Genomic DNA, 57,671 nt, shown 5'->3' on the forward strand with positions numbered 1-57,671 from the left:
ACATGCACGGGCAGCCCGGCCTTGCGACACAAATTGCGGCACATGGGTTCGCCCATGACGCCCAGTCCGATGAACCCGACCCGTTGAAACGCTACGCTCACTTTGCCTCCCGCCCTTGCGAGCGCTCCCTTGAATGGTCCACGTTCTGGACTGTATCGGACACCGATGACATGCCAGAAATGATATCCAACGGCGCCTCCCGCATCCAGGCAAGGCAAGCCGCAAATAGTCCAACATATGAAATAGCTGAACCATGGACATCGCCTGGAATTTTCCGATTCCAGGCGATGTTCATGCCTCGGTTCGAGATGGAATATCCGGCCGCCGCGGGTGGGCTCACTCAGCCAACGTGAACTTGGGCACCCGGTAGCCGTCGGGATGATCGGCATAGACCATGCGTACGGCGGCATCCAGTTCGAGGCGGCCGAGTTCTCGGCGATCCATGTACGAGATCATGATCGGGCCTTCTTCCAATTGCACCGCCACCACCACGTGGGGCGCCGGGTAGGCTGGCAGATACTTGCGATGAAAAACCGTCCAGGACAGGATCTTCGCCCTTCCCGAGACAGGAGCCCATTCGTAGTCCAGACTCAGCGATTCAGGGCAGGCCGGCCCTGGCGGATAGCGGAAGACGCCGTTTTCGGTGCAGCGCTGCAGGCGCATCTGTCCTTGATTGATGCTGTCCCACATTGGCGCATCGTAGGGCGAATACAGGCGGGGGGTTGCGCTCATGGTTTGCTTCCTGGCAGGCGGATTCATCGGCCGTAGATGATGGACATGGCTTTGCCGGCCACGTCGGACACGTACTGGACATGCCGGCAATTCGGCACCTGGCGCGCGCCCAGGCCGCCGCGCACTTGCCGCACCGCCTCCACCTGGTGGTTCCAGCCCTGCATGTACGATTCCGACAGATGCCCGCCGCTGGTATTAACCGGCAACTTGCCGCCGACCCCGATGCCTTGTTCAGCGATGAAACGACCGGCTTCTCCTTGCCCGCAAAAGCCGAATCCCTCCAGCGCGAACAGGATGTGCGGGCTGAAGCTGTCGTACACCAGCAAGGCGTCGATATCCGCCGGTCCCACGCCTGCAGCCGCATACACTTGCTCTGCCGCGCGCTGCTGCGCCGGACGATAGAAATCGATCAACCGCGGCCCGAGGCTGGTTGCGTGATGGTTCAGGTCGGAGCGGCCCATGCCTTCGATGAGTACCGGCCGCGCGGCCGTCTTGCGCGCCCGGCCGGCCTCCATCACGATCAGCGCCACGCCGCCGTCATTGATCAGGCAGTAATCGTTCAAGCGCAGCGGCTGCGCGATGTGGTCGGCGGCCAGGTAGTCATCAAGCGTGATCGGCTTGCGCATGATCGCGTTGGGATTGAGGCTCGCCCACTGGCGCTGGCCTACCGCAACCTGGCCCAGGTCGCGCTCGCTGATCTGCCAAAGCTCCTTGTAGCGCTGGAACATCAACGCGTACAACGCGCCCTGCGAAGTCAGCCCCCAGGGACTGTGATAAACGTATGAAAGGAAGGCGCCGCCACCCATCGCTTCCGGGCCGCCATATTGCACCGCGGCCGAGCGCTGGTCGTTGCCGTAGACCAGCGCCACCACTTCCGCCAAGCCTGACCGGATGGCCATCACCGCCTGGAACACCGCCTGCACCGCGTCCGCCTGTCCGCCCCAACGCGGATCGATGTTCAGCACTTCTCCCATGCGCTCATAGGCCGTGGTCGGCCCGACGATCAGGCCGTCGATGTCTTCGCGCCGCAGGCCGGCGTCGTCCAGCGCGCGCTTGAACGCCAGCGTCGCATAGCCGTAGGAATCGAACGGCTTTTCGCCATTGCGGACCCGCCGGTAGTCCTCCACCCAATCCGTATGGCCCGTGCCGGCAATCGCCGCGACCCCGGCCGTGCCCTTTCCACTTAGATCCGCCACCGTCCATGTCTCCCTGTGTGAACCACCCATCGAGAGTCAGGCATGAGCTCTCCCAGACAAATTATCTGGAACGATCTGGAAAGACCATATGAAAGGTCCACATAGCGAAATTGAATCGGCGGCTATGGAAGCCCGGTGGGCAGGCCGGCGATCAGGACCCCGGCAGCGCCGCGCCCATGGCGGCGAACAGGCCGCCGCACACCTTGTTGAAGCGCCGGCCGGAGCGTTCCAGCCAGGGGCGCACGCGATGCGCCAGGCGCGCCAGCACATATTCGACAAGGAACTCGACCACCACGAAAGTCGCGGCCATGACCGCGAACTGCGTGTACAGGCTGCGGGCCGGGTCGATGAACTGCGGCAGGAAGGCGCCGTAGAAAAGCAGCGCCTTGGGATTGGAGATTGCTGACAGGAGGCCCTGGCTGAACATGCGCATGCCGCTTATGCGTGGCATGTCCGGGGCAGGCCGCAATTGCACACCCGGCGCGCGCCAGAGCTGGATGCCCAGCCAGATCAGATAGGCCCCGCCCGCCCACTTCAGCACCGTCAGCGCAGGCCCCCAGGCCTTGAGCAAGGCGCTGATGCCCAGCATCGACAAAGCGATCAGCGCCACGAATCCCACCGCGCCGCCGGCAATGGTGCACAACGCCTTGCGGTGTCCGTGCAGCGCGCCATGCGTCAGCGCAAGCAGGGTATTCGGTCCTGGGGTGACCGACAAACCGATGACCGCGACCAGATAGATGAGCCAGCTATGCAGCGCCATGACGGAATGCGTAAGAGAGGGGAAAGCGGCCAGTCTAGTCCGCGGCAGAGGGGTGCGCAAATGCGCCTGGACGAAAGACGGGGCCCGCAAAAGCCCCGCGAGCCGCCCAGGCGCTTGATCGAACAGCGCCAGACTCAGCGCCGGAATCCTCCCCCATGGAAGCCGCCGAAGCCGCCGCCCCAGCCACCCCGGCCGCGCCCCTGCCAGCCGCCGCCCTCCGCGCCGCCCATGCCGCGGTCGCGCCAACCTCCGCCCTGCCAGCCTCCGCCCTGCATGCCGCGATCCTGCCAGCCGCCGCCGTCCATGCCGCCGGTACGCTCGCTGGAATAATCGCGCGCCTGGCGCTGGCCGTTCAGGTAGTTGCTACCGGATTGCGCGCTGGGCTGCACCGATTGCCAGCCCGAGCTGGTGTGCTGTTGCCAGCCATTGTCGTTGTGCTCGTAGACATTGCCGTTGTGGTCGGCATACACGTTGCCGTTGTTCCACGCCATGCCGCTGCCCGTGTTGCGGTCGTAGGTGGCGCCGCGCCGGTCCATGCTGCTGACGCCGTCGCCGGCCGTGCCGGTCGCCGTGGCGGACGATATGGTGCTGCGGCCGGTGTTCGTGTTGGTGCGCACATCCTGGCGGCCGGCAGCCCATTGGCCGTCATCGTTGGCGACCACGCCCGCGCGCCCCGCGCCCGATGCGCCCGTCGCGGGGTTGTTGTAGGCGTCGCGCCGCCCGGCCGCCGCATTGCCGGTGTACTCGTTGTAGGCGGCGCCGCGCGAGCCTTCGAAGGCCGCGCCGGTCTGCGGGTTGTAGCCTTCGGCGTGCGTGCCTTGCCATTCGGTGCCGGTCCAGCCGTTCCATCCGGCTGCATGCGTGACCACGCCGGAACCGCCCCAGGCGCCGTAGACGTCCACCTTGTTGACGTTAACGCCGCCCCAATAGGGCGCACCCCAATAAGGTCCCCAATAGGGCGCGGCGCCGCCCCAGGTCTCGCCCGCGACAAAGCCGAAAGCGAAGCCCGTCGCCGTGGCGAAGGCCGCGTCGTAGCCATAGCTGGGCGGATAGCCGACCCAAGTGTCCTGCACGATGACCGGCGGGTAGGCGTAGCCCGTGCCGTACACCACGGTGCCGTCCGGACTGGCCACCACGCCCATGTAACCCGGCGTGTAGCCGAACACCACAGTCTGCGCGGTGGAGCCGTACACCTGCACGTAGGTGACGTAGTGCAGCGGCGAGCTGACGGGTATGGCGTAGATGGCGGCCGGTACATGGTCGGCCACGCGCCACGGTCCCCGGGCCGAGTCCGAAACGAACCACACGGCGCGCGACAAGGCGTAGTAACGCCCCTCGGCCTGGATCACCGGCACCTGCGAGTTGGCGGCGTAATACAGCGCCGTACCCTCGATGGGCCGCAGCGTAGGCTCGCCGCCGGCATATTCGACCTGCAGTTTCGCCGCGCTGCGCGACACCGTGGCGGTCTGCGGAATGGTCGAGGCGATCAGCGCCTCCTTGGCCTGCGGCGTGCCAGGCACCGAAGCCAGCACGCCCGATTGCGGATCGTGGGCCGGAATCCGCGCGAAATCGCGCGGCAATTGCTTGCCCGGCACGAAGGACCAGGGCCCGTCCAGGCTGGCGCCGCGGAACCAGCGGCCGGACACCAGCAGGTAGTAGCGGTTGTCGCCGGGATTCATGAACAGGGCATGATCGGCGTTGGCCACCGACAGCAACGAGGTTCCCGGCACGGGTCGCATTTCCGGCTGGCCGACAGTCACCAACAACTCGGCCGGCGTGGTGGACGCCGCGATGGCAGGGGCCCGGTGCGGCGGCTTGCCGCCATGTGGCATCAAGGGGTCGGGCTCGGACTTGCGCCGCGCCGCGTCGGCGGCGGCCAGCAATGCGGAGGACGGCTGCGGGTGGTCCGTCCACGGCCCGGCGGCGCCGCGCGCTTCGTACCAATGGCCGGCCGCCTGCAGAAAGTAACGGTCCGCGCCATCGGCCAGTATTAGCGCACGCGTATTGACCACCCGGCGCCAGCCCGCCGCGTCGGGCACCTCGGCCAGGACGGGCTCACCGTCTATCAGCACCAGCACAGTAGGCACCGTGCGGTAGATGATGCGCGGCGGCGCATTGTCCACCGGGACGGTCTTGGTGGCCGGATTGTTCTGGGACAGCGTATAGCTGAGTTGCAGCGCATCAAGCTGCGTAACCACGCCCTTGGCGGGCAGGCGCGCTTCGAGCTGCTTGCGCAGCCTGTCGGCCTCCTGGGGCGCGGTGGGCACCTGCACGCGCTCGATCCGGAAGTCCGACAGATGCACCAGGCCAGCCGGTTTGTTGACCTCGGCCCGGGCGGAAAAGTCGGCCACGCCGTAGGTCGGATTGCCCTTGGCGGCGCCGACCGCCACCGCCATGCGGCCCGAAATGCGATCGGCCTTCCAGCTGTCGATCTGCGGTTGATAGAGTTCCACCCGCGTGCCGTCGGCAGCCTCGAAACTGCGCGGCCACTGCAGCGACCGCGCGGCCTCAGCCTGGGCATCGGATGGTGACGGCGACGTCTGGGTCGGGGTCTGTCCCTGCGCCTGCGCCGCGGTGGTCGGCGCCAGGCTGACGCCACAGGCCATGCCTGCCATGGCTACAGCAAGGGCAAGACGTGAAAGGCGTCCAGGCGGGCCTGCCGCCGCTGACGAGGTTGCCGGGAAATCACGCACGCGCCACAGTCGGGTCAGGCTATGCATCTTGCGCTCCTCGTTGAGGGCCGCAGCCGCCAGTCGGGCCCCCGGCCACTCGGATTTCCCGCAGCGCCGTCGCCACGGGCCATGCGTCTGCCGGCCCCCCAATCATGCGTCCTGGCTGGGCTGGCTTTTGAATAAGCAACAGAACGTTAACACCGCTGAAAAGCTATTGCCCGCTTTTCTCAGACCTTCTATAAAACATCTCATCAGGGCTGCTGCTTTTGCCCGATTGCCTTTCCGCTGCAATCCAACTAGAAGCGCGGCGCAACGCCCGCCACACGCCGGCACTCCCGCGCGTCGCGCCCAGGCCCGGACCTCTGTCCGCGGCATCCCGGCCGTCCCTCGAAGACTTTCCTGCTGCAAGCACACGCCGTCAAGTAGCCGTGGAAAGGAGCAGTTCATGGCCCCAGCCCTGAATCATCCCGGGGTGTATATCCAGGAAATGCCCGCGAGCGTACCCAGCATTGCTGGCGCGCCGACCTCGGTTGCCGCATTCCTGGGCACGGCCGTGCGCGGACCGCTCAACCAGCCGGTCCGGATCCTGGGCTTTGCCGACTACGAACGCGAGTTCGGCGGCCTGGTCGAGGACTGCGAACTCGGCTATGCGGTGCTTCAATTCTTCCTTAACGGCGGCGCCGAAGCCTGGGTCGTGCGCGTGGAACTGCCCACGCACAACGGACCGCAGGATGTGCACGCCGCCTTCATCGGCCAGCCCGCGCAACGCCTGGGGCTCCATGCGCTGGACCAGGCCCATCCGTTCAATCTGCTATGCCTCCCCGGGGTCACGGACGGCGGCGTGCTTGCCGCTGCCGCGACCTACTGCAAGGAGCGGCGCGCCTTCATGATCGTCGATGCTCCGCCGGAGGCAACCGATGCAGCCTTCATGGCGGCGGCGGTCATGGGTACGGCGTTGCCCAAGTCCGACCATGCTGCGGTGTACTTCCCTTGGACCCGGACGGCCGATCCGCTGAAAATCGGCCAGCCCCGCCTGACTCCGCCCTGCGGCACCATCGCCGGTCTGTATGCGCGTACCGACAGCAATCGCGGCGTCTGGAAAGCGCCGGCCGGCACCGATGCCAGCCTCACCGGCGTCCTGTCGCTGGCCGCCACGGTCAGCGATGACGAAAGCCGGAACCTGAATGCGCTGGGCGTCAATTGCCTGCGCACTTTCCCCGGGCACGGCGCGGTCTGCTGGGGCGCGCGAACCTTGCAGGGCACCGACCACTTCGCCTCGGAATACAAGTACGTGCCGGTGCGGCGGCTGGCGCTGCATCTGGAGCGATCGCTCGGCCGAGGCACGCAGTGGGCCACGTTCGAACCCAACGACGAAGCGCTCTGGGCGCAGATCAGGCTGAACGTCGGCGCCTACATGAACGGGCTGTTCCGCCAGGGCGCCTTCCAGGGCGGCACGCCGCGCGACGCCTATCTGGTCAAGTGCGATGGCGAAACCACCACGCAGCAAGACATCGATCGTGGCGTGGTCAACATCCTGGTGGGATTCGCGCCGCTCAGGCCGGCCGAGTTCGTGGTCATCCGCGTCCGGCAACGCGCGGGCCGGACAGAAGGACAGCAGCCATGAACGTGCCTGCCGAATCGCGCATCCTCGCGCTGTGGGACACGGGCAGCCAGAGCCGCCCGCGCGCGCTGGCGCAGGCCGCCGAAGCGGCCGAGGCCCTGGCGCGGGAAACGGGACTGGAGCTGCGTCGCATCGACTTGTCGAAGATCGTCAGCAAGTACATCGCCGAGACCGAAAAAAACCTGGACCGACTGTTCGAGTCGGTGGCGCAGCGCGGCGCCATCCTGTTCTTCGACGAAGCCGACGCGCTTTTCGGCAAGCGCGCGGAGGTCAGGGACAGCCATGACCGCTACGCCAACATCGAAGTCAGCTATCTGCTGCAACCCATGGAGTCATACCGCGGCCTGGCGCTACGGGCCGCGGGCCTGAAGTCCAACCTGGACCGCGCATTCCTGAGGCGGCTGCGCCTCGTGGTCCAGTTTCCCGCTGCGGCGGTGGACCAGCGCGCGCGCCTTTGGAGCCGCACTTTTCCAGTTGCGGACACCAGTACCGAAATCACCATGGCGCGCCTGCTGCAAGCCGTCCGCGCCGAACCCCACCAACACGCCCGGCCCTTGCCTGGCGTCAAGCCGAGAGGATATCCATGAAACCCGTCATCAACGATTACGTCCGCGAACTCAGCCACCCCGGCTACGACGCGGCCCGGCGCAATGCCTTCGTCGCCGCCATGGTGAGCAAGCGGCTGATGCGACGCACGACGGACCTGCGCGAGGCGGGCGAGGCCGACGCCGCGCGGGCGAGCGCCCTCGCCGACAATGCCGCCAGCGCTGACGCGCGCGCCGGCAACGCCGAGACCTGAGCCTCGCGCGGCAGCAGGATGGCGCTGCGTCCGCCACGGACGCAGCGCGCGCAGGCTTGGCACGCCGGCTGGCACGGTATCATCAGGCCTGTTGCGCGGCTTGCTCCCGCAAGCATGCCACGCGTATCCCGCCCACATCCTGCATGACGCGATGAATCCCTTTATTTCGATCGGCATTCTGCTTCTAGGCGTTTTCGCCGCCATCGCTTACCGCAGGAAGCGGCAGCGCACGGCGGACGCTACAGGCCGGCGCCTCGGCAGCGATCTGCTCGCTGGCGGCGCGCTCTATGGCGTCGCGGCTCCCGCCCTCGGCGGCGCTGGCGTCATACTGGGCTTGACGGCAGCCACCCGGGATCCGGAGACCTTGCTCATGCTGCTCTACGGATTGCCTTGGTTCTACCTCTTCGGCTTCGTGCCCGCCATGCTGTGCGGCGTGGTGGCTGGGGCGCTGCGGCCAGCGCGTTCGTCGTGGCTCGCCTGCGCGGGAATGGCAGCGGTGGGCGCGCTCTTTGGATTTGTCTTCCTGCTGGGCTTTGGCACCCACGAAAGGCCGTGGCAGGAACTCCTCGGCTTTCCCTTGACCGTGGGCGCCCTGCCCGGCGCCGTGAGCGCCTTCGTGTGCGCGCGCATCTTCTATGGCAAATCGCGCAGCAACAGCACACCGGGCGGCGATGCGCCGCAAACGGCCTGAAGCCACGCAAGCACTTGCCCCATGGCGCGCATGCGCTGATATCATGGCCAGGCGCCGCGGCACTGCTGCCGCACCCCCGGGAGGCAAGTATGTTCAAAAAGCTGCTGGCATTGGTGTTGGGCATGGCATTGATGAGCGCGGCAGGCGCCGCGCTGGCTGCGGACAAGGTCGTCTATCACGTCAACGACTCCGCCTCGCAGGCGCTTTCCGCACTGCGCAACATGCGCAATCAGCTGGACACCGCGCCTGACACCTCCATCAAGCTGGTGGCCCATGCCGACGGCGTCGACTTCCTGATGACGGATTACAAGGACGCGGCCCAGGTCGGTCCGCTGATCTCTGCCCTGGCCGCGCGCGGCGTGGCCTTCGAGGTGTGCGAGATCACCCTCAAGAACCGCAAGCTGGCCAAGGACGCATTCGTGATGGAAGCGGACTTCACGCCCTCCGGCGTGGTCCGCATCACCCGGCTGCAGCAGGAAGGCTATTCCTACATCAAGCCCTGATTGCCGGCGGCGCCCTTGACCTGCGGCTGGTTGGGACTTACCTGCGATATCGTCTTGCGGTCGCGCAGGTAGGCCGCCACCACATCCCATACGGGCTCGCCGGCAGCCCCTTCCGCCACCGGCGCCCACCCTGCCACCTTGTACTGCTTGTCGGCCTGCACCGGCGAGCCACCCAGGCGCATGTCGCTGATCCGCGCCCCCGCCGCGCCCGCCGGGTCGATCGCATACTGCAGCCCTCCCACGCGCACCATGTCGCCGCCCTGCTGGTAGTAGGGGTCCGGGTTGAACAGATTGTCGGCCACGTCTTCCAGAATGGTCTTGAGGGTGGCGCCGCTCATCTGCGTCACGGTGGTATGGGGATAGGTGATGGCGGTCTGGTCCAACACGTTTTCCATGGTGATGGGCTGGCCCGGCAGCAGGCTGGTGCCCCAGCGGAATCCAGGCGAAAAGGCAATCTCCGCGTCCTTGACCTGCATCAGCGCATCCAGGATCACCTGATCGAAGGTGCCGTTGAAATTGCCGCGCCGGTACAGGGTTTCCTCGGTGGTGGCCAAGGGCTGCGACAGCTTCTGCGCATAGGGCGCGCGGATGCGCTCGACCAGCTCCGTCATGGCGGGGTCCGCCGGCAGGTACTGGGCGAACACCGGCATCAGCGTGTAGCGGAAGTCGGCCACCTTGCCGTCCTTTACGTCGAAATCCAGCACGCCGAGGAATTTGCCGTTGCTGCCGGCGTTGGTGACCAACGTCTTGCCGCCGGCGTTCTGCACCGCCACCGGGGCGGGCACGCCGTCATGCGTGTGGCCGCCCAGGATCGCGTCCAGGCCGCGCACGCGGGATGCCAGTTTCAGGTCCACGTCCATGCCGTTGTGCGACAGCAGCACCACGGCCTGCGCGCCCTTGCCGCGCACCTCGTCTATGGTTTCCTGCAGCCGCTGTTCCTGGATGCCGAAGGTCCAGTCCGGCACCATGTAGCGCGGGTTGGCGATGGGTGTGTAGGGAAACGCCTGGCCGATCACGGCCAGCGGCACGCCGTTCATTTCTCGCATGGAATAAGGAGCGAACACCGCGTCGCCGAAGTCGCTGGTCTCGACGTTCTGCGCCAGGAACTCGACCTTGCCCTTCAGGTCTTTCTCCAGCACTTCCTGCACGCGGTCGGCGCCCAGCGTGAACTCCCAATGCGCCGTCATCATGTCCACGCCCAGCAGCAGGCAGGCATCCACCATGTCCTGTCCGCGGGTCCAGAGCGCGGTGCCCGAACCCTGCCAGGTGTCGCCGCCATCCAGCAGCAACGCGCCCGGCCGCGTGGCCTTCAGGCGCTTGATCAAGGTGGCCAGGTGGGCAAAGCCGCCGACCTTCCCGTACTGTCCCGCAGCCTGGGCGAAGTCCAGACAGGTAAAGGCGTAGGCCTGCGCCGAACCCGGCGCGATGCCATAGGCCTTCAGCAGATGCTCGCCCACCAGATGCGGCGCGCGGCCCGCGGCCTGCCCGAAGCCCAGGTTGACGCTGGGCTCGCGAAAGTAGATCGGCAAGAGCTGCGCATGGCAATCGGTGAAATGCAGGAAATGCACGTTGCCGAAGGCGGGTGTGTCATAGAACGCCTGCGCGGCCTGCGCCGCCGCTCGCGGATGGTGCGACAGGCCCATGCCGCCCGCGGAGGCGACCGCCAGCATCTGAAGAAACTCGCGTCGATTGATCATCGGTCCAACCGTGTAAGAGGAAGGGATGCGCTCAGGAGCGCGGCGTAGCGTGGCGCAGCAGTTCGAGCACATCCTCCTCGAACATTTCGCCGGGGATGGCCTCAAGCAGCTTGCCGTTCGCGTCCAGCACGAAGATCTCGGGGATGACGCGGCGCTTGCCGAACACCGCGCGCAGCGCCTCGTTGTCCATGGCTACGCCGAAGGTGTAGCCATGCTTGGCGATGTAGTCGCGCGCGGCCTGCTCATCCTTGTCGATGCTGACCGTCAGGATGCGCAGACCCTTGTCACGAGCCGCCTCGGTGAGCTTCTGCAGATGCGGATTCTGCCGCGCGCAGTAGGGACACCAGGAAGCCCAGTACTCCACCACCAGCGGCTTGCCCGCAAGATCGGCGGCGGACAGCCGGGTGCCGTCCAGCAACTGCACGTCCGGCATCACGAGCTTGTCCCCCACCTTGGGCGGCGCCTGGGCATGGGCCGCCGCGGCGGCCAGCATGCCCACGGCCAGCAGCAAGCGGCCGTATCTGGAAACAGCGTTCATGCGTCCTCCGCGTTCGGCAGCGTTCAAGGCTTGGCCTGGTCGTCATTGACGGCGGATTGCGGATCCAGCAGCAGCGCCATCACGTCCTTGAGCTGCTGTTCCGTCAGGATGCCGGCCGCGCCGAAGCGCGGCATGTTGGAACAGGGCATGGTGGCGTGCGAGTCGTAGATCTTGTTCCAGGTGTAGGCGACCATTTCCTTGCTGTTGCCGCGCAGCTTGCCGTACTGGTAGAGCGAGGGGCCGATGTTGCCAAACGAAATTTCGGCCTTGGTCATCTGGTGGCAGGCATAGCAGTTGCCGCCGTTGATCGTCTTGGCCGTGTCCGAAAACTGCAGGCCGCGGCCGTTCTGCGCCACTTTCTCGCCCTGCCGCCAATCGCCGATGTAGTTGCCGTCGGCGGGCGGCTTGACGTTGGCGGCGGCCTCCTGCGTGATCTTCAGGGCGGTGTCCGCCGGCATCTCGCCGCCTGCTTCGGCGATCGAACAGGCCCGCTGCATCGGCGACTGGTCAATCCGGTCCAACTTGGCGAGGCCGCGTTCGACGAATGAATCCTTCAGCTCCGCGACCAGCGCCTGGTGATCGACAGCCGCTTTCGGCGCCGGCTGCTGCGCTGCGGCGTTCGCCGCCAGAAGCAGGCCCAAGGCCGCCAGGCCGGGCCAGGTCGTGCGTATCTTGCGCATGATTCCCCCTTTACCGCTTGATGGCCGGGGCCATCATCTGGCCGCCGTTGGCGTTGACACCCAGGAACACGGTCAGGTCCACCGACGCGTCCGAACCGTACTTCAGCAAGGGCATGCGCTGCTGGCGGAAGCAGTCCTGCAGGCGCCATTGCATCGACCGCAATGCGCCTTGCGACACGCGATAGGCCGGCCAGCTGGCAAAGGCCGCCCGCGCGGGTTCCTGTTTGGTCAGGTTGGGCAGGTCCTGCAGACGGATGCGCTTGTTGTCGCCGGTATGGCAGGACGCACAGGAGAAGTCGTACGGACCGCCGCGGTAGTAGAAGATGTCGCGGCCGCGCGCGTAGGCCGCCTGCTCCTTGGGATGACTCTGGGGCACGGCGATCTTCATGCCGCGCGACAGGCCCGCCACATACGCCACCAGCGCCTCGATATCGGTGGAGTACTGCCCGTCGCCCGAGAAGGGCTTCTTGGTGACCTCGGCAGCCTCCAGGCCTTGCAGTTGCACCATGCAATAGACCAAGCGGCTCTCCAGGTCCATGACGCGGCCGGCATCCTCGAAGTAGCGAGGCAGCTGCGCATACGCCCCCTTGACCACGCCGGCGCCCTGGCCCAGGTCGCACTTTTCCAGCGTCGCGTTCTTTGGTCCGCGGCTTTCCTTCCACAGATCCTCGCCCGCCATCTCGATCAGCTCGGCCGGATTGCCGTCGGCCAGCATTTCGCGGTACTGCGCGATGCCCTGCGCCGTGTCCTGTTCGGTCGCGGCTGCGGCGAACCTCGCTCCAGCCAGCGTGAAACTGGCCAGCGCACAGGCGGCGGCCATGCGTTTCCTATCCATGTATGTCTCCTCACGCGGTTGCCCTGCCGGCCTTGCGCGCCGGCGGGCGCTTATTGTTTGTCCGCCTTCATTCACACATCCGAAACGCTAGGTCACCGTGGTGGTGTCCGTGCGGGTCGCGCCTTCGCTGTCTTTCCATGTGACGCTGACCTTGTCGCCTTTGGCGCCGCCCTTGAACTTGAACGACAGGAACGGGTCGCGCGACACCGCTGGCCCCCATTGCGCCGCAAGCACCACCTTGTCGCCGTTCTTCACCACCACGTCCTGGATGAAATGCGCCGGCACCACCTTGCCTTCGGCGTCCTTGCGCTGCCCGGTTTCCATGATGTGGCTCATCAGGACCTTCACCTCGATCACGCCGTCTTTTTCCGCGGCGCGGATCCGCATCGGCCTTGCTTCCATGTGCTGTCTCCTTGATTGCTCGTAACCGGTGCGCGGATCAGCCGCCGCAGCCGCCCAGGGTCACCTTGATTTCCTTGTGCGCCGTGTAGTACTTGCCGTCGGCCTTGACCAGGGCGTACACGTCCGAGGTCTGGCCCATCTTCACGCGCGTCGCCACTTCGGGCTCGGTGCCTGCGGGCAGCGTGAAACTGGCAGCCAGGGCGTTCGGGTTCTTGGTGACCAGGATGGAGATCTGCTCGGTGTTGGGCAGCTTGCTGACCGCCCCCACCGGCACCACCGCGCCGTTCTCGGCAATGTCGGGAGCCACCAGCGTGATCTGGTCGCTGGCCACGGCGTCACCGCCGCCCAGCGCCTTGATCACGTCCTGCATGCTCTTGGCATCGAAGGCCTGCTTGTTCCAGTCGGCCTGCACCGCCCAGGCCTGGCTGGGCCGCAGCAGGCCCGCCGCAACGGCCAGGCTGAGCACCGTGCCCAGGCCGACCACCTTGCGTCGCTGCCGATCGATGTGTTGTTGCGTCATAGCCGTCTCCTCTCTCCCTGAGTTTTCAACCCGGCGCGGGTGCGCCGGCCAGAATCCAGTCCACGATGCGTTTCAGGTCGTCGTCGCTGACGCCCGGGTTCGGCGGCATCGGCATGGCGCCCCAGACGCCGCCGCCGCCCTTGCGGATCTTCTGAACCAGCAGCGCATGCGCGTCCGCCTTGCCGTCGTACTTGGACGCCACGTCGCGGTAGCTGGGTCCGATCATCTTGCGATCGGCCGCATGGCAGGCCACGCAGGTGCCGGACGTGGCCAGGCGGGCGCCCGCCAGGTCCGCGCCCGCCGGCTTGGCCGGCGCAGGCGCCGCCGTCGCGGTTGCGGTCTCCGGCTTGGCCGCGCCGGCCGCCGAAGCGATGGTCTGGCCGGCGTGCAGGCGCACGGCGTCGGCATTGCTGCCCGCAGCTCCGGTCAATGGCGGCGCCAGCGTGTTGGCGCCCCGCACAGGGCCGATCAGGCGGTTCTGCGCCGCGATGTCGCCATGGGCGTTGCGCGCGTAATCCGGCAGCTCGGAGGTGACCTTGATGGCCTCGACGCAATTGCTCATGCACGCCGTGTTCTGCGTATCGGGCTTGTCCCCGGGCAGCCACATGCCATGCTCGCGCGTCATGCCGTTGCGGTTGGGCATGCGCGCCTGCACGTCGGCGATGTTCTTGTCGGACAGTTCAAAATCCTCGGGCACGATTTCGCCCAGGTTCAGCAGATAGGCCGTGACGGCATAGACCTCGTCCGGCGAGAGGGTCTTGGGCTGGTCCCAGGGCATGGCGCGATGGATGTAGTCCCACAGCGTGGAGACGGTACTGACCTTCATCAGCGTGGTGCGCTGCGGCTGGGAATTGCCGGCCAGGGCCGCGACGCGGCCGCTGCGGACGTCGTCGGCGGTGGTGCCGCCGACGATGGGCGTGAAGACCTCGTTGCTCTCGCCGAAGCTGCCATGACAGGACGCGCACTTGCCTTCCCAGATATCGCCGCCGCGCAGCACCGTGCCGCTGCCAGGCGGCAGGCCCTTGAAATCCGGCCGCACATCGATGTCCCACGCCGCTACCTCGGCCGGCGTGGCGTCCCGCCCCACGCCGGGGAACTTCTCTGCTGCGTCTGCGCCCGGGGCCAGCACGGCCAGCCCCAGGCCCATACAGGCCAATGACGCGCGCAGGCTATTCAACGTGGACATTGCTCACCTCTCCGCTCTCGGCCACCCGCCACGATTGAATGCCGTTGTTGTGATAGATGGAGCGCGTGCCGCGCACCTCGCGCAATTGGCCCGAACGCGGCTGGACATAGCCGGTCTCGTCCTGGGCGCGGCTTTGCAGGATGACGGGCGAACCGTCCCAGACCCAATCGATATTGAAGCGCGTCAGGCACTTGGTCAGCACCGGCCCTTCCAGCCGCGCCGTGCGCCAGTTGCGGCCGCCGTCCACCGACACATCGACCTGCTTGATCTTGCCCCGTCCCGACCAGGCCAGGCCGGAGATATTGCAGAAGCCCTTGTCCAGCAGCACCTGCCCGCCCGACGGCGTGGTGATGACGGATTTGCATTCCTGGATCGAGGTGTACTGGCGATGCAGCCCCCCGGGTATCAGGTCGACGTAGTGGATGGTCTCGTCCTTGGCGTTCCAGGGCTGGTCGCCGACTTCGATGCGGCGCAGCCATTTGACCCACGACACGCCCTGCACGCCCGGCACCACCAGGCGCAGCGGATAGCCGTTCTCGGGCCGCAGCATTTCGCCGTTCATGCCCCAGGCCACGATGGCGTCGTCCAGCGCCGCTTCCATCGAAATGGTGCGCGTCATGCTGGAACCGTCGGCGCCCTCGGCCAGCACGAACTTGCCGCGCTTGAGGTCGGCGCCGCAATCTTCCAGCAGCACCGAAAGCGGCACGCCGGTGAACTCGCAACAGGACAGCATGCCGTGGGTGTACTGCACCGTTGGAACCGCCGCATTGCCCCATTCCGGGCCGCTGTTGGCACCGCATTCGATGAAATGGATGCGCGACACGGACGGCAGGCGCATCAGGTCGTCCATGGTGTAGACCTTGGGCTGCGCCACCAGGCCATTGATCATGAAGCGGTGCTGCGCCGGGTCGATATCCACCCAGCCTTGATGATGGCGCTCGAAATGCAGCCCGCTCGGCGTAATGATGCCGAACAGGCCCTGCAAGGGCGCAAAGGCGACCGACGAGGCGGGCACCCGGGTCAGGCCCGGCGACTGGCGCCGCTGCAGGTTGGCTTCATATTTCGACGGCACGCCGTAGGGCCGCGCGGCGACCGGCTGCCCCAGCGAGGTCGTCCAGGGCCGCGGCGTCAGGATCATCTCGTCGCCGCCCGCCTTCTGCGCCAGCGCGTTGCCGCCCAAGCCGGCGGCCAGCGCGGCGCCCGCCGTCTGGAAGCTGCGCAGCAAAAAACCTCGCCGGGTGTCGTCCAGGCCATTGCGGGCAATGTCCTGCGCCAGATCGGCGGACACGAAATTCTCGGGCGCCTTGCGCAGGCGTCCCACTTTTGCCTCTCGATCCACCTTCCTCCTCCGTGGGTGTTACCCAGCTTCTTTATTTTCTGTAGTTATATGCAAATTATCTTTGCACATAAAGAAGCGGGTTGGCACGCTGCGCCGCAACACCCGGCGGCGTCTGCACGGTCAAACCAGGGGATCAGCCCAGCATGTCGCCCCAGATTGCCTGGGCCCAGGCCTGGGCATCAGGAGTTTCCCTAGCGTTGGGTTCGGCCGACAATCCGCCGGCTCCGGCCACCGGCAGCATGGTCTTCGCCGCCGCGTCGTAGCGATGCACGCTGGCTACATGCATGACCTCGCGGTCGGAGGTGTAGCTGTAGCAGGTGTTGGCATACAGCGGCAGCGGATTGACGCTGCCGCCGCCAAGCAATGCCAGCACGGCGGCGGCGCAGGTCTTGCCATGCTGGTTGGCCATGTGGCCGGACTTGGGCATCGCCGGTGCGACCTGGATCGCATCGCCCAGCACATGGATGCCGGGCACGGCCAGCGATTCGAAGGTCAGGAAGTCCACCTCGCACCAGGCGCCATTGGCGGTGGCCAGGCCGGCGTCCACCGCGATAGCCGCGGCGCGCATCGGTGGCACCACGTTCAATACGTCCGCCCGCACGGTTTCGCCCAGTTCAAACTGCACGCTCAGGCCCGCAGCATCCACCGCGACCGCCTCGAACTGCGGGGTGTATTCGATGTAGTCCGCATAAGAATCGGCCCAGGCGCGGCGGAACAGCGCGGCCTTGGACGTGATGTCGGCGTTGGCGTCGAACACCAGCACCTTGGAGCGCGGCTTGTGCCGCTTGAAATACCACGCCACTTGGCAGGCCCGCTCGTACGGAGCGGGCGGGCAACGGTATGGCGCCAGCGGGATGGTCAGCACATAGTTGCCCCCGTCCGGCATCGCCTCCAGCTGGCGCCGCAGGGCCGCGGTCTGCGCGCCCGCCTTCCAGGCATGCAGGACCCGTTCCCGCGCGCCTGGCGCCTCCATGCCGTCGATGCGCTGCCACTGCATGTCCACGCCTGGCGAGAGAATCAGGCGGTCATACGACAAGCGCTCGCCACTGGTCAGCCGGACCTGCCGGGCCGCCGCATCAATGGCAAGCGCGCGGTCGCGCAGCAAGCGCACGCCGTGGCGCGACAGGCCGTCCCGGGCAACGGTGATGTCGGCCATGGACTTGCTGCCGCCCAGCACCAGATTCGACAGCGGACAGGAGACAAAAGCCGGACTCTCATCGACCAGCGTGACGTCGACGGCGCCCGCGCCCAGCAAGCGCAAGTAGCGCGCCGCCGTGGCGCCGCCATAGCCCCCGCCTACCACCACCACATGCGGCTTGGCCGCGCGTGCGATGGGCGCGGCGGCCAGGGCCGCGCCCATCGCCGCACCCAACAGGATGCTGCGCCGCTTCATGGGATCGCCGCCTTGGGTTGCGCGGAGAACCAGCCGGCGATGCGAACGATCTCGGCGTCGCTGTAGCCCCGCGCGATCTGGCCCATGACGCTGCCCTCGGACGCCGCTTGCGCGAGCGTGCGCATCCGCGCGGCGATCCAGTCGGCGGAGCGTCCCTCCAGCGGGGCAATGGCCGATGTCGGCCGCTGCGCGGAGGCATGACAGGTGACGCAGGCGGCCGCCCAGGCCTGCGCCTGCAGGTCGCTCTCCGCCGCGATGGCCGGACTGATCCACGCAGCGGGCAACAGCGCGCAAGCCAGCGCCGCGCTTGCTGAGGGTCGAAACGGCACGCCAGGCATGGTGGGTGACCCCTCCGTGTATGTCCGCATGCAGCGGATCTGAATGTAGGCAGGTACGGCAAAGCTGGTTCGCGGTCCGGCCGGGGACGCCAAGTATGTCCTCGACTGCGATGGACGTGCAAGCGAGCGCCGCATGCGGATACCCATGCGGTAACGCTTATGGATCCCTCAGTTTTTTTCATTGGGCACTAATAAGTCCCTTCCCCATAATCCGCCGGATGCCATCGCCGCGCGTCGCCGAGGCGGCTCCATTCAACGATTCCATGGGGAAATACACATGTTGCGAACCAAGCTGGCCCGCTGCCTGCGCACAGCCGGGCTTGCCTGCGGCCTGCTGACGGCGGTGGCCGCCACGGCCGCCGACTATCCGGACAAGCCGCTGAAGCTGGTCGTGCCGCAGGCCGCCGGCGGCGGCACCGACGTCATTGGCCGTCTCTGGGCCGACTACATGTCGCGGCGCCTGAATGTGGCCGTGGTCGTAGAGAACCGTCCCGGCGCCAACGGCATCCTGGCTTCCAGCCACGTCGCCAAACAGCCCGCCGACGGCTACACCGTCCTGATCAGCGGCATTTCGTACCTGGCATTCAATCCGCACATGTACAAGAACCTGCCCTACGACCCGGCCCGGGATTTCGACGGAATCAGTCTGCTGGTCAACACGCCCTTCCTTCTTGTCGCCAGTCCACAGGCCGGAATCCGCTCGTTTCAGGACCTGGTCGAAAGGGCCAAGGCCAATCCCGAAAGCCTGAACTTCGCCTCCGCCGGCAAGGGCAACTCCACGCATCTGGTGGTCGAAATGCTCGAGCAGCGCCAGGGGTTCAAGCTGACCCACGTGCCCTACAACGGCGCTGCGGCGGGGCTGACCAGCGTCATGGCGAACCAGACGCAACTCATGGCCGACGTGCTGAACACGGCCGCCGTGCAAGCCAAGGCAGGCAAGGTCGTGCCGCTGGCGGTGGTGGGCGCAAGCCGCGCGGCCAGCGTGCCGGACGTGCCAACGCTAGCTGAATTGGGCATCGCCAATTTTCCGCTGCCGGGCTGGTACGCGTTGGTTGCGCCCAAGGGCACGCCGCAGGCCGCCATCGAGCGGCTCAATACCGAAACCAGGCGCTTCTTCGAAGACCCCGCGGTGAAGGCGCGACTGCAGGAATTGCAGCTCGAGCCGCTGCCATCCTCGCCGCAAGCAGTCGCCGAAGCCGTTGCACGCGACAGCGCGGCCTGGGGACCACTGATACGCCAGCTCGGCCTGAACAACGATTGACCGCACCCCGAAAGGAAAGACATGCCCAAGCTCAGCAACGCCGTCTGGCGCTATCGCCACGAAAAAATGACGACCTTGATGGATGACCTCGCCGTCGACGCCATCGTGTTCACCTCGGCGGACTTCTTCCAGTTCGCCAGCAACTTCCACACCGACGTCCTGCCTTGGGAGCGGCCCATCTTCGCGGTAGTGCCGCGCAACGGCACGCCCTTTCTCGTGATGAACGAGCTGTCGACGCACCACATGCGCTTCTCGCAGGAGCAAGGCAAAGTCTGGATCACCGACATCACCTACTATGCGGAGCACCCTCGCGTCACCGACCGCCTGCCGCTGATCACCCAGCTTCCGGAAGTCCTGGCCGAACGCCTGCGACAGGCCGGACTTGCGCGCTCGCGCATCGCGGTCGAAGGCGGCAGCCCGGTGCTGACGCCGCTGGGCCGCCTGCTGCCCGACCTGACGTTGCGCAGCGCCACCGCCGAATGCCGCTCGCTGCGCTGGCAGAAGCACGACGAGGAAATCGCCGTGATGGCTGCCGCCGCGTCGATCTCCGACTGGATACAGGACAGGTACCGTGAAAACATCCGCCCCGGCCGGCTGGTGCAGGAACTGGATTGCGCCATGGCGGCGTTGTTCGTACAGGAAGCCGCCGAACGCTTTCCCGGCGAACAGTTCGAGGTCATCCGCTGCTGGACGCTGAGCGGCCCGGCGTCCGCATCCCCTCACGGCGACGGCGCATCCTGCGGCGCGCGGATCAAGGAGGGCGATGTGCTGGTCAACATCGTCATACCGCGCCTGAACGGCCTTACCATCGAGAATGAACGCACCTGGTTCTGCGGCACGCCTTCGGCGGAACAAGCCAGGCTCTGGTCCGCGGCCAAGGCCGCCAACGAAGCCGCCATCGCCGCCGCCCGCACCGGCAACCCCGTTTGCATGATGGACGCAGCCGCGCAGGCCGAGATCGAGAAGGCAGGCTACGCCGGCTTCATCCGCCACCGCACCGGACATGCCGTCGGCATCATCCACCACGAGTACCCGGAGGACATGGCGTTCTGCCAGCGGCCGCTGCTGGCCAACGAGGTGTATTCCGCCGAGCCGGGTATCTATGCCTACGGCATCGGCGGTTTCCGCCTGGACGATACGGTGGTGGTGGGCGATACGCCCCGCGTGCTGACCGGCACGCCCAAGACGCTGGAGTACGCCACCGTCAGGTAGGCTGGCCGGCCCCTTCCTGCGCCAGGCTCTGCGCTTCCTCGCGCAGGATCTCGCGCAGCCAGGGCAGCACGATGCTGGGCGAATCCGCGGCCCACAGCATGCCTATGGGGCCGAACTCCAGTCGCGTGGGCGCCTGCGCGATGCTGATCAGATTGAGCCGCTCGTACATGTGGGCCACGGAACTGGCCAGCGTCGCGACATACTCCCTGTCCTGCAGCAAGGACAGCAAGGCCACCAGCGAACTGGTTTCCACTGCGGGCTTGGGCGGCGCCAGACCCGCGTCGACCAGGGCCTGATCCAGCCTGACGCGCGATAGCACGCCCGGTGGCGGCAGAATCCATGGGTAGCCCTGCGTGTCCGCCCAGGTCGGCGCGGCCAGCCCGGCCAACGGATGGCCGCGCCGGGTCACCAGGCTGAAGCTGTCCGTCATCAGCCATTGCCCGCATAAGCCGGAACGGCTTGCGCGCAGATCCAGCGGTCCGATGATGAGATCGATCTCGTGGCGCGCCACGCGCTCGATCAGCGGATCCAGCAGCCCCTCGACCAGTTCGATCTGCACGTCAGGCGCGCGTTGATGCAGCGTGGCGATCGCGCGCGGCAGCAGCACCGGCGCAGCCGACAGGATGGTGCCGATATGCAGCCGTCCGGCCACGCCCGCCTTGACCGCCTCGATCTCCTCGCCGGTGCGCGCAGTGTCGCCCAGGACACGGGTCGCGTAACGCCACAGCGCACGTCCCGCCTCGGTCAAGGCCAGCGTCCTGCCGCGCGCGAACAGGGGCGTGCCGACCATGTCCTCCATATCGCTCAGCCAGTGCGACAGCGCGGGCTGCGTCATGTGCATGGCCTTGGCCGCGGCCGTGACGGTTCCGGCCTTTTCCAGGGCGATCAGCACTTCCAGATGGCGCAGCTTCAGGCGCCGCGTCCAGAGCAATTCGGTAAGGGGCGCAATCATGCGGAAATGGTAATGGATATCTCAGGTTTATTCATTGGCTGTCTATGGGGTTCACGCACAGAATGGGTACCTCTCGAATCGACCTCACACTCCATGCCTGCCAGCCTCTCTTCCCTTTCACCCTTGAACGCCGTGGCTCGCGGCCTGGCGCAAGACGGCCAGCCCGCGACCGGTCTGAACGCGCTGGGCGCGGCGCTACAGGAGCGCATCGGCTACCGCTTGTTTACCGTGCTGGTGCTGGACTGGAACGCGGGCCTGAGCCGGCGCTGCTTCTCGACCCAGCCGGCGGCCTATCCCGCGGGCGGCAGCAAGCCGATACGCGAGGACAGCGAGTTCTACGCCGCGGTAGTGCTGCAGGGCGAACCCCGCCTGTGCATGAACCGCGACGACTGCGCGCGGGCCTTTCCCGACCACGAACTCATTGCATCGCTGGGCTGCGAAAGCGCGGTCAACGTGCCGGTGCGCTGGAACGGGCGGACGCTGGGTTCATTGAACCTGCTGCATCAGGCGGGCTGGTACCGACGCGAGATGTACGCGGAGCTGGCCTGGTATTCGGCGCTGGCCATACCCGTAGTGCAAGACATTATTCGAACCACCCAAAACAATGAGGGGAAATCATGAAGCGCCTGCGCAGCTACTTCGCCGCCTTGCTGTTGTGCATCGGTCCCGCCGCCGCTCAGGCGGCCGCGGATGGCTATCCGGCCAAGCCCATCACCATCGTATATCCGTATGCGCCCGGGTCCGCCTCGGATACGCTGACTCGCCTGATCGCCGACTCGCTGCAGAAGCAGCTGGGCCAGCCCGTCATCGTCGAAAGCCGCCCTGGCGCGGGCGGATCCATCGCTACCGAGCACGTAGTGCGCGCAGCCCCCGACGGCTATACGCTGCTGCTGTCGGCCAGCGGCACCATCGCCGTCAATCCGCACATCTACAAGCTGCGCTACCAGCCCGTAAACGACCTGACCCACATCTCCGTCGCAGTGGAAGTGCCCTTCGTGTTCGTGGTCAACAAGAACTTCCCGGCGCAGGACTATGCCGCATTCCAGGCGCTGTCGCGCCAGAAGCCCGCCGGACTGACTTCCGCCAATGCCGGTCTGGGAACGCAGGCCCACCTGACACAGGCCGCCTTCGCCAAGCAGGCCGGACTTAGCCTGAACATCGTCGCCTACAAGGGAGCCGCGCCCGCCGTGAACGACCTGATGGGCGGCCACATCGATTCGATGATGGACAACGCCGCCTCGCAGATTCCGTATGTCACCTCGGGCAAGACCACCGCGCTTTTCGTCACCAGCGATTATCGGTTCGACGCCTATCCGAAAGTCCCCACCGCCAAGGAGCTGGGCATCACCGGCCTGGTACCGGCCGGCTGGTTCGGGTTGGCCGCGCCCAAAGGCACGCCGGAGGCGGTGATAGACAAGCTCCACGGCGCTCTGGTCCAGGGCCTCAGGACTGCAGACACCGAGCGCAAGCTCAAGGAATTGGGCTGGGTGATCGTCGCCAACACGCCGCTACAGGCTCGCGAGCGCGTACAGGCCGACTTCACCCGCTTGGGTGAGGTCGCGAAGGAAATCGACCTGAAAGCCCAGTGACTCGGCTCAAGGCAGGGCCGTGCCGTCAGCCGGCATGGCTTTGGCGCAGCCTGCCGTTCACTGCCGCAGCGCCGCCGCCAACCCCCGCACCTCATCCAGCGCGCCCGCCACGCCCTGCTCCGCCAGCACCTGCGCAAGCCGCGAACCGACCACGACCAGATCGGCATGCCGGGCCACGAGCCGGGCCTCGTCCGGCGAGCGCACGCCAAAGCCCGCAGCCACCGGCAGCCGGGTATGCGAACGCAAGCGGTCCAGATCCTGCGCGATGCGGCACTCGTCGGGCAGGTCCGCGCCCGTCGTGCCGGCCAGCATGATGTGATAAACGAAGCCGCTGGCGTCGCGCAGCAATCCCGCCAGCCGCGCGTCCTCGGATGTCGGCGCGGACATGCGGATCAGGTGCAGGCCATGCTCGCGCGCTTCCCGCCCGATATCGTCGGCATGCTCGACCGGCAGGTCGATGATGATCAGGCCGTCCACGCCCGCGGCGGCCGCGTCCCGGATGAAGCTTTCAACGCCATGCCGCAGGATGGGATTCAGATAACCCATCAGCACCATGGGCGTATGCGCGTCCGCATCGCGAAACTCGCGCACCAGGGCCAGCGTGCGCTTCAAGGTCTGGCCGCCGGCCAGCGCGCGGACGTTCGCCTGCTGCAGCACGGGGCCGTCCGCGACCGGATCGCTGAACGGCATGCCGAGTTCGATCACGTCCGCGCCCGCCGCGCGCAAGCCGCGCAGCAGTTCCAGGCACGCGGCGGGATCGGGGTCGCCCGCCGCGAAGTAGGTAACCAGGCCGCTGCGTCCGGATTGGCGCAGCGCGGAAAGGGTTTGATCCAGCCGTGTCATGCAGCCACCTCGCCAAATTGCGTCACCGTGTCCATGTCCTTGTCGCCGCGCCCGCTCAAACACACGACCAGGATCTCGTTGCGCGCCATCCGCGGCGCCAGCTTGCGCACATAGGCCAGCGCATGCGCGCTTTCCAGCGCGGGCAGGATGCCTTCCTTGCGCGTCAGCCAATGAAAGGCAGCCACCGCCTCGGCGTCCGTGACGGACACGTAGTCCACGCGCTTGCGGTCATGCAGCAAGGCGTGTTCGGGACCCACGCCCGGATAGTCGAGCCCGGCCGATATCGAATGCGCATTGACGATCTGGCCATCGTCGTCCTGCAGGTAATAGCTGCGGCAGCCGTGCAGCACGCCTTCGTGGCCGGCGCTGATGCTGGCCGCATGCGCGCCGCTGGCCAGGCCCAGCCCGCCTGCTTCGACGCCGTACAGGCGCACGTCCGCCAGCTCCAGGAAGGGATAGAAGAAGCCCATCGCGTTGGAGCCGCCGCCCACGCAAGCCACCATGGCGTCGGGCATGCGCCCGGTCTTGGCCGCGATCTGCTGACGCGTCTCTTCCCCGATCACTTTCTGGAACTCGCGCACCAGCCAGGGGTAAGGATGCGGGCCGGCGCCTGTGCCCAGCAGGTAGTACGTGTCGGCGGGATGCGCGATCCAATCGCGCAAGGCCTCGTTCATCGCATCCTTCAGCGTGGCGGTGCCGGCATGCACGGCGCGCACCTCGGCGCCCAGCATGTGCATGCGGCGCACGTTGACGGATTGGCGCGCCATGTCCTCGGCGCCCATGTAGACCACGCAATCCAGGCCGAACAAGGCGCAGACCGTGGCAGTGGCCACGCCGTGCTGCCCCGCGCCGGTCTCGGCGATGATGCGGCGCTTGCCCATGCGGCGCGCCAGCAGGATCTGCCCCAGGCAGTTGTTGATCTTGTGCGCGCCGGTGTGGTTGAGGTCTTCGCGCTTGAGGTACACCTGCGCGCCGCCCAGTTCCTCGGAAACGCCACGGGCCAGGAACAGCGGGCTCGGCCGGCCAACATAATCGGCCAGCATGCCGCGGTAGGTCTGCCAGAAGTCCTCGTCCGACAGCGCCGCCTTGAACTGGCGTTCAAGCTCGTCCAGGGCGGGAACCAGCGTTTCGGGCATGTAGCGGCCGCCGTAGGGGCCGAATTGGCCGCGATTATCGGGAGCGGCCGGATGGATGGCGGATGGCATGAGGAAGAATCCCTTGGCAAGATGATGAGGATTTTTCCTTATGCTATCTTCATAAAAAACTTATTTGAATCAATGATTTGTTTACGATGCACGTAAGCTGAACTAACAAACTGAACATGAGACGGCTGCCCTCCCTCAATGCCCTGCGCTTCTTCGACAGCGCGGCCCGCCAGGCCAGTTTCACGCTGGCCGCCAAGGAACTCTGCGTGACCCACAGCGCGGTCAGCCAACAGATCCGGCAGTTGGAAGAATGGCTGGGCTGCGCCTTGTTCGAGCGTCGCGCCGGGCGCGTCCACCTGACTGCCGCGGGCCTGGACCTGCAACGCTCCGCCCATGACGCCTTCGACCTGCTGGAACGCCGCTGCGATGAACTCAAGCGCCGCACTCAGCCGGCCGAGCTGGCGCTAGGCGCGCCTGCCAGTTTTCTGTCCAACTGGCTGATCCCGCGGCTTGAGCTTTTCGAAGCCCAGCATCCGGACATCCGCGTACGACTGCAGACCGCCGCCGACGCGGCTTTGCTGAACACGCAGCGCGTGGACGCGCTGATCCTGGCCGGACGCGCCTGGCCGCAAGAATGGGACGTCACGCCCCTCTTCGCCGAAACCACAGGGCCGGTCTGCACCCCGGCCCTGGCCGCGCGTATCCGCAACGCGGCCGATGTGCTGGAGGCGCCGCTGCTGCACACCTCCTCACGGCCCGACGCCTGGAAGGATTGGGCGGCGCGCCAGGGCATCGCGCTTGCGCCACGGCAGCCGGGCCGCGAATTCGACCACCTGGGCCACATGCTGGAAGCCGCCGCCGCCGGCCTGGGCGTGGCCATCGCCCCCGCGGTGCTGGTGGAGTCCGACCTGCATCGGGGCCGCCTCGCCGCCCCGCTGGGTTTCGTTGAAAGCGGCGCGGCCTTCAGCCTGTGTTTGCGCAAGGATGCGGTGCGCGCCGATGCCGCGCACGAACGCTTGCGCGACTGGCTGCTGGCCAGCGCCGGCGCGGACTGATCCCGCCCGCAAGGCACGCGCTTACGAGTTACCCTTGCGCGTCACGCCTCCCGTCCGGAACCTACCCATGAAGAAAATCTGCGCGCTGCTAGGCCTGCTGCTCCCCGCGCTGGCCAGCGCCGCCTACAGTCTTTCCGCCACCGAGGCGGCGGTACTGGACGCGGTGTTGCGCGACGAACTCAACACTTACACGCAAGGCGGCAACAGCCTCATCGGCGCACGACTCGGCCTGCCCGCCGCGACCGCCGAGACCGTGTCCCGAGCCTATGCCAACGGTCCGACTGCGCGCTTTCCCGCCTCGCTGGACTTGACCATGCTGATCGCCGGCCCGGTCGCCGCCGGGACCTCGGACGGACAGATCGTGTCGTTCGCTACCTCCGGCTCGCCGACGGTCCGGGCGCACTTGCCTGCGGGCCTCGCGCCGGCCGGACATCTGGCCCTGGCATGCAGCCGCATGGAATGGGCGGACGGCTCTCCCACCTTCATGGACTGCCGCGACGGAACCCTCGCCGGCAAAGAAGAGACCGCCCGGCTGAAGGCCGATCTGGACAATTTCTACCAGGGCAAGCCGACTACCGTCCAAGTGTCCCAGCTTGCCGTCAACATATCGGTGTACGCCAGCCTGCTGACGCCCGGCCACGGCTGCCCGAAGAACATCGACACATGCCGCCAGGCCATCCAGGCCGTCGACGGCGCGGCCCAGAGCAAGCAACTGCCCATGGTCGTGCAGCGTTTCCAGCAGGCCGGGCTGGATCTCAGCCCGTACCAGCGCGATAAGGCCGCAGCCAAGCCGGGCCGCTAGCGCGGCGGGCCGGTCGCGCCGCGCCAAAACGGGGCCACGGCGCGGCCTGTACCGCCCCCCATTTATCGTAATCGCGCGCCGCTATACTGGTCCCACCTCAATACCCCTTACGCGCCGCGCCTTTTCTGCTGCGCCCCGTTATGCACGTCTCGTTGGCCATGCTGCGCCCCCTTGGCCGGGCGCTACTCTGTACCGTCGCCACCCTGCTTTCCGCCCACGCGTTCGCCGCCCCGCCGACGCTGGCGCAATGCCACGGCATCAAGGACATGGCGTTCGTCGCCCACCTGGACGACGACCTGTTGTTCATGAACCCCGACATCGTCTCCAACATCCAGGCAGGCGGCTGTGTGCGGCTGGTCTACCTGACCGCCAGCGATGCCGGTGAAGGCGAGAGCTACATGCTGGGCCGCGAACGCGGCGTGCGCTCCGCCTACGCCTACATGGCGCATCAGCCGGACGAATGGAAGGAAGACACCGGCGCCGCCGGCGGACACCGCATCGCGCGCTTTACTCTCAAGGGCAATCCGCGCGTACAACTGTGGCACATGCGCCTGAAGGACCCTTGGTTGGGCAAGGGCTGGGGCAGCCTGACGCCGCTGAGCCGCACCGAATCCGAACCCGGACAGAACGTCGACACACTGGGTCCCTACGCCGCATCCTATACGCGCGAACAACTGATCGACACCCTGGCCGAGCTGATCCGCCAGTACGCCCCGACCACGGTGCGCCACCTCGACGACACCATCACCGTGCCGTACACGCAGCTGTGCTGGCGCTGCGCCGGCCACGGGCATCCCGACCATATCGCCAGCGCGCGGCTGGCACGCGAGGCCATGCTGCGCGCGCCCGGCAACTACGCCGAAATGGGCTATGTCGATTACCCCAGCCAGGAGCGCGCCACCAACCTCACCCAGGCAGAGATCGCCAGCAAGTCGCTGATCTTCCAGCACTACGCCTGGAACGACTACCACTATTGCGCCGGCCCCACCGGCTGCAAGGAACCCGCCGGCCCCGCCGCCGCATGGGTGCAGCGGGCCTATTACGTGTCGCGCCAGGACATCGCGCCGCAGCTCTACCCGGACGGGCGCGGCGGCCTGGTGGTGTACGCCGCCGGCGAAACCAATGGCGCCGTCAACCGCTGGGACGCGGATCAGCGCCGCTGGCAAAGCCTGGGCGGCCGCACCAGCGGACCGCTGGTTTCGTTCACCCACGCCGACGGCACGGCCGGCCTGATGGCGCGCGACCCGCTGGGCGGCGTGTGGGCAAACAAGCAGCGCCACGACGGCACCTGGCAAGGCTGGCAGGCCCTGGGCGGCCTGCGCGTGACCCAGATTCCGGCGGTGGCGCCGCGCGGCGAAGCCGCCGCCGTGGCGCTGGGCTACGACGGCCTGCTGCACTGGATCACGCCATCCGGCGTGGACGGCAGCTGGAGCGTCTGGCAGGACCTGCCGCCGCTGGAAGGCGTGACCGGCGCGCCCGCCGCGGCGCTGGGCGGCGACGGCCGCTACGTCATCTTCGCCATCACCTCTGCAGGCGAGCTTTATTACACCCGCCAACTGCCGGCCGCCAAGGGCCAACTGCCGCAATGGCAGGACTGGCGCCGCGTACCCGCGCCGCAGGCAGCCGGCGGACTGGCCGCGATCCGCAACCACCAGAACCGCGTCGAACTCTATTTCCGCCAGCGCGGCAGCAACCATCTAACGCGGCTGATGGAGACCGGCGACACCACCGATCTCGACATGGACTGGGGCTCCCCCACCGACATGGGCGTGCCCTACATCGGCCGCCCGGCCATCAGCGCCGACGCCAGCGGCAACGTCATGCTCGCGCTGCTGGAACGCGCGGGCGGACAGCTCTGGCTGGTGGAGCGCGGCCGGCCAGCCAAGCTGGACGCCCAAGCTGCCTCGCCACCCGCGATCAATCTGGTCAACGGCACGCTTTACATCGTGGCCCGCGCCACCGGCGGCCCCCAGCGCTACGAGGTGCTGTCGCGCCACGATGGCAACTGGACCCACGGCTTGACGCTGGATGGCGTGCCATCCGCTGGCGGCGGCCCCTTCGAGACCGTGGCCGCGCGTCCCATCGACCTGCCCAAGCTCGGCGCCAACGACGCCAACAATGCGGCGGTGCTGCGGCCCTCCGTGGCGGAGCCAGGCACGCTCAGCGTGGGCCGCATGCCGACCCAGGCCTCGCAGTCGGCGACGCCGACGAAGACGCAGTAGCCGGTGGAATGGCAGGGTGCCACATCCCCAGGGCGCAAACTCCAGGACCCCCACCATGGAACACATACGCAGCGTCTCCCGCGTCCTGCAACTGCTCCGGGCCCTGAACGAAACGCCCGAAACCTCGCTGCAGACCCTGCACGCTGCCACGGGTCTGCCCAAGGCAACCCTGCACAGGATGCTGGAAACATTACGCCAGGAAGGTTACGTGCGCGGAACCGGCGTCTCGGGCATCTACTGCCTGACAGCCAAGGTCATGGAGCTGAGCGCGGGCTGCGGCGACCGGCAGCGGGTGGTGGACATGGCCATGCCCATGCTGATCCGCGCCACGAAGATGTTGAAGTGGCCGTTGGCGATATCCACGCGGGATGAGGACGCCATGGTCGTGCGCTTCAGCACCATGCCCTACAGTCCCTTGGCGTCCCAGCCCAGCACCTACGGCCATCGCCTGCCCTTGGACAGGACGGCGGCGGGCCTGGCCTATCTGTCGTTCTGTTCCGAGGCAGAACGGATCGCCGCCCTGCAATTGCTGGGCAAAGACCGTGACCACACCGAAGGGGAGCAACTGCTTGCCCAACGCATCGACCAGACGCGGCGGCAGGGATACGGGCTGAGGCTGCCTGCGGCCCCCCGCGGTACCGCCACCCTGGCGGTACCGCTGATGGTGGCCGCCGAACTGGCGGCCTGCGTCTCGCTAACGACTTTCGGTTCCATCATGACGCCCGCCTTCATCAAGGCCCAGCTGCCTCCACTCCAGGAAGTCTGCAACGATCTGGCGGAAGCCATCCGCCTGAGCTGACGCCGTCCAGCGCAGCGTTCCGCCAGGCGGAAAGCTGCCACGGCGCGCTACGCTTCGCGACGGCACTTGTTTATCTTGGGGCCTCACCACCTCAAGGAACAACAGCATGAAGCTCGCCAGTTTTTGGGCAGCAGGACGCGATCGGATCGGGTTCGAGGACGCCGACGGCAATGTGGTCGACATCGCCGCGGCCGCGGCCAGCCAGGACATGGCGCAATTGGCGGAAAGCCGCAACGACCTGCTGTCCCTGCTGGAAACCGAACACGCCTCCTGGTGGCCGGCGTTGCGCGAACTGCACGGGTTGTACGGCTCCGGACAGCGTTCCGGCCTGCGGTTCTCTCCCGGTGACATTCTCTGGCATCCGCCCGTGCGCCGGCCCTCCAAGCTCTGTTGCCTGGCCTTGAACAACAGCGCCAACAGCGAACGCATTTTGTCCGGCCCCAAGCATCCGGCTGTGTTCGTGAAACCCTGGACCTCGATGACGGGCAACCGCTGCGCGCTGCAGATCCGGCCCGCCTACGGCCGCGTCCACCCCGAGCCGGAGCTCGCCGCCGTGATCGGACGCCGGGCCAGGAACGTGGCCGCGCCCGACGCCATGGCGCATGTGTTCGGCTACACGATACACAACGATTTCACTTCGCCCACCATGCGCGCGGAGGATACCTTCCACTATCGCGCCATCCATCCCGCCGCGGACGATCCCGAGCAGATCGAGTACGTCGATACCCATGTCAGCTACCCCGGCCGCTACAAATGCAGCGACACATTCTCGGCGGTGGGGCCTTGGCTGGTGAGTGCCGACGACATCGCGGACCCGCATGCGCTGGACGTGACCTGCAGCCATGACGGCAGACTGATCACCCAGGACAACACCGAGAACCTCTTCTTCAAGCTGCCCCAGGTCATCGAATTCCTGTCCTCGTACATGACGCTCATGCCGGGCGACATCATCTCGCTAGGCACCGCGCTGCGCCGATCGGGCGGCGGCATGGCCGTGCAGAACGTCAATCTTGCGACCCTGGGTGGAGAGGTGACTGTCGCCATATCCGGCCTGGGCGCCTTGAGCAATCACGTCGAAAGGCTGCCATAGAAATGAAGCGCGGCACCCCGACCCGTGGACACGGACCATCCAGCACTCCGAGGACATGAACCATGCAAGGCCATTCGAAATTCAAGGCCGTAAGGAAAATTGCCGCGCTGTGCGCCGGCCTGCTGTTCGCGGCGGGAGCGGCGCAAGCCGCGAGCTATCCGGACAAGCCGATAAAGCTGATCGTGGGCTTCGCACCCGGCGGCGCGAGCGACACGCTGGCGCGGCTGGTCGCGCAGCAGGCGTCGACCCGGCTGGGCCAGCAGATCATCGTCGAGAATCAGGCCGGCGCTGGCGGCAGCTTGGCCGCCAGGACCTTGGCCCGGGCCGAAGCCGATGGATACACTGTCATGCTGGGCAGTCCCGGCAGCATGATCATCAACCCCATCCTGCAACCCAAGCTTGCCTACGATCCCCGCAAGTTCACGCCGATCAGCCCGCTGGCGCGCATCAGCTATGCCTTGATGGTGCGCCAGAACCTGGAAGCGGATTCCGTCGCCCAGCTGGTGGAACTTTCGAAATCCACGCCCCACGGCCTGACAGTGGGTTCGGCGGGCATAGGCTCCAATACCCACCTGGTGGCCATGTCCTTCGTGGTCGGCACGGGTGCGCAACTGCGCCATATTCCCTACAAAGGCACCGCTCCCGCCATGGCCGACCTGATGGCCGGCAACATCGACGTGCTGTTCGATTCCGTCCCCGTGGTGCTGCCCCAGGTGCAGAGCGGGAAGATCAGGATCCTGGCCGTCACAGGCGCAAGCCGGGAAACCTTGTTCCCCGATGTCCCCACTATCGCGGATAGCGGCTGGCCGTCGTTTACCGCCAACAACTGGTTTGGCATCTTCGCCCCGCCGGACACGCCTGCCCCCGTGGTCCACAAGCTGAACGAGGCGTTCACTGCAACGTTGCAGGACGAAAGCGTGCGCGCCAACCTGGAATCCTCCGGCAACCGTCCGGCCCCGGGCACGCCGCAGGACCTCGCCAAGCTGGTGGAAACGGAAAGGCGGGACTACGAAAACACCATCAAACAAACCCATATCAGCCTGCAATAGGCCACGCCGCAACGGCGCGCAAGGAGACGACATGAAAAAGAGATCCCTGGCATTCCGGATTGCGCTGTTCTGGGCCACGGTGTTTTTTGGGGGTTCATTGCAGGCCGCGGACGGGGCGGCGGCCCAGCGCCCCAGCCACACCGTCAGCCTGCTTGCATCTGGCGCCGTTTCCGCCGTGCACGAACAACTGGAACCGTTCTATCGACAGGAATTGAACCTGGAGGTCGCTGCCAGCTTTGGTTCATCCTTGCCTTCCGTGCCGACCTCCGTGCCACGCCGCCTGGAACGCGGAGAGGCCGCGGACGTGGTGCTGACATCCAAGGACTCGCTAGCCAGGCTTGCCGCCCAGGGGCTGGTCGTTCCCGAAAGCCAGGTCGACATCATGAAATCCGCCCTGGGCCTGGCCGTACGCAGCGGCAGTCCGATACCGGAAATCGCCACGGAAGCACAGGCTGCGGCGGCGCTGCTGCGGGCTGGCTCGATCGCCTACTCATCCAGTCTGAGCGGCGTCTATTACGAAACCGAGATGCTCAAGAAAATGCGGATCGAAGAGCAAGTGTTGCCCAAAAGCCGCAAAATTTCGGGCGAAAAAGTCGGCGCCGTGGTCGCCCGGGGCGAGGCCGAAATCGGCATGCAGCAGGTCAGTGAGCTGCTGGCAGTTCCCGGCATCGCATTTGTCGGCAAGCTGCCAGAGTCGTTGCAGCAATACACCGTATTCTCGGCGGGCATCTCGGCGTCCGCGAAGAATCCGGAAGCGGCACGCGCCTTGATCGTGTTTCTGGCCCGGTCGCCCAACGTGCGCCAGGTCCTGTCGAGGAACGGACTGGAACCGGTGCATGCTCAGTAGAAACCCTTAGGTTCGACCGCCTCGAACTGGTACCGCTCCACGCCTTGCTGTTCTTGTAATCCATGGTTACCGGAGAGAAAATCCCCGCTGGGCGCGCGGCACGACTCGCGTCCGGACGCAGCGCCACGAAGCCGCCGGGGGACATCGCACGTGAAGGATGCAGGTCAGTACAACACGCACTCAGCCACCCTGCTCGAGCCCGATCCCTCATCGGACTGGCTCTACCACTGCGCGATGAGCCTGCTCAAGCTGCCAGCCGACGACGCGATCTCCGAGCAGCTGGCCTATATGGGCGAGACCTCCGACGTCGACCGCTCCTGGATGATCGAATACCGTCCCGACATGCTGCGCCTGCGCAACACCCACGAGTGGTGTCGGGGCCAGACCGAGCCCTTCGTCGCCGAACTCCAGGACGTGCCGACCACCCTGATCGCCTGGCTGCACAAGTTCATGGTGAAGGGCCTGGCGGTCGCCATCCATGACGTCAACGACCTGCCCCGCACCGCCCGCGCCATCCAGGTCGAGTTTCAGCGCCAGGGCAACAAGAGCGTGCTGAGCGTGCCCATATTCCACGACCAGAAGCTCTACGGCATCATCGGCTTCGACACCACGGTCCGGCACCGCACCTGGTCGGCCGACGAAGTCCGCGCCCTGTACCAGTGCGCCAACCTGATCGGACAGGCCAAGTACGGCAACGCCCGCGACCGCAGCCGCGCGGCCGGCTATGGCAACGTGACATCGGTGATCTATCTCAGCATGCGCGGCGTGGTGCGCGGCGTGCAGCCCGAAACCATCGTCGGCGTGCGCTCCGCCGGTAACTACAGCGAAATCTGGCTCGAGGATGGATCGATGGTGCTGGACTCGCGCGCGCTCGGCGTATGGTCGACCCTGCTGCCGGAGCAGACTTTCTTCCGGGTGCATCGGACCGCCATTGCAAACGCGTTGCATGTCATGGACGTGGACCGCCGCAGCGTCGACAAGTGGCTGATCAGGATGCGGGCCGTGGACGAGACCTGGCCGGTGTCCCGCTCCTACCGCAAACCGCTGCGCGAACGCATGGGAATCTGAATCCGGCGACCCGGCAGCGACGGCCCGGCAATATGCAGTTCGTCATGCCGGCATGTTGTTTCGTCCTGGCGGAAGTGGCCGCGCAACGAGTTTTTGGGATCATCGCGCATGCGGAGGAACACCCGTTCCTCGAGTCACCCAGAGAGAACCGCATGCTGACGTTCCGCCCCCCTACGCGCCTCGCCATCCTTGCCCTGAGCGCCGCCTGCGCGCTGGGCGCAAGCCAGGCCCGCGCGGCCGACCTGGCCTTGCAGGACGCCGTCTCCATGGCCGGCATGCAGCTGTACCTGAACTCCGGCGCACCCGGACTGCTCATCGCGGCGGTGCGCGGCGATGAAGTCGTGATCCAGGGCTATGGCGAAACCGCGCCGGGCAGCGGCGTGGAGCCCGATGGCCGTTCCATATTCAGGATCGCTTCAGTATCCAAGGTGTTCGCCGGCGATGTGCTGGCGGCGCTGGCGGCCAAGAACAAGCTCAAGCTGACCGATCCCTTGGCGAAGTATGCGCCGGACCAGGCCAAGGTCGACGCCAACGGCCGGCCGCTGACGCTGCTGGACCTGGCCACGCACTCTGCCGGCCTGCCGCGCGAACTGCCCAACCCGGACGCCAAGCCCTCCGACAATCCTTTCGCCGCATTCGACCGCGCCTATTACTGGAAGTGGGTCGGCAGCCACAAGCCGGCCTATGTGCCGGGCACGACCACGCTGTATTCAAACCTGGGCTACGGCCTGCTGGGCGATGCGCTGGCCAAGGCCGGCGGTGCGGACTACTCGACCGTGCTGGCCGACGAGGTCCTCAAGCCCGCCGGCATGACGGACACCACCAATGCGCTGAGCGATGTGCAGAAAAAACGCCTGATGACCGGCCTCGACCCCTTCGACAAGCCAGACCCGAACGCCGTGGTGCCCGACGTGATGTACGCCAGCGCCGGCGTCTACTCCACCGCCGACGACATGGCGCGCTGGATGCGCTGGCATCTGGACAGCGCAAAACAGTCCAAGGAGGCCGCCCTGTTGGCCCACACGATGTGGCTGCCCTATGACGGCCTGAAGTCGGTCGTGGGCACGGAAGTCACCGACGCCGACGGCATGGGGCTGGGCTGGGTGGTGACCCTGCCGCGCAACGGCGCGCCCTTGCTGCTGGGCAAAAGCGGCGGCCTGGGCGGCTTCATGTCCTACGCCGTCCTGTCGCCCAACCGCGGATTGGGCGTGTTCGTCGTCGCCAGCCGCGTGAACTTCGCCATGTTCAACAACATCCACTCTCAGGTGCGTGAACTGGCGGCCGAGTTGGCGCGGTGAGCGGTAGGCGTCCCACGTTGCGCCAGGCCGCGGCGGCAGCGCTGCTGGCCGTGGCCGCGCAAGGCGCGTGCGCGCAGGAAGCCCGGGACATCTTCAAGACGGAGATTTTCCTCACGCCCTACAGCGAGTTGGGCGAAGGCGGCGAGACCTATCCGCGGCTGAACGGCAGGTTCTTGCTGATGACCGGCTATACCGGCTTCTTCGGCGTGCAGGACGACAACGGCCAGTTGCCGCGCTCGCACTGGAACAGTGTGCAACCCACGGCGGAAGCCGCGTTGGTGTTGCAGTTGAACCGGCAGTTTTCGATCCGCGCCAAGGCGACGTTCAATTCGTCCACCAACGACACCAAGGACAACGCCTTTTCCGACCTGGGCGTGGACCTGGACAACCTGTTCGCCGCCTACACCGCGGACAACTACGCGCTGTATGGCGGCAAGATGGACCTGGGCTTTGGCGACGCCTGGCACGTGATCGACGGCTTGTACACAGGCTTCAACGAAAACTCGGAGTTCCGCGGCTCGATCGGGCTGGGCGGGCGCTACACCCTCGATACCACGGGCCAAGGCACGCATTCCGTGGCCGCCATCCTGTTCAAGCGCGACAACACCGCGATGAACCGCCGCTTCAGCCTGGACGGCGGTCTCATCGGACCGGATCAGCCGCCGCTGTTCAGCGACCAGTTGAAGTCCTTCATCCTCTCCTACGACTTCCGCGACCTGCCCGGGCTGGAAGGCTTGTCGGGCGGCCTGGACGCGGGCCGGCTGCATCTGGATCCCGGCCAAGGCAAAAGCGCCAACACGGTGTCGGCCCGCTTGCGCTACGACACGCCGCTGGCCAACTCATGGAACCTGAGCTGGTTCAACGAAGCCACTTATTCCAGCGCCTTTCGCGGCGCTCCCGTCTCCAATGGCAACGGCGTGACCTCGGTGTCGCTGTCGCGCGACCGCTGGCAACTGACCGCGACGGCCGCCGTGCGCAAGTTGTCCGGCAGCGGCCAGAAGCTGGCGCAGCATGGGTTGCTGGACGACACGGATTGGGGAATTTCAGGCGCGGTCACCTATGTCACTCCCCTGGGTTTCATCGTGCAGGCCGGGCTCACGCATCAGCGCGACCAGGCCCTGCGCATCAACCAGGGCGTTATTCGCATCGCTTACCAAGCAGGATTCTGAGGTCATCATGAACCGCAAACATACGCTCGTCACCGGGGTCATCGTACTTGCGCTGGGCAGCGCCCCGGCAGCCTGGTCGCAACCCGTGCCCATCGCCAACGGGCCGACCCCGCCCGCCGACGCGGTGGCGATCCCGGCCGGCAGCAAGGAACGCGCAGTGCAGGACCTGCCGCGGATCATCGCGGACATCATGCAGCGCAGCCAGGTGCCGGGCATGGCGGTGGCGGTGGTCATCGACGGCAAGACCGTGCTGGCCCAAGGCTACGGCACGCGCGTAGCGGGCAAGCAGGCGCCGGTGGACGCGCAGACCGTGTTTCAGATCGCGTCCATCTCCAAGTCATTGTCGGCAACGGTGGCGGCCATCGAAATATCCAAGGGCAAGGCCGCCTGGGACGATCCGGTGTCGCGCTATCTGCCGGACTTCAGGCTGAGCAATGCCTATGTGTCCGAAAGCGCCACGATCGGCGACTTCTTCGCGCACCGCTCCGGCTTGCCTGGCACGGCGGGCGACGACCTCGAAGACCTGGGATTTTCCCGCCAGGACGTGATCGCCCGCCTGCGGCTGCTGCCGCTGGACGCGTTCCGCACGTCCTACCACTACGCCAACTTCAGCACCACCATAGGCGCGGAAGCGGTGGCCAAGGCCGCCGGACGCCCTTGGGAAGCGCTTGCCGATGAACAGCTGTTCAAGCCGCTGGGCATGAAGTCGACCAGCTACCGCTACGGCGACTTCGAGGCGCACGCCAATCGCGCCGTGCTGCATGCGTACCAGAACGGCAAGTTCGTGCCCTCGGGCCAGCGCGACGCAGACCAGCAGGCGCCCGCGGGCGGCGTGTCCTCGACGGTCGTCGATATGGCGGAATGGCTGAAGCTGCTGCTGGCTGACGGGCAGTACCAGGGCAAAGCCATGATCGCCCCGGGCGCGCTGCTGCCCGCATTGACGGCCCAGGCATTCAGCGCCCGCGCGCACGACCTGGATTCGCGTTCCGGCTTCTACGGCTACGGCTTCAACGTCAACACCGAACTGGGCGGGCGCCCCTCGATGGGGCATTCCGGCGCCTTCCTGATGGGGACCGGGACGACGTTCCGGATCGTGCCGTCCGCCGGCATCGGCATCGTGGTGTTGACCAATGGCGCGCCGGTGGGCGCGGCCGAATCCGTCGCGGCATCGTTCATCGACACGGCGCTGTACGGCAAGCCCACGCGCGACTGGTTCGCGGCCTACAACGGCGCCATGAAGGCCTTTTTCGAACCCCAGGCCGATCTGTCCGGACAGGCCGAACCCGCCAAACCCGCGGCGTCGAAAGCGCTGTCGCAATACACCGGCAGGTTCGACAACCCCTACTACGGCCCTGCCGAAATCCAGGAAGCCAATGGCGTCCTGACCCTGGTGCTGGGTCCCAAGGGCATGCGCTTCCCCCTGCGCCATTGGGACGGCGACACCTACGCCTTCTCGCCCGCGGGCGAAGCCGAACTGGTGGCATCGCTGGCGTCCATCGTCTTCAAGATGGACCAGGGGCGGGCCCAGGGCTTCGACATCAAGTTCTACGACGACAGCGGCCTGGGCCGCTGGACCAGCAAGTAGCCGCCCCGCGCGCCGCCAGCTCAAAAGCGGTAGGCGGCGCGCAGGGTCAGGGACTGGTCGCGGTATTCCCCATTGCCGCGCAAAGCGTATTCCGTCTTCAGCTCCACGCCCTTGGGCGTGACGTATTCCAGGCCTGCGGACAGATTGCCGTAGGTCCTGGGCATGCCGGACCGCAGCGTGAACGGCGCCGCGCCTGGCACATTGAGCTGCATGGTGCTGACCACGTCGCCGCCGCTCAGGAAGCTCATCCCGCCGGCCACGTATGAACGCAAGGTCGAGCCGTTGGCCAGGTCCTTGCGTCCGCCCAGTTCCATCATGGGCGAGACCATGAACGAGGTCGTGTCGTTGCCGTGCACCTTCAGGTTGAAGGCGCCCGCGCCTTGTTCGCCGTAGCCGTCCTGCCGGATGTGGTTCACGTCCAGGTCCACGTACGGCCGCAAGTACCAGGACGGCTGGCTGAACTCGTAGGCGGTGCGCAGCCTGGCCGCCAGAAAGGACGATTCCGGCTTGCTCTTGGCCACGCCGTCCAGCGTGCCGCGCGACATCCTGCTCTTCTCCACGCCGCCGTGCACGGCAAGCGACACCTGCCACGGCGCGTTGTTGTACTTCAAGGCCAGGCCGCCCGCGTAAGTGTCGCTATTGCCCGAAAGATCGGAGGCCGAGGTGGTCTTGCCATAGGCGTAGCTCAGCGAACCGCCCAGGAACCAGTTGGTGGCGATCTCGCGCTGCGCGCCCAGCGTGAGCGTGCTCTGCCGCACGTGGTAGCCCTCGTCGTCCGAGGTGGCCTTGCGCTGGGTCCAGTTCGTGTCCAGACGGGTCCAGACGCAATCGCCCTCGCGCAGGATGGTGCTTTCTCCGACAAACGCCGGGCAACTCATCATCCGGTTCATCGACGCGTAGGACGCATGCATCTGGTTGGCGGCGCGGGCGAACTGGCCGTCATGGGCGATGCGGTTCAAGGCGTCGCGGTACTGGTCCGCGGTCTGGATCCCCGTGAGCTTGTCGAAGGTGGCGGCGTCGCTCTGTTTCCCCTGATCCCACAGCGCCTGCAGCGAGTTCGCGATCCTCGCGCGATCCGCGCTCAGCGGCAATGCCGACGGGGTGAAATTGGCGTCGACCGAAATGAGCGGATCGCGCAAGCCCCCAGCGCCATTGTTCTTCAGCGCATAGTTGAACAAGGGGCTATCGCTTGCGGTCGCAGGTATGCTGTTTTGCGCGGCATCGAAATGGCCTATCCCCAGCCACACGTTCTTCACGGGATTGCGCAGCACGGGCCGGACTGTTCCCGCGAAGGTCGATGCGCCCGATACCGAGAGGAAGTCGCTGTTGTGGCCGCCAAAGTCCAGATCGGGCCGGTAGGTTCCCGTGTGGTTCAGCGCGCCCGTGATCCGGGTCGCGGCAAACACGCCCGGCCCGCCCGGATTGAGGACGCCGGCGCTGGCCAGATCGCCCTGGAAGCGGGCGCCGCTGTACAGGTTGGCGCCGGCGTTGTTGTGGAAGAGGCTGCCGCTACCCATCAGCACGTCGCCCGCCACGGTTCCGCTATTGTTGACGACAGTCTGGCCGGCCACATCAATCGCCGTCTTCGCCTGAATGGTGCCGGCATTGGTGATGGTGGTGCTGGCCAACGGCGCAATGGCCAGGATGCCCGTGCCGGACTTGGCGTCGGCGCTTATCAAGGCATTCTGCTCCAGACTGACCGAGACCGCCCGGCCTCCGCCATAGGCGCCATTGCTGACCGCGACCACGGCCGGCGAATTGGCGCCGGTGGCGACGACCTGCGCGGCATGGCCGATGGCCACGCTTACCGGCCCGCCGTATGCCGGGTAGTTGCCCGGCGTGCTGTATTGATAAAGTGCGCCGTCCTTGAACACGCCGCCCCCGCCCACGCTCATCGCCAGGATAGCGGGCGCGTTGGCGCCGGAAGTCTGGACAGTGCCGCCCGTGCCGATGGCCACGTTGATGCTGCCGCCATTGCCCTGGCCGCCGGTCAATCCCGCGTTCTGTATGAGGCCCGTCGTGTATTGCGCGGACGACTGGTCGCCCGCCAGCCCGCCGCCCCCGCCCACGCTTTGCGCCAGGATGCCGGCGGCGCCTTTGCCCGAGGTCGCGACCGTACCCGAAATGGACAGGTTGACGGCATTGCCGTCGCCACCTGCCGCCGGGGATCCGACGGGTTTCAAGGTCACGAGGCCGGGCCGCGTCGCCAGGCCGGCAATGCCGCCGCCCCCGCCTATGCTTTGCGCGACGATGCCATGCGAATTCGTGCCGGCCGTGACGATGCTACCGCCCACGTCCTGCGTCACGGTAACGCTTCCACCAGGACCCACCATCGGCGAGCTGGAGCCGAACGTGAGGTTCACCGCATTGGCGGCTGGCCCCGCGCCGTTGTCCACCATGACCAGGCCGCCGCCGCCCCCTATGCTCTGCGCCAGCACGCCGAAGGACAGCGCGCCGTTCGTGACGATACTGCCGCCCGTGTTGGCGACGCTGACACTGCCTCCGCCGCCGGTGACGTTGCCCAGGAAGCCGCCTCCCCCAGCTTTCGCGGTGCTCCCCAGCTGAATATCGATGCCCGTGAGAGACGCGCTGGACGACACGGCCGCCATGCCGCCTCCGCCGCCCACGCTTTGCGCCAGGATCCCTGGAGAGAACCACCCTTGCGTGGTGACGCGGCCAACGTTGTTGGCCAGGTTCACCGTGCCGCCGGACGCCTGGACCATGCCGAAGGTGTTGGTGATGGACGGGTATTCGGCGCCCAATGCGACCGCCAGCGAGGCCTCCTGCTGGATGGCGGCAAGGCTGGCATTGCGCAGGACCAGCGTGCTGACCCCGCCGCCGCCACCCACGCTCTGCGCCATGATCCCGGCAGAGCCGCCCGCCCGGGTCGCGAGCGTCCCGCCATGAACCACGCTGGCCGCGCCGCCCGTGCTGGTCGAGGAACCCTGCTTCGGGTCGCCCGCGGCGCCCAGCGTGATCGCCGCGGCGGTCTGGTTCCACAGGAACAGGGGTTGGTCGACCACCGAAATGCCGCCGCCCCCGCCCACGCTCTGCGCGAGTATGCCCGGCGCCTGGTAACCCTGCGTGGAGATCTGGCTGGTCGCGGCGCTGGCGTCGACCATGACGGCGCCGCCCGCGCCGCTGGCCCCGTCTACCCCGCCGGCACGCACATTGACCAGGGAGCCCAGCAGTGACCCGCCTTTGGTACCCAGGAGGCTGACGATTCGAGTGATCTTGTCGATGATCGCTGGGGCCTGGCTGCCCACGCCAGCCGATACCACCGCCTGCAGATCCTGCCCGCTGGCTGTGCTTCTGCCGCCGCCACCGCCTATGCTCTGCGCGACGATGCCCGCCGAACCGTTGCCTTGCGTCGCAATGACTCCCGTGTTCGTCACGATGGCCGGATCCGCAGCGCTGCCGCCGCCCGCGCCCGCCTCACCGCCGTTGCCGCCAGTCTGGTGGGTGATGCTGGTTTGCGGCAGCGCGACGGTGAACAGATCCTGCACGCCCGACGCGGCGGCCTTGATCAGCGCGTCGATACTGGACAGCAGGCTGGAAGCGCCCGCCGAATCTATCGTGCCCGCATTGCCGCCGCCGCCGCCGATGCTCTGCGCCAGGATGCCGGGCGCGTGATCTCCCGCCGTCGAGATGGCGCTGTCATTGCGCACATTGAAGGCGCTGGCGCTGTTCCCCGCGCCGCCATTGCCGCCGGTCGTGACGCCGACCGACAGATTGACGGCCTTGCTGAACGCCAGCTGCGGCGTCTGCTCCAGCCAGCTCGCGGCCTTGTCCAGCAAGCCCGCCAGACTGGCCGGCGAGCCCAGGATGTCATTGAACGAGTTGGCGTCGTGCGCCTGGACGATGCCGCCGTTGCCCCCGCCCCCGCCTATGCTTTGCGCGACCATGCCAGCCGCCCCCGTCCCCTGGGTGGCGATGATGCCCGTGATGGCGTTGCCGGCCCGTACCCTTCCGCCGCTGCCGCCCTGGCCGCCCTGCCCGCCATGGCGCACGCTCAGTTGCAGGTCGACCAGCGAGTTGCCTATGGTCGGAATCTTGACCGGCGCCAGCACCCCGCCGCCATTGCCGCCGCCGCCTCCTATGCTCTGGACCACTGCCCCATTGCTTTGCGCGCCCGCGGTGTGGATACCCCCCGCATTCGTGAACGCGGCGGTCCCGCCATCGCCAGCGCCTTGGCCCGCGCCGCCGTTGGACACCGCCACCGTGACCGTGCCGCTGGGCTTGTCGCCCAAGGGCGGCGCGATCGTGATGGCGCGGGAGTTGGCCAGCCCGCCGCTGCCGCCGCCTCCACCTATGCTTTGCGCCAGCACGCCATTGCTGTGCGCGCCCAGCGTCGTGATCGTTCCCTGGCTGGCCTGCGTGAATGAAACCGTACTGCCAAAGCCGCCGCTGCCGCCCTTGCCGCCGGTCGCCACGGTGACGTTCAAGCCCACGCCCACGCCGACCGCATTGGCCGATCCGCCGCTGCCGCCACCGCCGCCTATGCTCTGCAGGATCACGCCCGAGGCGTTGCCGGCGCGCGTCAGTATCTTGCCTTGCGAAGAAAACTGGACCAGCCCGCCATTGCCCGCCGCGCCGCCCGTGCCGCCGATGGCGACCGACGCGATCACGCCGGTGCTGTTGGCATCGCCGCCCACCCCGCCCCCGCCGCCTATGCTCTGCAACAGCACCGCGGCGCTGTTGTCGCCCGAAGTGTCGATGCCGCCGCTGTTGGCCATGGCAATGCCGCCGCCCGCGCCGCCGGTTCCGCCATGCCCGCCGCCCACGGCGATGATGCCGTTGCTGGACGAGGCCAACCCGCCGCCGCCGCCCGCGCTGTTGGCGATGACGGCGGCCGCATCGTTGCCGTAGGTGCTGATGCGACCCGCATTGGTGATCGTGATCGCCTGGCCCGCGACCGCGCCGGCGCCGCCATTGCCGCCTTGTCCGAATGCGCCGTTGGCGCCCGCCGGGCCGCCTTCCCCGCCCAGCACGCTGGCCATGATGCCCTTCGCGCCGACAGTAGCGTTGGCGCCGGTCGTGATCGTGCCGGTATTGGTGATGACGATGGCGCCGGGCGCACCGCCCGCGCCGCCATTGTGGCCATCGAACCAGGAGCCGTTGCCGCCATTGCCGCCATTGCCGCCCTGGCTCAGCGCGTAGACGCCGATACCCCGGTTGCCGTCGGTCTTGATGGCGCCGCCGTTGCTGACGCTGACCTGGCCGGCATTGCCCCCCGCCGCGGCCTTGGTGTCGGTATCGTTGGCGGTCGACGCATTGCCGCCGATGGAACGGGCGATCACGCCATACACGCCGTCGCCATGGCCGTTGACCGCAGTCCCGGCCGAGGACAGGAACGTAACAGCCGAGGCATCGCCGCCCCGCCCGGCATCGCTATGCCCGCCGAAGTCCCCCGTATGCTCGGCCGCCCCGGCTTGCCCGCCCGACGATATCAGTCCAACCCCGGCGCTGACGCCGGCCGGTCCCGGCCCGCGCGCGGTCACCGAGCTCGCGCCTTGCAGGATCACGGATGCCAAGCCTGCGCTGCCGCCATGGCCGGACGTGTACGCACTGTCGAAGCCATTGGCGATGGCGCTGTCGGTCCCCGCGCCGCCCCAGGATTGGACCGCGATGCCAAAGCCCGTGCCGGCGATGGTGGCGTTGTTGAGCGTGATGCGCGCCTGATGCCCGTCGCCGCCGATGCCGTAGCCGCCGTTGGGTCCGTCCGCATTGCCCCACAGGCCGCCGTTGCCGCCCGCCGAGTACAGGTCTATTCCCCGGCCCGCGGCATTGACCGTGCTGGCCGACAAGGTGTAATCGATGATCCGCCCGCCGCCGCCATTGCCGCCCCAATGGTTCACGTCGGCGTCCCTGCCGTTGCCGCCCTTGCCTCCGCTGACGTCGATCAGGATGCCGGTCTGACCGGTCGCACTGGCGCTGATGCGCTGGTTGCTGTCGGTCTGGACGAAGTCACGCTGGCCCCATTGCCCGTCATGGCCATTATTGGGGTGTTCGCCGCTGGAACAGCAGGTGCCGTCGGCGCCGCGAAACTGATAGGCCAGCGGCGCCGTCTGCGCCCAGGCCGGCCGCCCGAAGAGGTACACGGTGGAGATGCCTGCCTGCAAGCACAACGCCAGCCAGGTAAGCCGCAGGCCGTTGCGGCCGGGCTTTGGAATGTCTTGTTGTAGGGTCATGGCGGCGGCGGCGAAAATAGGGCAGATAGAGAAAATCGCCGTTCCCCGCCCGCTCCACAAGTCTGGGATGACGAATCAACCATCCTGGCTGATGAGCGGCGGATGGCCGCCACCAGCTCTGGATTGCCCGGGCATGGGAAAATCGCAACTCTCTGGGAACACCGACATGTCCACCTCGCCCGCCGACAATGTGATTTCGCTGTATCGGGAACACGCCGACGCCTTCGAGAAATTGCGCGGCACGCAGCTGGTAGAACGCGCCTGGCTGGCGGCGTTCCTGGACCTGCTGCCCGGCCCCGCTCCCGAGGTGCTGGACATAGGCTGCGGCACCGGCATCCCCATCGCCCGCCATCTGATCGAACGCGGCTGCAGGCTGACCGGCGTGGATGCCTCGGACGCGCTGCTTGCGCGGGCAAGAGCCTCGTTCCCTGAACACAGCTGGATTGAAGCGGACATGCGCAGCCTGCCGCCCTTGCGCCCATTCCAGGGGCTGATCGCCTGGCACAGCTTCTTTCACCTGCGGCCGGAAGACCAGCGCCCCATGTTCGACGCCTTCGAGCGCCTGGCCGCTCCGGGCGCGGCGCTGATGTTCACCAGCGGCACCCATCTGGGGGAAGCCATCGGCCAATTCGAAGGCCAGCCGCTCTATCACGGCAGCCTGGACACTGCGGAGTATCGCGAACTGTTGCGCCAGACCGGCTTCGAAGTGATGCGCCACGTCGAAGCCGACAAGACCTGCGGCGGCGCGAACATCTGGCTGGCACAACGGCGCAGATAAAACCTTTGAGTTACCTCAAGGTTTGACCGGCGCACAACGCCGGACAACGCCCCTCTGCGCCATAATCAACATGCCGCGGTCTCTCATGGGCCGCGCGAGGCCCACCTAGCCTCTTCGGTTTCCCTCACCTCGATCAGGCGGACCCGGCACTCATACAAAGACTTATCCTCTCGCTACCCGGCGATGAAGGATACGCGAAGCGCCTTGCCGCCTTGTGCCAAGGCGAACTTCAAAGGACCCCGCGATGAAACTCCGCGAGTATTGGCTATCCGGCCATGGCCCCATCCAACACCGCGCCGAAACCGTGGACCGCGTCGACGCGCTGGTGCAGCGCCTGGCGGCCGGCGGCCGCATCGCCAGCCCGGACGATGCCTACGCCATGCTGGCCGCGGCCGACCGCCTCAGCTGCGCGGCGATGAACGTGGTGGCGCATATGACCTATGCCCGCCGCATCGACCTGAACGGCGCGCCGCTGGGCGCCGAGGACTTCAAGCCCAACCCCGAGGGCCATACCGGCGGCTCGCTGAACATGGCGCCCGCCTTCGTCGCCTATCTGCTGGCCAATGCGCTCAGCGGCAAGACCCGCGGCTGGCTGATGGGCCAGGGCCATTGCGTGGCCGCCATCGAGGCCGGCAACGCTTTGACTGGCGACGTGTCGCCGGCGCAGCGCGGCCGCTATGACCGCAGCGAGGCCGGACTGGGGCGCCTGATCACGGACTTCTATTCCTACGCCATCGACGCGCGGGGATTGCCGGCCGTGCCGCTGGGCAGCCACGCCGGCCCCAACACTGCGGGCGCCGTGTCCGAAGGCGGCTACCTCGGCTTCGCCGGCCTGCAATACGTGCACATGCCCCTGCCGGGAGAAAGCCTGGTGGCCTTCCTGAGCGACGGCGCCTTCGAAGAACAACGCGGCTCCGACTGGGCCACGCGCTGGTGGCGCGCCGAGGATTGCGGCCAGGCCGTGCCGGTCATGATCCTCAATGGCCGCCGCATCGAGCAGCGCACGCAGATCGTGCAGGAAGGCGGCGCGCATTGGCTGGCGGAGGACCTGCGCCACAACGGCTTCGACCCGCTGATCGTCGACGGCCGCGATCCGGCAGCCATCGCCTGGGCCATCCTGGCTGCCGAGGAAGCGCTGGCCGCGAACCTGGCGGCGCCGGACTTCCAGTATCCCGCCCGGCTGCCCTATGTCATCGCCGAGACCGAGAAGGGATTCGGCTTTCCGGGCGCCGGCACCAATGCCGCGCACAACCTGCCGCTGGGCGGCAATCCGCACGCCGACAGCGCGGCGCGCGATGCCTTCAACGCCAGCGCCGCCCGGCTGTTCGTGCCGGAAGCGGAATTGGACGCGGCGCTGGCCACACTGGCCAATCACAAAGCGCAGCAACGCCCGCTGGAAAGCGGACACTCCATGGCGCACCGGCATCCCGACGCCCCCGCTCTGCCCGAACCTGCCTGGGAAGCCACCGGCAACCAGGGCAGCGCCATGGCAGCGCTGGACCGCTGGTTCGTGGCACTGGTGCGGGCCAACCCGGGCTTGCGCGTGCGCATCGGCAATCCGGACGAACTGGCCAGCAACAAGATGGGCGGCACGCTGGCCTTGTTGAAGCACCGCGTCGACCATCCGGAGGCCGGCGTCGCCGAGGACCAGCACGGCGCCGTCATCACCGCCTTGAACGAGGAAGCCGTGGCCGCCGCCGCGCTCGCCAACAAGGGCGGCCTGAACCTCATCGTCAGCTACGAGGCCTTCGCGGTGAAGATGCTGGGCCTGCTGCGCCAGGAGATCATCTTCGCGCGCCGCCAGAAGGAACTGGGGCAGGCGCCGGGATGGCTGTCGGTGCCGCTGGTGGTCACCTCCCACACCTGGGAGAACGCCAAGAACGAGCAATCGCACCAGGACCCCACCATAGGCGAAGCCTTGCTGGGCGAAATGTCCGACACCTCCCGCGTGTTGTTCCCGGTGGACGGCAACAGCGCCGCGGTGGCGCTGCGCGCGGTCTATGCCCAGCGCGCCCAAGTGGCCTGCATGGTGGTGTCCAAGCGCGACGGCGCGCAGCGCTTCGACGCGCGGGCCGCGCAGGCCCTGGTCGAACAGGGCGCGGCCCACGTCGCGGGCGACCCGCAGAGCAGCGCGCTGCAATTCGTCGCCATCGGCGCCTACCAGCTCGAAGAGGCCCTGAAGGCGCGCGCCCATCTGGCGCGGCTGGGCCACGAATGCTGCGTGTCCGTGGTGCTGGAACCCGGCCGCCTGCGAGCGCCGCGCGACGAACTGGAAGCCGCTTTCGCGCTGTCCGACATTGCGGTCCACGCGCTCTTCCCGCCCGGCCTGCCGCGCGTGCTGCTGTGCCACACGCGCCCCGAACCCATGCTGGGCGTGCTGCGCCGGCTGGACGGCGGCCCGGCCCGCACCCGGGCGCTGGGCTACATCAGCCGCGGCGGCACGCTGGACGTGCCCGGCATGCTGTTCGCCAACCGCTGCACCTGGGCGCACGCGGTCGACGCTGCTGCCGCCGTAGCCGGCTGGCGCCGCGAGGACGTGCTGGATACGCCGCGACTGCAAGCCATCGACGGCAGGGGCGATCCCTCCGACCTCGCCACCCCTTCTTGATGCGGCACAAGGACATTATGCTCACACTGACCTGCCTGGGCGGCGCCGGTACCGTCACCGGCTCCAAGCACCTGCTAAGCCACGCCGACACCCGCCTGCTGATCGATTGCGGCCTGTTCCAGGGCCTGAAGAACCTGCGGGAACTCAACTGGCAGCGCTTGCCCCTGTCACCGGCCGACATCGATGCGGTGGTGCTGACGCATGCCCACCTCGATCATTGCGGCTACCTGCCGCGGCTGGTGGCCGAGGGCTTCAAGGGCAAGATCCACGCCACGCCCGCGACCCGCGACGTCGCGGAGCTGATCCTGCTGGACAGCGCCAACCTGCAGGAAAAGGATGCGGACTTCGCCAACCGCAAGGGCTTTTCCAAGCACAAACCCGCGTTGCCGCTTTACCGCGTGATCGACGCCCAGCGCGCGCTGACGCGCTTTGCCGACGTGGCGCTGCACCAGGAGACCGCCCTGCCCGGCGGCGCGACGCTGACCTTGCGCCGCGCCGGCCACATCCTGGGCGCGGCCACCGCACAGATCGACATCGGCGGCACGCGCGTGGTGTTCTCCGGCGACCTGGGCCGCTACGACGATCCGGTGATGCACGATCCCGAACCCGTGCCGCGCGCCGACTACATCGTCATCGAGTCCACCTACGGCAACCGGCGCCATGATCCCGCCGATCCGGTCGAAACCCTGGCCGCCGTCATCGAACGCACCGTGCAGCGCGGCGGCACGGTGGTCATCCCGGCCTTCGCCGTGGGGCGGGCGCAGACCCTGATCCACGCACTGTGGACGCTGCGCCAGGCCGGCCGGCTGCGGAACGTCCCGGTCTATCTGGACAGCCCCATGGCGACCAGCGCCACAGAACTGCTGGACCGCCATGCAGGGGAACACAAGCTGTCCCCGCGCGAGTACGAAGCCGCCTGCGCCGCCGTGACCTATGTGCGCGATGTCGAGGAATCCAAGGCGCTGTCGGCCAACCGTTACCCCAAGGTCATCATCTCGGCCAGCGGCATGGCCACGGGCGGGCGGGTGCTGCACCACATCGCCGCCTTTGGCACCGACCACCGCAACACCCTGCTCTTTTCCGGCTTCCAGGCAGCCGGCACGCGCGGCCGCAAGCTGCTCGACGGCGCCACCGAAACCAAGATCTACGGCCAGTGGACGCCCATCAACGCCGAAGTCGCCGAACTGCCCATGCTGTCGGCCCACGCCGACAGCGATGAACTGATGCGCTGGCTGTCCGGCTTTCAAGAAGCGCCGCGGCGCGTCTTCATCGTCCATGGCGAACCCGAGGCCTCCGAGGCCCTGCGCGAACGCATCGAGCGCGAACTCAGCTGGCACGCCACCGTGCCGCTGCAGGACCACAGATATGAACTGTGAGCAGCGTCCCCGGCTGAAACTGCGCGCCAGGCCGGGGATATCGTCACGAATGCCGCCTGATGCCCGCCCCGTCAAAACTCCATCGAGGCGGAAAGCATGAAGGTGCGCGGCGCGCCCAGGGCCAGGCTCGACAATTGCGGCATGCCCCAATAGGCCTTGTTCGTCAGATTGTTGACGGCGGCTCGCAGCACGATCGGGCGGTCGGCCACTCTGGTGGCGTAGCGCGCGCCCACGTCGTAGGTCGTCCGTCCCGCCACCGACAGCGAGTTGTCGGCGCTGATGTACTGCTTGGAAACGGAGGTCGCATTGGCCGTCAGCGTCAGGCCTTGCAGCGCCGGCACATCCCATTCCACGCCCAGCTTGCCCTGGAGCTTGGGAACGCCGGTGGCCTGCTTGCCTTCGTTGGCGGCGACGGCGGTTTTGGTCACCTTGGGATTGATGTACGCGACCCCGCCCATCAGCCGCAAGCCACGCATCGGCTCGCCGAAGAAGCCCCATTCCACGCCCTGGTTGCGCTGCTCGCCGCCAAACGAGAACACGTTGGTGACGGGGTCCGTATAGCTGCTGGGCCGCTTTATCTCGAACAGGCTGACGGTATGGGTGAAATCCCCCAGATCGACCTTGATGCCGAGCTCCGTCTGCTTGGTCTTGTAGGGCGGGAACAGCTCCCCGGCGTTGGCGGCGGTGACTGGTGCGGTCTGGCCCTTGCTCAAGCCTTCGATGTAGTTGGCGTACACGGAGATGTTGTCGGTTGCCTTGATCAGCAGCGCGGCGGCGGGCGTGGTCGCGCTGGCATCGTAGCGGCTGGTCCGCGCCCCGGTCGCGACACTGTAGTTATCGGTACGCACTTCCTGCCGCCGCGCGCCCAGCGTCAGTTGCACCCGGTCCTCCGCGAAGGACAAAGTATCCGCCAGGCCGTAGCTGACCAGACGGGTCTTGCTATGCAGGATCGGCGGCCAACTGGTGGCCGGCGCCGGCCCCCAGACCGGGTTGTAGATGTTGGTGACCCAGTCCGCCCCAGGCACCGTCCGGCGGCCGTAGTCGCGCTGGTTGTCCGAGTAGTACGTGGCATTCAGCACCCACTGGTGCTTGACGCCGCCAGTCTGCAGCTTGCCCCGCAAGCCGGCCTCTCCCGACGTTTTCTTCACGTTCATGTTCAGCTGGCCCATCGAGGTGCGATAGTCGCCCGCCTCGTTGAACACCTGCGCCACCATGGCGCCGTTGTAGGTGTACTCGGACCGGCTCGTGCCCACCGCTGCGTAGGCCATCAACTTGTCGCTGACGTCGAATTCGCCACGGATCATGGCCGCCTTGTCCTGGTTCTTCACGTAGGCCCAATCCGGATTCAGCAGCGTTTCGGGCTTGGGCGGCTTGGGCACGCCTATGCCCGGCGCCAGGTTGATGCCTCGGGTCACGCCGTCCACACGCTCATCGCTGTCATACATATCGATGGAAACGCGCGCGCGTTCGCCGCGCCAGTCCAGGCCCAACGCGGCCAGTTGCGCCTTTTTTTTCTGGTGATCGACTGCGCCATCGCCATCTCTGTACATGCCGTTAAAGCGCACGCCAAACTGCTGGTTCTCGCCGAAACGCCTTCCCAGGTCTATGTGCCCGCCGAACTGCGAATCCGACATGTAGGTGGTGGTCAGGCGCGTCAGAGGCTCCGCGCCTGCGCGCTTGGGCACCAGGTTGACGGTGCCGCCTACGGAACCGCCGGGCGGCATGCCGTTCAGCAATGCGGACGGCCCTTTCAGGACTTCGATGCGCTCGAACATTTCCGGCGAGGTCCGGTAGTACGGCGCCATGCCGAACAGTCCGCCAAATGAAATATCAGTGGTGCTGGAGCTGAAGCCGCGGATCGAGTAGTTCTCGCTCCAGGCGCCGGTCACGCCGTTGCTGAACACCGAAGGATCGGTCCTGGCGATCACATCGGTGATGTCCTGGGCTTGCAGGTCCTCGATGTACTTCTCCGTGTAGCTGATGACGGAGAACGGCGTATCCATGAAATCGCGGTCGCCCAGAAAGCCCGCGCGGCCGCCATAGGTCACCTGCCCGCCGGCGTAGGGCGTGGCCGGCGCATCGGCCTGGCCCGTCACCGTCACGGCCGGCAGCGTTTTCACCCCGGCCTCGACAGCCTGTTGGGCCCATGCTGCCGGAGCAGCGCCCAGGGTCAGTCCGAACAATGCCGCGGTCAGATGGTTGAGGGAAAAGACGGGGATTGCGTGCCTGGCGTGCAAGGAAGGACGTGCGACGCGGCCGCTATGGCGACGTTTGCTCATGGAATGCTCCGTTCAGTTGAGCTTTGGGTCGCCTTCGACATCAGGCGACTGGGAATCATTTACATATGAACCGGCAACTTGCCCCGATCCGTGGACGACCTCAGTTCTGGTAGGCCTTGATGACGTCGTCGATCATGAGCTTCAGCGAGTTCACGCTGGCGGCCATGACGTACCAGGCTTGCGCATCGGCGAAGACCACCCGGCCGTGCTGGAAGGCGGCGGTCTGGCGCAAGAGCGGATTGGTCAAGGTCTCGGCGTTCAAGGTGGGTCCGCGCTCCATCACCGCGGTGCGATCCACCACGTAGAGGATGTCGGGATTGGCCTGCTGGATGAACTCGCTGGAGATGGGCTGGCCGTGCAGGCCGGCCTCGGCGGTGGGGCTGGCGGGCTTCACGCCCAGGGCCTTGAAAATGAAGCCGTAGCGCGACTGCATGCCGAATGAACTGAACGCGCCGTTGTTATGCAGCACGATGAGCGCTCTTTCGGGACGGTCCTGGATGAGGCGCTTCGCCTCCTGGACCTTGGCGTCGAGTTCGGCGGACTTGTCGCGAGCCAGGCTTTCCTTTTCAAAGATCCGCCCCAGCGTCATGAGGTGGTCCTTGATGATCTCGATGTGATTGGCCTCGCTGTCCCGGTAGTCCACGTCGAAGTGGATCGTCGGGGCGATCTCGCTCAATTCCTTGTAGTGGTTGGCCTGCAGCGAGGTGATCAGGATCAGGTCTGGCTTGGCTGCGTGCACCCGTTCCAGATTGGGCTGGACGATAGCGCCCACGTCCAGCACGTCCGGCGCATCCTTGTACTTGGCAAGAAAATTCGGCACGAAGTCCTTCGGCATGCCGGCGACCGGCACGCCCAACTGGTCGAGGAAGTCCACCTCGTTCATATCCAGGGCCACCACGCGCTGTGGCAACTTGTTGATTACGGTGGTCCCCAGCTTGTGCTGTACCGTGACGGTTTCGTAGGCGCGCTGCGGCGATGGGCTGGCGGCGGCTGGCTGTGCCGCCGCCTTCGGCGATTCGGCCGCTTCCTGGCCGCAGCCCTGCATCGCGGCCGCCGCGGCGGCCAGCAGGGCAAGCGCCCATGCCCGGCGTCCGTGCTTGAGGATCATGTCAGTTCTCCTGATGGATTGAAGTAGTTGCACAGACGTCCGCGCGCGCCTTGCGTGATTTCGAAGTCCAGCCCATAGAGCTCGCGCAGCCGCTCCTCGGTCACGACCTGCGCCACGCTGCCGGCGCTATGCACCGACCCGCCCTTCATCGCGACGATGTGGTCGGAATAGCTGGCCGCGAAATTGATGTCGTGCACCACCAGGATCACGGTGCGGCCGTGCTCGTCGCACAGGCGGCGCAAGGCGCGCATGATCTGGACCGCATGCTTGATGTCGAGGTTGTTGAGCGGTTCGTCCAGCAGCAGACAATCCGTCTGCTGGGCGATGGTCATCGCCAGGAACGCCATCTGCCGCTGCCCCCCGCTGAGTTCGTCGAGATAAGACTCGCGCAGCGGCTCCAGCGAGAGAAAGGCGATGGCCTCCTCGATCAGGCGGCGGTCCTGCTGCGTCAAGGCGCCGCGGCTGTAGGGAAATCGTCCGAAGGCAACGAGCTCTTCCACCGTCAGGCGCAGATTGAAGTCCGGCGACTGGCGCAGGGTGGCGACACGCTTGGCGTAATCGCCGATGCGGATATCCGACACCCTTGCGCCCTCGATCAGGACCTCGCCCTGACTGGGTTCCAGCAGGCGGGCAGCCATCATCAGCAAGGTCGTCTTGCCCGCGCCGTTGGGACCGATTAGCGAGGTCAGCCGCCCAGCAGGAAACTGCAGGTTCACATCGCGCAGCACGGTCTTCGGACCATAGTTTTTCGAGAGATTCCGGATCGTGATCATGCCGTTCCCCGCGAGCGCGCCATCAGCGCCAGGAACCACGCGCCGCACACCAGGTTGACCAGGATGCCTACGCTGGTCCGGTAGTTGAAGAGATGTTCGACCGCAAGCTGGGCCAGGATGAAGATGGCGATGGCGATGGCGCAGCCTGTGGACAACGTGGCCCGGTGCCGGCGCGTACGCGTCAAGGCATAGGCCATGTTGGCGACGAAGATGCCCATGAACGCCGTGGGTCCGAGCAGGCTGGTCGACACGGCGACCAGCACCGCGATCAGCGCCAGATGCCGTCGCAAAACGCGCTGATAGTCCACACCCAGGGAAACGGCCTGGTCGCGCCCCAGGGAGATCACGTCCAGCGTCGGCAAGCTCTTGACGCCCGCCAGGCACACGCCCGCGACGATGAGGGCGGACACGAGCAGTTGCCCGGGCTCTGCCTTGTTGAAAGAGGCCTGGGTAAAGCCCAGCAGCATGGAGAACTCGCCTGGACTGGTCTTCAGCTGCACGAACTGCGTGAAGGTGCCGATCACCATCGTCAGCACCAACCCCACCAGCAGCAGGAAGTACACGTTCTGCCTGCCGTCGCGGAACAGCCAGCGATGGATGATCCATGAGTAGGCCAGCATCAGCAGCACCGACAGGAAGAAGTTGCCGTTCGCGCCGAGCAGGGCCAGGCTCTGCGCTCCCATGGCCAGGATCATGAGGGACTGGAACAGCAGGTAGACAGCCTCGTATCCCATGATGGCCGGCGTCAGGATCCGGTTGCCGGCAAGGGTCTGGAACACGATGGACGACCAGGCAATGCAGACGCCGCCGATGAGCATGGCCGCCAAGCGCGCGAGCCGCTTGGGGATGATGTAGCCGAAGTCGAAGTTGGAGCGGAAGAACAGGAAAGCCAGGGCCAATGCAATGACCGCCATCCACACCGCTCGCCGGGAGGCTGCAAGCATCACCTGTGCCTCCAGAAGATCAGCAGGAGGAACAACACGCCTCCCACCCCGCCCGCGGTCAGGCCGATAGGCACTTCGAACGGGTAGATCAGCAGGCGGCCAAGGATGTCGCAGGCCAGCAGCAGCGAGGCGCCGCCCAGCGCCACGATGGGCAGGGTGCGGCCCAGGTTGTCGCCGTAGCGCAGCGCGACCAGATTCGGAATGACCAGTCCCACGAAAGGAATGGCGCCGACCGTGATCACCGTGGCGGACACGGTGACGGCCACCAGCAGCAGCCCCAGCGCCACGGTGGCTGGATAGTTCAGGCCCAGGCTTGCGGCCATGCCTTCGCCCATGCCGAGCACGGTGAAGCGGTGCGCGTACAGATAGGTCAGCGCGACGATGGGCAGGATCAGGTAGATGATCTCGTAGTTGCCCTGCACGATCTTGGAAAAATCGCCCAGCAGCCAGCCCTGCATGCTCTGCATGATGTTGTTGCGATAGGCGTAGAACTCCGCCATGGCGCTCAACACGCCGCCGTACATCAGGCCGATCACCGGCACCAGCACCGTGTTCTTGAATTTGACGCGGCGGACGATGGCGACGAACAGCAGGCTGGCCGCTAAGCAGAAGCCCAATGCGAACAGCATGCGGCCCGCCGTCCCGGCGGCGGGCATGAGCAGCATCGATGCCAGGATGCCGAGCTTGGCCGCGTCCAGTCCGCCCGAGGTTGCGGGTTCGACGAACTTGTTGCGCACGATGTGCTGGAGGATGACGCCGCAGACGGCCAGGCCGATGCCCGTCAGCACCACCGCCGTCAGACGCGGCAGCCGGCTCGCCGTCAGTGTCAGCCAGGCGTCGCCCGACAGCGAGAACAGCTGCGGCCATGCGATCTGGCGCGCGCCCACCAGCAGCGACGCGCCGCAAAGCACGATGAACAGGCCGAACAAGCTTGCGCGCATCAGGACCGCGCCCCGGCGATACGCCAGCCCTTGGCGGCTTGCCGCTGCGCCAGGAATTGCGCGTATCGCCCCTGGCGCGCGCGCAATGCCATGGGCGTGCCCTGCTCGACGACCCGCCCGTCCTCCAACACCACGATCTGGTCGGCCATCGCCACCGTGGAGAGCTGATGAGCGATCACCACCAGCGTGCACTGGCCGCGCAGCCGCGCCAGCGTCTCAGTGATGATGGCCTGATTCTCAGCGTCCAGCGCCGCGGTGGCCTCGTCGAGAAGCAGGATCGGCGCCTGGTTCAGCAGCGCGCGGGCGACGGCGATGCGCTGGCGCTCGCCGCCGGACAGGCGCGCACCGCCCTCGCCCACTGGCGTGTCCAGCCCTTGCGGCAAACGCTCGGCGATGCCCGCCAGGCCCGCCTGGTTGGCGGCCTGCATCAGTTCGGCATCGCTGCAGCCAGGCCTGCCGGCGCGGATGTTGTCGGCAATGGAGCCCGTGAACAGGTAGTTGTCCTGGAAGACCTGGCTGATCTGGCCTGCCAGCCGCGCACTGGAAATCTGCCGTACATCCACGCCGCCGACCAGCACGCCACCCTGGTTCGCGTCGAAGAAGCGCGCGATCAGCCGCGCCAACGTGGTCTTGCCGGAGCCGGATGCGCCGACCAGGGCGGTCATGCTGCCCGGTTCCACGCGCAGATCGACCCCGCGCAGCACCTCGGGCTGATCCTCGGCATAGCGGAAATGCACATCCCGCAGCTCGATCGACGCATCGCGCGGCTCCTGCGGCGCTGCGGGCTCCGGCAACGGTTGGACGGAGTACAGCGCGTCCACGGCGTCGAGTTGTCCGCGCGCGCCGCGCAGCACCTCGCCATAGCCGGCCACCTCCAGCAGCGCATCGATGTAGCGGACCGCCAGCAGCAGCGACACGATCGCGGCCACGATCTGTCCCGCCGCCAAGGGACTGCCCAGGATGCCGTCGATCCACCAGGCGGCGGCGATCAGCAGAACAGCGAAGACGGCCTGCACGGCCCAGACGTTGAGCACGGCCGCCCCGGCCGACAACCAGATCAGGCGCGCACCCGACTGGCGCTGCTGCTCGACGGCCTGTTCGAGCAGGCGCGTGCCGCCGCCCTCGCCATTGAAGGCGCGCAGCACCGACTGGGCCTGGGCAAACTCGACCATGCGTTGGCTGGCGTCGGCGAAGCGCCGCTGAAAGGCGTCATCGGCGCGCCGCGCCAACCTAGCCGTGAACTGCAGGACACCAGCCAGCAACGGCAGCGCCGCCAGGGCGATCAGTCCCAGCAGCCAGTGCTGCGTAAACAGGGCCACGACCAGCACCGCGGGCGTCACCACGCCGGCGATGACGGGAGTGAAGACGTGCGCCGGAAGCTGGGCCAGGGACATCATGCCCTGCGTCACGAGATGCCCGAGGCGCGCCGTGTTCGCCGCCGTGAACCAGCCCACCGGCAGGCTCGCCACATGGTCGCCGAGACGATGGCGGGCATCCTGCAGGATGGCGACGCCGACCCGCACGCCGGCCCGCTCCACATGGCGCCGCAAGCTCCAGCACAGCGCCACTCCGGCCAACAGCGCGGCCAGCCACGGCGCGGCCGCCCTCACGTTTCCTTCAAGCAGATGCGTGAGTAGCGGCACCAGCGCCGTAATCGTCAGTCCGCACAGCGCGCCGTAGGCGATGGCCATCCAGACGTAGCGGCGCAGGACGTACGCATCCTTGCCGAGCAGCAGCATGAAGGTCTTCAGCATGACGCCTCCTCGGTCGCTTCGGAGGATGCATAGCCGCCCCGCGCCCACAGCCGGGCATAGCAGCCGCCTTGCGCCAGCAATTGTTCATGCCTGCCTTGTTCGACGATGGTGCCGTCCTCGACCACGAGGATCCGGTCGGCGTGCATCACCGTGTCCAGCCGGTGTGCGATCACCATCACCGTGCGCCCCCGGGCGAAGCGCGACAGCGCGCCCTGGACCGCCATCTCGTTGCCGGCGTCGGCCGCCGCCGTGGCCTCGTCCAGCACCAGCACGGGAGGATCCAGCAGTACCGCGCGCGCGATGCTGGCGCGCTGGAGTTCGCCGCCGGAGAGCTGCGCGTCCTCGCCGATCACCGCATCGTAGCCACGCGGCAACGCCAGGATGCGTTCATGGATATTGGCGGTGCGCGCGGCGTCCTCGATCTCTTGCTGGGTGGCGGACGGCCGCCCCAGCGCGATGTTGTCGCGCACGCTGGCATGGATCAGACGCACCTCTTGCAGCACGAAGCCGATGCGCCGGTAGAGCTGCGCGCTCTCGATCCGCCGCAGGTCGGCGCCACCCAGCGTGATGCGCCCTTCATCGGGGTCGAAGAATCTCAGCAGCAGGCGCGCCAGGGTGGATTTGCCCGCGCCCGACGGACCGACGATGGCCGTGACCGTGCCGGGCTCCAGCGTGAAATTGATGTTGGACAGTGTCCGGCGTTCCCCGCCATAGGAGTAGCCCACGTTCTCGAACCGGACTTCATGGCCCTCGGGGATTTGCGCCTGCCCGGACGTCAGCGGTTCCAGCACGGGAGTCTCCAGCAGGGCCTGCACGCGCTGCGCCGCGCCCGCGGCGCTACCCAGGTCGTGCAGCAGCGTGTGCAGCAACAACAGCGGCGCGCATATTCCCGGCGCCACCAGCGCGAATGGCAGCAGGTCCACGGGCGCCATCCAGCCCAGGCCGACGAACAAAGTGCCAAAGCCCAATACCACGCCCAGCACCGTGACCGGCGCGATCATGGCGTGGGCATGGCCCATCGCCGCCACCAG

At 67.0% G+C, this 57,671-nt stretch carries 49 protein-coding genes (2 of these 49 only partly in view); 23 read left to right on the top strand and 26 right to left on the bottom strand.

Features of this window, described 5'->3' with window-relative positions; translation table 11 throughout:
* From AC6LKD_RS00275 to AC6LKD_RS00295, 5 genes are all read right to left on the bottom strand, one after another.
* Window positions 1-101: the 5' portion of an NAD(P)-dependent oxidoreductase gene (locus AC6LKD_RS00275; RefSeq protein WP_492274397.1), read on the bottom strand. Its footprint begins 787 nt before the window's first position; the window shows 101 of its 888 coding nt (coding positions 1-101); its start codon is at window positions 99-101; the stop codon falls past the left edge of the window.
* 235 nt (window positions 102-336) lie between these two features.
* Window positions 337-732, bottom strand: a complete 396-nt coding sequence (locus tag AC6LKD_RS00280) for a Zn-ribbon domain-containing OB-fold protein (RefSeq protein ID WP_013396017.1) — start codon at window positions 730-732, stop codon at window positions 337-339.
* A 23-nt stretch (window positions 733-755) separates the two neighbouring features.
* Entirely contained in the window at window positions 756-1,928 is a 1,173-nt protein-coding gene (locus AC6LKD_RS00285; RefSeq protein ID WP_498114686.1) for a thiolase family protein, read from the bottom strand.
* Between the two features lie 151 nt (window positions 1,929-2,079).
* Window positions 2,080-2,688, bottom strand: a complete 609-nt coding sequence (locus AC6LKD_RS00290) for a LysE family translocator (protein ID WP_013396019.1) — start codon at window positions 2,686-2,688, stop codon at window positions 2,080-2,082.
* A 134-nt stretch (window positions 2,689-2,822) separates the two neighbouring features.
* Complete coding sequence (locus AC6LKD_RS00295; protein ID WP_492274396.1) at window positions 2,823-5,408, bottom strand: carbohydrate-binding family V/XII; 2,586 nt, start codon at window positions 5,406-5,408, stop codon at window positions 2,823-2,825.
* A 397-nt stretch (window positions 5,409-5,805) separates the two neighbouring features.
* On the opposite strand from AC6LKD_RS00295, the gene AC6LKD_RS00300 reads away from it, so the two are divergent.
* The 5 genes from AC6LKD_RS00300 to AC6LKD_RS00320 all read left to right on the top strand — a co-directional run bounded on the left by AC6LKD_RS00300 (window position 5,806) and on the right by AC6LKD_RS00320 (window position 8,974).
* Complete coding sequence (locus AC6LKD_RS00300) at window positions 5,806-6,984, top strand: phage tail sheath family protein (protein ID WP_492274395.1); 1,179 nt, start codon at window positions 5,806-5,808, stop codon at window positions 6,982-6,984.
* Window positions 6,981-7,568 (top strand): AAA family ATPase, encoded by a 588-nt coding sequence (locus AC6LKD_RS00305; RefSeq protein ID WP_498114687.1) that lies wholly within the window; start codon window positions 6,981-6,983, stop codon window positions 7,566-7,568. The genes AC6LKD_RS00300 and AC6LKD_RS00305 overlap by 4 nt, the downstream gene beginning before the upstream one ends.
* Entirely contained in the window at window positions 7,565-7,780 is a 216-nt protein-coding gene (locus AC6LKD_RS00310; protein ID WP_498114688.1) for a hypothetical protein, read from the top strand. Before AC6LKD_RS00305 ends, AC6LKD_RS00310 begins: the two co-directional genes overlap by 4 nt.
* A gap of 151 nt (window positions 7,781-7,931) precedes the next feature.
* Window positions 7,932-8,471 carry a hypothetical protein gene (locus AC6LKD_RS00315; protein ID WP_498114689.1) on the top strand — a complete coding sequence of 180 codons (540 nt, stop codon included), beginning with the start codon at window positions 7,932-7,934 and terminating at the stop codon, window positions 8,469-8,471.
* A gap of 89 nt (window positions 8,472-8,560) precedes the next feature.
* Window positions 8,561-8,974, top strand: coding sequence for a DsrE family protein (locus AC6LKD_RS00320; protein WP_332015412.1), 414 nt, complete (start codon window positions 8,561-8,563; stop codon window positions 8,972-8,974).
* Here AC6LKD_RS00320 and soxB read toward each other — a convergent pair.
* From soxB to AC6LKD_RS00370, 10 genes are all read right to left on the bottom strand, one after another.
* Window positions 8,959-10,668, bottom strand: coding sequence for a thiosulfohydrolase SoxB (gene soxB, locus AC6LKD_RS00325; protein ID WP_498114799.1), 1,710 nt, complete (start codon window positions 10,666-10,668; stop codon window positions 8,959-8,961). The genes AC6LKD_RS00320 and soxB overlap by 16 nt on opposite strands.
* A 34-nt stretch (window positions 10,669-10,702) precedes the next feature.
* A complete protein-coding gene (locus tag AC6LKD_RS00330) occupies window positions 10,703-11,209 on the bottom strand; it encodes a TlpA family protein disulfide reductase (protein WP_498114690.1) in 507 nt (168 codons plus the stop codon).
* 23 nt (window positions 11,210-11,232) lie between these two features.
* Complete coding sequence (gene soxX / locus AC6LKD_RS00335; RefSeq protein WP_013396028.1) at window positions 11,233-11,889, bottom strand: sulfur oxidation c-type cytochrome SoxX; 657 nt, start codon at window positions 11,887-11,889, stop codon at window positions 11,233-11,235.
* 10 nt (window positions 11,890-11,899) lie between these two features.
* A complete protein-coding gene (gene soxA / locus AC6LKD_RS00340) occupies window positions 11,900-12,724 on the bottom strand; it encodes a sulfur oxidation c-type cytochrome SoxA (RefSeq protein ID WP_498114691.1) in 825 nt (274 codons plus the stop codon).
* An 87-nt stretch (window positions 12,725-12,811) separates the two neighbouring features.
* Window positions 12,812-13,126, bottom strand: coding sequence for a thiosulfate oxidation carrier complex protein SoxZ (soxZ, locus tag AC6LKD_RS00345; RefSeq protein ID WP_013396030.1), 315 nt, complete (start codon window positions 13,124-13,126; stop codon window positions 12,812-12,814).
* Between the two features lie 37 nt (window positions 13,127-13,163).
* The gene (soxY, locus tag AC6LKD_RS00350; protein WP_041656212.1) at window positions 13,164-13,631 is read right to left on the bottom strand and encodes a thiosulfate oxidation carrier protein SoxY; all 468 of its coding nucleotides are present in this window, start codon (window positions 13,629-13,631) and stop codon (window positions 13,164-13,166) included.
* Between the two features lie 40 nt (window positions 13,632-13,671).
* On the bottom strand, window positions 13,672-14,832 hold the full coding sequence (locus AC6LKD_RS00355) for a c-type cytochrome (protein ID WP_498114692.1): 1,161 nt from the start codon (window positions 14,830-14,832) through the stop codon (window positions 13,672-13,674).
* Complete coding sequence (gene soxC, locus AC6LKD_RS00360; RefSeq protein WP_498114693.1) at window positions 14,816-16,171, bottom strand: sulfite dehydrogenase; 1,356 nt, start codon at window positions 16,169-16,171, stop codon at window positions 14,816-14,818. Before soxC ends, AC6LKD_RS00355 begins: the two co-directional genes overlap by 17 nt.
* 133 nt (window positions 16,172-16,304) lie before the next feature.
* On the bottom strand, window positions 16,305-17,564 hold the full coding sequence (locus AC6LKD_RS00365; RefSeq protein ID WP_498114694.1) for an NAD(P)/FAD-dependent oxidoreductase: 1,260 nt from the start codon (window positions 17,562-17,564) through the stop codon (window positions 16,305-16,307).
* The gene (locus AC6LKD_RS00370; RefSeq protein WP_498114695.1) at window positions 17,561-17,902 is read right to left on the bottom strand and encodes a c-type cytochrome; all 342 of its coding nucleotides are present in this window, start codon (window positions 17,900-17,902) and stop codon (window positions 17,561-17,563) included. Before AC6LKD_RS00370 ends, AC6LKD_RS00365 begins: the two co-directional genes overlap by 4 nt.
* Window positions 17,903-18,179: 277 nt before the next feature.
* On the opposite strand from AC6LKD_RS00370, the gene AC6LKD_RS00375 reads away from it, so the two are divergent.
* Both AC6LKD_RS00375 and AC6LKD_RS00380 read left to right on the top strand, forming a co-directional pair.
* Window positions 18,180-19,163, top strand: coding sequence for a Bug family tripartite tricarboxylate transporter substrate binding protein (locus AC6LKD_RS00375; RefSeq protein ID WP_492274385.1), 984 nt, complete (start codon window positions 18,180-18,182; stop codon window positions 19,161-19,163).
* A 21-nt stretch (window positions 19,164-19,184) separates the two neighbouring features.
* Window positions 19,185-20,375, top strand: a complete 1,191-nt coding sequence (locus AC6LKD_RS00380) for a M24 family metallopeptidase (protein WP_498114696.1) — start codon at window positions 19,185-19,187, stop codon at window positions 20,373-20,375.
* Here the strand turns inward: AC6LKD_RS00380 and AC6LKD_RS00385 are convergent.
* Entirely contained in the window at window positions 20,368-21,327 is a 960-nt protein-coding gene (locus AC6LKD_RS00385; protein ID WP_498114697.1) for a LysR family transcriptional regulator, read from the bottom strand. The genes AC6LKD_RS00380 and AC6LKD_RS00385 overlap by 8 nt on opposite strands.
* 93 nt (window positions 21,328-21,420) lie before the next feature.
* Between AC6LKD_RS00385 and AC6LKD_RS00390 the strand changes: the two genes are divergently transcribed.
* Both AC6LKD_RS00390 and AC6LKD_RS00395 read left to right on the top strand, forming a co-directional pair.
* Window positions 21,421-21,948, top strand: coding sequence for a GAF domain-containing protein (locus AC6LKD_RS00390; RefSeq protein WP_498114698.1), 528 nt, complete (start codon window positions 21,421-21,423; stop codon window positions 21,946-21,948).
* Window positions 21,945-22,916 (top strand): Bug family tripartite tricarboxylate transporter substrate binding protein, encoded by a 972-nt coding sequence (locus tag AC6LKD_RS00395; RefSeq protein ID WP_498114699.1) that lies wholly within the window; start codon window positions 21,945-21,947, stop codon window positions 22,914-22,916. Before AC6LKD_RS00390 ends, AC6LKD_RS00395 begins: the two co-directional genes overlap by 4 nt.
* A 57-nt stretch (window positions 22,917-22,973) precedes the next feature.
* On the opposite strand, the gene trpA is transcribed toward AC6LKD_RS00395, so the two are convergent.
* Window positions 22,974-23,759: a tryptophan synthase subunit alpha gene (gene trpA, locus AC6LKD_RS00400; RefSeq protein WP_498114700.1), complete on the bottom strand. Its 786-nt coding sequence runs from the start codon at window positions 23,757-23,759 to the stop codon at window positions 22,974-22,976.
* Window positions 23,756-24,964, bottom strand: a complete 1,209-nt coding sequence (gene trpB / locus AC6LKD_RS00405) for a tryptophan synthase subunit beta (protein WP_498114701.1) — start codon at window positions 24,962-24,964, stop codon at window positions 23,756-23,758. Before trpB ends, trpA begins: the two co-directional genes overlap by 4 nt.
* A 116-nt stretch (window positions 24,965-25,080) precedes the next feature.
* Here trpB and AC6LKD_RS00410 point away from each other — a divergent pair, with 116 nt between their 5' ends.
* From AC6LKD_RS00410 to AC6LKD_RS00460, 11 genes are all read left to right on the top strand, one after another.
* Window positions 25,081-25,959, top strand: coding sequence for a LysR substrate-binding domain-containing protein (locus AC6LKD_RS00410; protein WP_013396043.1), 879 nt, complete (start codon window positions 25,081-25,083; stop codon window positions 25,957-25,959).
* Window positions 25,960-26,026: 67 nt separating this feature from the next.
* Window positions 26,027-26,761, top strand: coding sequence for a hypothetical protein (locus AC6LKD_RS00415; RefSeq protein WP_498114702.1), 735 nt, complete (start codon window positions 26,027-26,029; stop codon window positions 26,759-26,761).
* 140 nt (window positions 26,762-26,901) lie between these two features.
* Window positions 26,902-28,983: a DUF8189 domain-containing protein gene (locus tag AC6LKD_RS00420; RefSeq protein WP_498114703.1), complete on the top strand. Its 2,082-nt coding sequence runs from the start codon at window positions 26,902-26,904 to the stop codon at window positions 28,981-28,983.
* A gap of 55 nt (window positions 28,984-29,038) precedes the next feature.
* Entirely contained in the window at window positions 29,039-29,782 is a 744-nt protein-coding gene (locus AC6LKD_RS00425; protein WP_013396046.1) for a helix-turn-helix domain-containing protein, read from the top strand.
* 106 nt (window positions 29,783-29,888) lie between these two features.
* On the top strand, window positions 29,889-30,872 hold the full coding sequence (locus tag AC6LKD_RS00430) for a fumarylacetoacetate hydrolase family protein (RefSeq protein ID WP_013396047.1): 984 nt from the start codon (window positions 29,889-29,891) through the stop codon (window positions 30,870-30,872).
* Window positions 30,873-30,934: 62 nt separating this feature from the next.
* A complete protein-coding gene (locus AC6LKD_RS00435) occupies window positions 30,935-31,921 on the top strand; it encodes a Bug family tripartite tricarboxylate transporter substrate binding protein (protein WP_492274380.1) in 987 nt (328 codons plus the stop codon).
* 31 nt (window positions 31,922-31,952) lie between these two features.
* On the top strand, window positions 31,953-32,768 hold the full coding sequence (locus AC6LKD_RS00440; protein ID WP_013396049.1) for a substrate-binding domain-containing protein: 816 nt from the start codon (window positions 31,953-31,955) through the stop codon (window positions 32,766-32,768).
* 150 nt (window positions 32,769-32,918) lie between these two features.
* Complete coding sequence (locus AC6LKD_RS00445; protein WP_237709940.1) at window positions 32,919-33,836, top strand: LytTR family transcriptional regulator DNA-binding domain-containing protein; 918 nt, start codon at window positions 32,919-32,921, stop codon at window positions 33,834-33,836.
* A gap of 152 nt (window positions 33,837-33,988) precedes the next feature.
* Window positions 33,989-35,134, top strand: a complete 1,146-nt coding sequence (gene ampH, locus AC6LKD_RS00450) for a D-alanyl-D-alanine-carboxypeptidase/endopeptidase AmpH (RefSeq protein WP_498114704.1) — start codon at window positions 33,989-33,991, stop codon at window positions 35,132-35,134.
* Window positions 35,131-36,303 (top strand): hypothetical protein, encoded by a 1,173-nt coding sequence (locus AC6LKD_RS00455; RefSeq protein WP_498114705.1) that lies wholly within the window; start codon window positions 35,131-35,133, stop codon window positions 36,301-36,303. The genes ampH and AC6LKD_RS00455 overlap by 4 nt, the downstream gene beginning before the upstream one ends.
* A gap of 7 nt (window positions 36,304-36,310) precedes the next feature.
* On the top strand, window positions 36,311-37,888 hold the full coding sequence (locus AC6LKD_RS00460) for a serine hydrolase (protein ID WP_498114706.1): 1,578 nt from the start codon (window positions 36,311-36,313) through the stop codon (window positions 37,886-37,888).
* A gap of 20 nt (window positions 37,889-37,908) precedes the next feature.
* Here AC6LKD_RS00460 and AC6LKD_RS00465 read toward each other — a convergent pair whose 3' ends face one another.
* Window positions 37,909-44,079 carry an autotransporter outer membrane beta-barrel domain-containing protein gene (locus AC6LKD_RS00465; RefSeq protein ID WP_498114707.1) on the bottom strand — a complete coding sequence of 2,057 codons (6,171 nt, stop codon included), beginning with the start codon at window positions 44,077-44,079 and terminating at the stop codon, window positions 37,909-37,911.
* A gap of 166 nt (window positions 44,080-44,245) precedes the next feature.
* On the opposite strand from AC6LKD_RS00465, the gene AC6LKD_RS00470 reads away from it, so the two are divergent.
* From AC6LKD_RS00470 to AC6LKD_RS00480, 3 genes are all read left to right on the top strand, one after another.
* Window positions 44,246-44,857 carry a class I SAM-dependent DNA methyltransferase gene (locus AC6LKD_RS00470; RefSeq protein WP_498114708.1) on the top strand — a complete coding sequence of 204 codons (612 nt, stop codon included), beginning with the start codon at window positions 44,246-44,248 and terminating at the stop codon, window positions 44,855-44,857.
* A gap of 244 nt (window positions 44,858-45,101) precedes the next feature.
* Window positions 45,102-47,465: a phosphoketolase family protein gene (locus AC6LKD_RS00475; RefSeq protein ID WP_498114709.1), complete on the top strand. Its 2,364-nt coding sequence runs from the start codon at window positions 45,102-45,104 to the stop codon at window positions 47,463-47,465.
* Window positions 47,466-47,482: 17 nt separating this feature from the next.
* Window positions 47,483-48,841 (top strand): MBL fold metallo-hydrolase RNA specificity domain-containing protein, encoded by a 1,359-nt coding sequence (locus AC6LKD_RS00480; RefSeq protein WP_498114710.1) that lies wholly within the window; start codon window positions 47,483-47,485, stop codon window positions 48,839-48,841.
* 71 nt (window positions 48,842-48,912) lie between these two features.
* Here the strand turns inward: AC6LKD_RS00480 and AC6LKD_RS00485 are convergent, their stop codons facing one another.
* The 7 genes from AC6LKD_RS00485 to AC6LKD_RS00515 all read right to left on the bottom strand — a co-directional run.
* Window positions 48,913-51,120, bottom strand: a complete 2,208-nt coding sequence (locus AC6LKD_RS00485) for a TonB-dependent receptor (protein ID WP_498114711.1) — start codon at window positions 51,118-51,120, stop codon at window positions 48,913-48,915.
* A gap of 100 nt (window positions 51,121-51,220) precedes the next feature.
* A complete protein-coding gene (locus AC6LKD_RS00490) occupies window positions 51,221-52,228 on the bottom strand; it encodes a siderophore ABC transporter substrate-binding protein (protein WP_498114712.1) in 1,008 nt (335 codons plus the stop codon).
* A complete protein-coding gene (locus AC6LKD_RS00495; protein WP_498114713.1) occupies window positions 52,225-53,001 on the bottom strand; it encodes an iron ABC transporter ATP-binding protein in 777 nt (258 codons plus the stop codon). Before AC6LKD_RS00495 ends, AC6LKD_RS00490 begins: the two co-directional genes overlap by 4 nt.
* Window positions 52,998-53,945, bottom strand: coding sequence for an iron chelate uptake ABC transporter family permease subunit (locus AC6LKD_RS00500; protein ID WP_013396061.1), 948 nt, complete (start codon window positions 53,943-53,945; stop codon window positions 52,998-53,000). Before AC6LKD_RS00500 ends, AC6LKD_RS00495 begins: the two co-directional genes overlap by 4 nt.
* On the bottom strand, window positions 53,945-54,886 hold the full coding sequence (locus tag AC6LKD_RS00505; RefSeq protein WP_498114714.1) for an ABC transporter permease: 942 nt from the start codon (window positions 54,884-54,886) through the stop codon (window positions 53,945-53,947). Before AC6LKD_RS00505 ends, AC6LKD_RS00500 begins: the two co-directional genes overlap by 1 nt.
* Window positions 54,886-56,640: an ABC transporter ATP-binding protein gene (locus AC6LKD_RS00510; protein ID WP_498114715.1), complete on the bottom strand. Its 1,755-nt coding sequence runs from the start codon at window positions 56,638-56,640 to the stop codon at window positions 54,886-54,888. Before AC6LKD_RS00510 ends, AC6LKD_RS00505 begins: the two co-directional genes overlap by 1 nt.
* A protein-coding gene (locus AC6LKD_RS00515) for an ABC transporter ATP-binding protein (RefSeq protein WP_498114716.1) crosses the window boundary here: on the bottom strand, window positions 56,634-57,671 show its 3' portion. The gene runs 771 nt beyond the window's last position; 1,038 of the gene's 1,809 nt are visible here — the last part of the coding sequence; the start codon falls outside the window, past its right edge — the gene reads right to left on this strand; the stop codon is at window positions 56,634-56,636. The genes AC6LKD_RS00510 and AC6LKD_RS00515 overlap by 7 nt, the downstream gene beginning before the upstream one ends.

The sequence above is a fragment of the Achromobacter sp. D7-1 genome (genome assembly GCF_059760445.1).

Coding starts and splice junctions, on each gene's coding strand:
- AC6LKD_RS00280 (WP_013396017.1), bottom strand. CDS start 732: ATGAGCGCAACCCCCCGCCTGTATTCGCCCTACGATGCGCCAATGTGG.
- AC6LKD_RS00290 (WP_013396019.1), bottom strand. CDS start 2,688: ATGGCGCTGCATAGCTGGCTCATCTATCTGGTCGCGGTCATCGGTTTG.
- AC6LKD_RS00295 (WP_492274396.1), bottom strand. CDS start 5,408: ATGCATAGCCTGACCCGACTGTGGCGCGTGCGTGATTTCCCGGCAACC.
- AC6LKD_RS00300 (WP_492274395.1), top strand. CDS start 5,806: ATGGCCCCAGCCCTGAATCATCCCGGGGTGTATATCCAGGAAATGCCC.
- AC6LKD_RS00305 (WP_498114687.1), top strand. CDS start 6,981: ATGAACGTGCCTGCCGAATCGCGCATCCTCGCGCTGTGGGACACGGGC.
- AC6LKD_RS00310 (WP_498114688.1), top strand. CDS start 7,565: ATGAAACCCGTCATCAACGATTACGTCCGCGAACTCAGCCACCCCGGC.
- AC6LKD_RS00315 (WP_498114689.1), top strand. CDS start 7,932: ATGAATCCCTTTATTTCGATCGGCATTCTGCTTCTAGGCGTTTTCGCC.
- AC6LKD_RS00320 (WP_332015412.1), top strand. CDS start 8,561: ATGTTCAAAAAGCTGCTGGCATTGGTGTTGGGCATGGCATTGATGAGC.
- AC6LKD_RS00330 (WP_498114690.1), bottom strand. CDS start 11,209: ATGAACGCTGTTTCCAGATACGGCCGCTTGCTGCTGGCCGTGGGCATG.
- soxX (WP_013396028.1), bottom strand. CDS start 11,889: ATGCGCAAGATACGCACGACCTGGCCCGGCCTGGCGGCCTTGGGCCTG.
- soxA (WP_498114691.1), bottom strand. CDS start 12,724: ATGGATAGGAAACGCATGGCCGCCGCCTGTGCGCTGGCCAGTTTCACG.
- soxZ (WP_013396030.1), bottom strand. CDS start 13,126: ATGGAAGCAAGGCCGATGCGGATCCGCGCCGCGGAAAAAGACGGCGTG.
- AC6LKD_RS00355 (WP_498114692.1), bottom strand. CDS start 14,832: ATGTCCACGTTGAATAGCCTGCGCGCGTCATTGGCCTGTATGGGCCTG.
- AC6LKD_RS00365 (WP_498114694.1), bottom strand. CDS start 17,564: ATGAAGCGGCGCAGCATCCTGTTGGGTGCGGCGATGGGCGCGGCCCTG.
- AC6LKD_RS00370 (WP_498114695.1), bottom strand. CDS start 17,902: ATGCCTGGCGTGCCGTTTCGACCCTCAGCAAGCGCGGCGCTGGCTTGC.
- AC6LKD_RS00375 (WP_492274385.1), top strand. CDS start 18,180: ATGTTGCGAACCAAGCTGGCCCGCTGCCTGCGCACAGCCGGGCTTGCC.
- AC6LKD_RS00380 (WP_498114696.1), top strand. CDS start 19,185: ATGCCCAAGCTCAGCAACGCCGTCTGGCGCTATCGCCACGAAAAAATG.
- AC6LKD_RS00385 (WP_498114697.1), bottom strand. CDS start 21,327: ATGATTGCGCCCCTTACCGAATTGCTCTGGACGCGGCGCCTGAAGCTG.
- AC6LKD_RS00390 (WP_498114698.1), top strand. CDS start 21,421: ATGCCTGCCAGCCTCTCTTCCCTTTCACCCTTGAACGCCGTGGCTCGC.
- AC6LKD_RS00395 (WP_498114699.1), top strand. CDS start 21,945: ATGAAGCGCCTGCGCAGCTACTTCGCCGCCTTGCTGTTGTGCATCGGT.
- trpA (WP_498114700.1), bottom strand. CDS start 23,759: ATGACACGGCTGGATCAAACCCTTTCCGCGCTGCGCCAATCCGGACGC.
- trpB (WP_498114701.1), bottom strand. CDS start 24,964: ATGCCATCCGCCATCCATCCGGCCGCTCCCGATAATCGCGGCCAATTC.
- AC6LKD_RS00410 (WP_013396043.1), top strand. CDS start 25,081: ATGAGACGGCTGCCCTCCCTCAATGCCCTGCGCTTCTTCGACAGCGCG.
- AC6LKD_RS00415 (WP_498114702.1), top strand. CDS start 26,027: ATGAAGAAAATCTGCGCGCTGCTAGGCCTGCTGCTCCCCGCGCTGGCC.
- AC6LKD_RS00420 (WP_498114703.1), top strand. CDS start 26,902: ATGCACGTCTCGTTGGCCATGCTGCGCCCCCTTGGCCGGGCGCTACTC.
- AC6LKD_RS00425 (WP_013396046.1), top strand. CDS start 29,039: ATGGAACACATACGCAGCGTCTCCCGCGTCCTGCAACTGCTCCGGGCC.
- AC6LKD_RS00430 (WP_013396047.1), top strand. CDS start 29,889: ATGAAGCTCGCCAGTTTTTGGGCAGCAGGACGCGATCGGATCGGGTTC.
- AC6LKD_RS00435 (WP_492274380.1), top strand. CDS start 30,935: ATGCAAGGCCATTCGAAATTCAAGGCCGTAAGGAAAATTGCCGCGCTG.
- AC6LKD_RS00440 (WP_013396049.1), top strand. CDS start 31,953: ATGAAAAAGAGATCCCTGGCATTCCGGATTGCGCTGTTCTGGGCCACG.
- ampH (WP_498114704.1), top strand. CDS start 33,989: ATGCTGACGTTCCGCCCCCCTACGCGCCTCGCCATCCTTGCCCTGAGC.
- AC6LKD_RS00460 (WP_498114706.1), top strand. CDS start 36,311: ATGAACCGCAAACATACGCTCGTCACCGGGGTCATCGTACTTGCGCTG.
- AC6LKD_RS00465 (WP_498114707.1), bottom strand. CDS start 44,079: ATGACCCTACAACAAGACATTCCAAAGCCCGGCCGCAACGGCCTGCGG.
- AC6LKD_RS00470 (WP_498114708.1), top strand. CDS start 44,246: ATGTCCACCTCGCCCGCCGACAATGTGATTTCGCTGTATCGGGAACAC.
- AC6LKD_RS00475 (WP_498114709.1), top strand. CDS start 45,102: ATGAAACTCCGCGAGTATTGGCTATCCGGCCATGGCCCCATCCAACAC.
- AC6LKD_RS00480 (WP_498114710.1), top strand. CDS start 47,483: ATGCTCACACTGACCTGCCTGGGCGGCGCCGGTACCGTCACCGGCTCC.
- AC6LKD_RS00485 (WP_498114711.1), bottom strand. CDS start 51,120: ATGAGCAAACGTCGCCATAGCGGCCGCGTCGCACGTCCTTCCTTGCAC.
- AC6LKD_RS00490 (WP_498114712.1), bottom strand. CDS start 52,228: ATGATCCTCAAGCACGGACGCCGGGCATGGGCGCTTGCCCTGCTGGCC.
- AC6LKD_RS00495 (WP_498114713.1), bottom strand. CDS start 53,001: ATGATCACGATCCGGAATCTCTCGAAAAACTATGGTCCGAAGACCGTG.
- AC6LKD_RS00500 (WP_013396061.1), bottom strand. CDS start 53,945: ATGCTTGCAGCCTCCCGGCGAGCGGTGTGGATGGCGGTCATTGCATTG.
- AC6LKD_RS00505 (WP_498114714.1), bottom strand. CDS start 54,886: ATGCGCGCAAGCTTGTTCGGCCTGTTCATCGTGCTTTGCGGCGCGTCG.
- AC6LKD_RS00510 (WP_498114715.1), bottom strand. CDS start 56,640: ATGCTGAAGACCTTCATGCTGCTGCTCGGCAAGGATGCGTACGTCCTG.